Annotated in this window: 35 protein-coding genes; 17 read left to right on the top strand and 18 right to left on the bottom strand. The window is 65.2% G+C overall.

Translation table 11 applies throughout. From position 1 onward, the window contains the following. Positions 1-65 precede the first annotated feature (65 nt). Positions 66-1,094, bottom strand: a complete 1,029-nt coding sequence (gene argC / locus PVW46_RS28640) for an N-acetyl-gamma-glutamyl-phosphate reductase (protein WP_069211467.1) — start codon at positions 1,092-1,094, stop codon at positions 66-68. A gap of 240 nt (positions 1,095-1,334) precedes the next feature. On the opposite strand from argC, the gene PVW46_RS28635 reads away from it, so the two are divergent. Continuing rightward, on the top strand, positions 1,335-2,078 hold the full coding sequence (locus PVW46_RS28635; RefSeq protein WP_274578310.1) for a DUF3592 domain-containing protein: 744 nt from the start codon (positions 1,335-1,337) through the stop codon (positions 2,076-2,078). A 24-nt stretch (positions 2,079-2,102) separates the two neighbouring features. Here PVW46_RS28635 and PVW46_RS28630 read toward each other — a convergent pair whose 3' ends face one another. The 3 genes from PVW46_RS28630 to PVW46_RS28620 form a co-directional block, all read right to left on the bottom strand. Continuing rightward, the gene (locus PVW46_RS28630) at positions 2,103-2,915 is read right to left on the bottom strand and encodes a glutamate racemase (protein WP_069211469.1); all 813 of its coding nucleotides are present in this window, start codon (positions 2,913-2,915) and stop codon (positions 2,103-2,105) included. A gap of 36 nt (positions 2,916-2,951) precedes the next feature. Further along, complete coding sequence (locus PVW46_RS28625) at positions 2,952-3,848, bottom strand: lysophospholipid acyltransferase family protein (RefSeq protein ID WP_043140023.1); 897 nt, start codon at positions 3,846-3,848, stop codon at positions 2,952-2,954. Positions 3,849-3,962: 114 nt separating this feature from the next. Further along, the gene (locus tag PVW46_RS28620; RefSeq protein WP_069211470.1) at positions 3,963-7,382 is read right to left on the bottom strand and encodes an indolepyruvate ferredoxin oxidoreductase family protein; all 3,420 of its coding nucleotides are present in this window, start codon (positions 7,380-7,382) and stop codon (positions 3,963-3,965) included. 165 nt (positions 7,383-7,547) lie between these two features. Between PVW46_RS28620 and PVW46_RS28615 the strand changes: the two genes are divergently transcribed. From PVW46_RS28615 to PVW46_RS28605, 3 genes are all read left to right on the top strand, one after another. Continuing rightward, a complete protein-coding gene (locus tag PVW46_RS28615; protein WP_043139620.1) occupies positions 7,548-8,453 on the top strand; it encodes a LysR family transcriptional regulator in 906 nt (301 codons plus the stop codon). A 583-nt stretch (positions 8,454-9,036) separates the two neighbouring features. Next, on the top strand, positions 9,037-11,196 hold the full coding sequence (purL, locus tag PVW46_RS28610) for a phosphoribosylformylglycinamidine synthase subunit PurL (RefSeq protein ID WP_069211471.1): 2,160 nt from the start codon (positions 9,037-9,039) through the stop codon (positions 11,194-11,196). A 71-nt stretch (positions 11,197-11,267) separates the two neighbouring features. After that, complete coding sequence (locus PVW46_RS28605) at positions 11,268-11,954, top strand: M48 family metalloprotease (RefSeq protein WP_069211472.1); 687 nt, start codon at positions 11,268-11,270, stop codon at positions 11,952-11,954. A 5-nt stretch (positions 11,955-11,959) separates the two neighbouring features. Here PVW46_RS28605 and PVW46_RS28600 read toward each other — a convergent pair whose 3' ends face one another. Continuing rightward, on the bottom strand, positions 11,960-13,099 hold the full coding sequence (locus PVW46_RS28600; RefSeq protein ID WP_069211473.1) for a YhaZ family DNA alkylation repair protein: 1,140 nt from the start codon (positions 13,097-13,099) through the stop codon (positions 11,960-11,962). A 4-nt stretch (positions 13,100-13,103) separates the two neighbouring features. Beyond that, a complete protein-coding gene (locus PVW46_RS28595) occupies positions 13,104-13,883 on the bottom strand; it encodes an SDR family oxidoreductase (RefSeq protein ID WP_069211474.1) in 780 nt (259 codons plus the stop codon). A 130-nt stretch (positions 13,884-14,013) separates the two neighbouring features. On the opposite strand from PVW46_RS28595, the gene PVW46_RS28590 reads away from it, so the two are divergent. Then, positions 14,014-15,024 (top strand): Hint domain-containing protein, encoded by a 1,011-nt coding sequence (locus tag PVW46_RS28590; protein WP_069211475.1) that lies wholly within the window; start codon positions 14,014-14,016, stop codon positions 15,022-15,024. Here the strand turns inward: PVW46_RS28590 and PVW46_RS28585 are convergent. The 4 genes from PVW46_RS28585 to PVW46_RS28570 all read right to left on the bottom strand — a co-directional run bounded on the left by PVW46_RS28585 (position 15,021) and on the right by PVW46_RS28570 (position 17,994). Then, complete coding sequence (locus tag PVW46_RS28585; RefSeq protein WP_274578309.1) at positions 15,021-15,398, bottom strand: nuclear transport factor 2 family protein; 378 nt, start codon at positions 15,396-15,398, stop codon at positions 15,021-15,023. The genes PVW46_RS28590 and PVW46_RS28585 overlap by 4 nt on opposite strands. 65 nt (positions 15,399-15,463) lie before the next feature. Beyond that, on the bottom strand, positions 15,464-16,381 hold the full coding sequence (locus PVW46_RS28580) for an agmatine deiminase family protein (RefSeq protein WP_069211477.1): 918 nt from the start codon (positions 16,379-16,381) through the stop codon (positions 15,464-15,466). A 22-nt stretch (positions 16,382-16,403) separates the two neighbouring features. Next, a complete protein-coding gene (locus PVW46_RS28575; protein WP_043139638.1) occupies positions 16,404-16,691 on the bottom strand; it encodes a hypothetical protein in 288 nt (95 codons plus the stop codon). Between the two features lie 112 nt (positions 16,692-16,803). After that, positions 16,804-17,994: a Hint domain-containing protein gene (locus PVW46_RS28570; RefSeq protein ID WP_069211478.1), complete on the bottom strand. Its 1,191-nt coding sequence runs from the start codon at positions 17,992-17,994 to the stop codon at positions 16,804-16,806. 256 nt (positions 17,995-18,250) lie between these two features. Between PVW46_RS28570 and PVW46_RS28565 the strand changes: the two genes are divergently transcribed. Then, the gene (locus tag PVW46_RS28565) at positions 18,251-19,864 is read left to right on the top strand and encodes a peptide chain release factor 3 (protein ID WP_069211479.1); all 1,614 of its coding nucleotides are present in this window, start codon (positions 18,251-18,253) and stop codon (positions 19,862-19,864) included. A gap of 134 nt (positions 19,865-19,998) precedes the next feature. Here PVW46_RS28565 and PVW46_RS28560 read toward each other — a convergent pair whose 3' ends face one another. Beyond that, positions 19,999-20,934 (bottom strand): DUF7638 domain-containing protein, encoded by a 936-nt coding sequence (locus tag PVW46_RS28560; RefSeq protein WP_069211480.1) that lies wholly within the window; start codon positions 20,932-20,934, stop codon positions 19,999-20,001. Positions 20,935-21,081: 147 nt separating this feature from the next. Between PVW46_RS28560 and PVW46_RS28555 the strand changes: the two genes are divergently transcribed. After that, positions 21,082-21,519, top strand: a complete 438-nt coding sequence (locus tag PVW46_RS28555) for a hypothetical protein (RefSeq protein WP_069211481.1) — start codon at positions 21,082-21,084, stop codon at positions 21,517-21,519. Positions 21,520-21,572: 53 nt separating this feature from the next. Here the strand turns inward: PVW46_RS28555 and PVW46_RS28550 are convergent, their stop codons facing one another. The 5 genes from PVW46_RS28550 to PVW46_RS28530 form a co-directional block, all read right to left on the bottom strand. Further along, a complete protein-coding gene (locus PVW46_RS28550; RefSeq protein ID WP_069211482.1) occupies positions 21,573-22,163 on the bottom strand; it encodes a YeeE/YedE thiosulfate transporter family protein in 591 nt (196 codons plus the stop codon). 3 nt (positions 22,164-22,166) lie between these two features. After that, positions 22,167-22,715, bottom strand: a complete 549-nt coding sequence (locus PVW46_RS28545; protein WP_043139649.1) for a YeeE/YedE thiosulfate transporter family protein — start codon at positions 22,713-22,715, stop codon at positions 22,167-22,169. A 183-nt stretch (positions 22,716-22,898) separates the two neighbouring features. Then, positions 22,899-24,548, bottom strand: coding sequence for an OmpA family protein (locus PVW46_RS28540; protein WP_274578306.1), 1,650 nt, complete (start codon positions 24,546-24,548; stop codon positions 22,899-22,901). Between the two features lie 251 nt (positions 24,549-24,799). Beyond that, on the bottom strand, positions 24,800-26,494 hold the full coding sequence (locus PVW46_RS28535; RefSeq protein ID WP_069211484.1) for an OmpA family protein: 1,695 nt from the start codon (positions 26,492-26,494) through the stop codon (positions 24,800-24,802). 99 nt (positions 26,495-26,593) lie between these two features. Next, complete coding sequence (locus PVW46_RS28530; protein WP_069211485.1) at positions 26,594-27,844, bottom strand: vWA domain-containing protein; 1,251 nt, start codon at positions 27,842-27,844, stop codon at positions 26,594-26,596. Between the two features lie 94 nt (positions 27,845-27,938). Here PVW46_RS28530 and PVW46_RS28525 point away from each other — a divergent pair, with 94 nt between their 5' ends. Continuing rightward, a complete protein-coding gene (locus PVW46_RS28525; protein ID WP_069211486.1) occupies positions 27,939-28,577 on the top strand; it encodes a hypothetical protein in 639 nt (212 codons plus the stop codon). Positions 28,578-28,587: 10 nt separating this feature from the next. Here PVW46_RS28525 and PVW46_RS28520 read toward each other — a convergent pair whose 3' ends face one another. After that, positions 28,588-29,496 carry an AAA family ATPase gene (locus PVW46_RS28520; RefSeq protein WP_043139659.1) on the bottom strand — a complete coding sequence of 303 codons (909 nt, stop codon included), beginning with the start codon at positions 29,494-29,496 and terminating at the stop codon, positions 28,588-28,590. A 170-nt stretch (positions 29,497-29,666) separates the two neighbouring features. On the opposite strand from PVW46_RS28520, the gene PVW46_RS28515 reads away from it, so the two are divergent. The 8 genes from PVW46_RS28515 (at position 29,667) to pyrC (ending at position 38,850) form a co-directional block, all read left to right on the top strand. Then, on the top strand, positions 29,667-30,734 hold the full coding sequence (locus tag PVW46_RS28515) for a glycosyltransferase family 2 protein (RefSeq protein ID WP_069211487.1): 1,068 nt from the start codon (positions 29,667-29,669) through the stop codon (positions 30,732-30,734). Next, positions 30,731-31,408 (top strand): sulfotransferase family protein, encoded by a 678-nt coding sequence (locus PVW46_RS28510; protein WP_069211488.1) that lies wholly within the window; start codon positions 30,731-30,733, stop codon positions 31,406-31,408. Before PVW46_RS28515 ends, PVW46_RS28510 begins: the two co-directional genes overlap by 4 nt. Further along, positions 31,408-33,765, top strand: coding sequence for a glycosyltransferase family 2 protein (locus PVW46_RS28505; protein ID WP_069211489.1), 2,358 nt, complete (start codon positions 31,408-31,410; stop codon positions 33,763-33,765). The genes PVW46_RS28510 and PVW46_RS28505 overlap by 1 nt, the downstream gene beginning before the upstream one ends. 1 nt (position 33,766) lies before the next feature. Next, positions 33,767-34,468 carry an FkbM family methyltransferase gene (locus PVW46_RS28500; RefSeq protein ID WP_069211490.1) on the top strand — a complete coding sequence of 234 codons (702 nt, stop codon included), beginning with the start codon at positions 33,767-33,769 and terminating at the stop codon, positions 34,466-34,468. Positions 34,469-34,532: 64 nt separating this feature from the next. Beyond that, entirely contained in the window at positions 34,533-35,582 is a 1,050-nt protein-coding gene (locus PVW46_RS28495; RefSeq protein WP_069211491.1) for a glycosyltransferase family 2 protein, read from the top strand. 152 nt (positions 35,583-35,734) lie between these two features. Then, entirely contained in the window at positions 35,735-36,667 is a 933-nt protein-coding gene (locus PVW46_RS28490; RefSeq protein ID WP_274578305.1) for a Hint domain-containing protein, read from the top strand. A 162-nt stretch (positions 36,668-36,829) separates the two neighbouring features. Then, on the top strand, positions 36,830-37,762 hold the full coding sequence (locus PVW46_RS28485; RefSeq protein WP_069211492.1) for a phosphoadenosine phosphosulfate reductase: 933 nt from the start codon (positions 36,830-36,832) through the stop codon (positions 37,760-37,762). Positions 37,763-37,815: 53 nt separating this feature from the next. Continuing rightward, entirely contained in the window at positions 37,816-38,850 is a 1,035-nt protein-coding gene (gene pyrC, locus PVW46_RS28480) for a dihydroorotase (RefSeq protein WP_043139671.1), read from the top strand. Here the strand turns inward: pyrC and PVW46_RS28475 are convergent. Beyond that, positions 38,813-40,417 (bottom strand): winged helix-turn-helix domain-containing protein, encoded by a 1,605-nt coding sequence (locus tag PVW46_RS28475; protein WP_069211493.1) that lies wholly within the window; start codon positions 40,415-40,417, stop codon positions 38,813-38,815. The two genes, pyrC and PVW46_RS28475, sit on opposite strands and share 38 nt — an antisense overlap. A gap of 134 nt (positions 40,418-40,551) precedes the next feature. Here PVW46_RS28475 and PVW46_RS28470 point away from each other — a divergent pair, with 134 nt between their 5' ends. Next, positions 40,552-41,022, top strand: coding sequence for a DUF6647 family protein (locus tag PVW46_RS28470; protein WP_043139675.1), 471 nt, complete (start codon positions 40,552-40,554; stop codon positions 41,020-41,022). The last annotated feature ends 65 nt before the right edge of the window (positions 41,023-41,087 follow it).

Here is a 41,087-nt window from a genome sequence, read left to right as displayed (position 1 = left end):
TCCTCAAGGCCTGCGTGGCCTGAACGCAAACTCACCTGCGCGCGCGGCCAGCGCGCTCCGCTGGATCAGGGGAAACAGGGCGCCAGCATCAAACCGGCGGTTTCCGCCTCGCCCAGCATCAGGTTGGCGTTCTGCAACGCCTGCCCCGAACTGCCCTTGCACAGGTTGTCCAGCGCGGCCACGACAATAGCCCTCCCCGGACGCCGGTCGCCGCTGACCCCGAGATGGCAAAAGTTCGAACCGCGCACATGGTGGGTCGAAGGGGTCTCGCCAAAGGGCAGCACCTCGACAAAGGGTTCATCCGCGTAGGCCGTGGTCAACGCGGCATGGATCGCCTGCGGATCGCCTTTCAGGTAGGCGGTCGCCAGGATGCCCCGGTTGAACGGGCCAAGGTGCGGGGTGAACTGGATCTCGACCGGGCGCCCCGCCAGGGCGCTGAACTCCTGGTCGAACTCGCCCAGGTGACGATGCGTCCCGCCGACCGCATAGGCATTTGAGCCCTCCGACAGCTCCGCGTGCAGCAGGTTTTCCTTCAGCGACCGACCTGCGCCGCTGACGCCGCATTGCAGGTCCAGGATGATCTCGTCGAGGTCGATCAATCCGCCCGAGATCAGTGGCCGCAGGATGTATTGCCCGGTTGCCGCGTTGCAGCCCGTGCCCGCCACCAGCCGCGCGCCCTTGATCTGGTCGCGGTAGAACTCCGTCAGGCCATAGACCGCCTCGGCCTGCGTCTCCACGGCCACATGCGCATTGCCGTACCATTTTTGGTAATCCGCCGGATCGCGCAGCCGGAAGTCCGCCGAGAGGTCGACGATCTTCACCGATTTCGGCAATTGCGAGATCACCTCCTGGCTGGTCTTGTGCGGCAGGGCGCAGAAACAGAGGTCGATCCCGGCAAAGTCGATCTGCTCCCAGGTCACGAGATCCGGCAGGTCCAGGTGGCGCAGGTGCGGAAAGACCTGGGCAAGGCTTTGGCCGGCCTTGGAATTGGCAGCCAGTGCCTTGATCTCGAACGAGGGGTGGGTGGCGAGCAGCCGGATCAGCTCGGCCCCGGTGTAGCCGGAGGCACCGATGATGGCGATGGAATGGGTCATGTCAGGTCACCTGCAGATTGGGGCGCACGGGTCGCACCGCGCGAAATGCGGGAAATAAAGGAGAAAGGCGCCGCCGAAGGGGACGGCTGGCGGGTCATCGTCGCAGGCGCAGGGCGTGAAAGGCGGTCATGACAGGGCTCCTCTGATCAAAGGCTATAGCCGCCCCCTCCCCTGTAATCAATGGAGAAAACCGGCGCTTGCACGGTTGATCCCCGGCACGGTCGCCGCCAATATGCCGACATGGCACAAGTGGCAGGTGACAGACCCGTACCGCTCTGGCGGTTGTTCTGGCGAATGGGCGGATGGCTCACGCTGATCTTCGTGCTGATCCTCTCGATCCTGACCTTCATCAGCCACATCTCGTTGAACCTGGCGCATCGCTTTGACGCCGAGGGGCGCGAGACCGCCGCCGACCTTCTGGACAAGTACCAGCGCGTCACCACCGACAGCGACGGCGATCGCGAAGTCACCTATTACTTCCAGCTCCGCTTCGAGACCAACAAGGGTGAGACGATCAACCTAACCCGCTCGGTCGGTTCCAGCCTCTATCGCAACAGTGACATCGGCGACCGCGTGCCGATCTGGTATCTTGAAAGCGCTCCCGACACGACCGAGCTGCGCCGAGGTGAAAATCGGACTGCCTCGGTCATCACGCGCTGGATTGCGCTGATCTTTGGCGTCGCGGCCCTGCTGGCCATGTGGTTTCCCGGACGAAAGGCCGTGGCCGCCGTGCGCGCCAGGCGCTACGGCACGCGCGAGACCGCGCGGGTGACGGGCACCAAGCGCACCAATTACCGCGTCAACAACCGCTATCGCTATCGACTGACCTGGGAAGAGCAAAACGGGCGCCACGGTGAAAGCCTGGCGTACAAGGAACACCAGTTGAGCCCCTACCAGCCTGGCCAGGAAATCACCGTCTACCAGGGGATCAAGCGCGCCTGGTGGTCCGGCGACGTGGGCGAACGGCCCGGCACGTCAGAATAACCCCGGACCGACCTGCGCCACCATTCAGGCCGCGTCGAAAGAAATCTTGCGGCGCAGGAACTGTGTTGCGTTCTGCGAGACCTTCAGCGGATTGCCGGTGGTCAGGAACCCGCTTTCCCTGCCCGGGCCCATCATGTCCGGATGCCGCTCCAGGTAGTCCGACAGCGATTCCGCCACGAGATTGGCCTGCGAATAGACCGACACATCCGGTCCCAGCGCCTCCTGGAAGATGTCCTGCATCAGCGGATAATGCGTGCAGCCCAGGATCGCCGCCTCCGGGGCCGGCATCTTTCGTTTCAGCGCATCGACATGGCTGTGCACCAGCGCCTCGGCCAGGATCATGTCGCCTTCCTCTATGGCATCGACAAGACCGCCGCAGGCCTGCGCCTCGACATCGACGCCGATGGCGCGGAAGGCCAGTTCGCGCTGAAAGGCCCGGCTGCGCACGGTCGCCGGCGTGGCAAAAAGCGCGACGTGTTTAACGGCCACTTCGCGCGGGGGGGAATTGTCGCCCCACTGGCGTTCGGTCAGCGCCTCGATCAGCGGGACAAAGACGCCCAGAACGCGCTTGTCGCGGGGAATCCAGCTTTCCTGCATCCGGCGCAGCGCCGCCGCAGAGGCGGTGTTGCAGGCCAGGATCACCAGGTCACAGCCCGCGTCCCACAACCGTTCCGTTGCCGCGCAGGTCAGGTTGTAGACATCGTCGGCATCGCGCACACCATAGGGCGCGTGCTTGTTGTCACCGAAATAGACAAAGGGCACATCCGGCAGGCGTTTCGATACCGCATCCAGCACCGTCAGCCCACCGAGGCCGCTGTCGAAGATCCCTACCGCCATGCTCTCGCGCTCCCGCCTGCCCTGCGGCGCGTCTTGTCAGTGGCGCGCCTTCGGCTTTTCCTTGTGTTTCTCTTCGAACTCGAACCCGTAGTCGTAGGACGCCAGGGGAGTCGGAGACAGCTCATAAGTGGCTTTGCGGAGGAAATCCATCATCGCGCGCGCATCCTTGGCCCTTGCGTCGATTTCCGCCCTCGGGATCGCCTCCCCGATGGCGACGCGCACGGGCGTGTCCACGCGTTTGCGGAACTCCTTGATCAACAGCCCCATGCGCAACGTCGTGTGCAGGTGGCTGGCCAGCTGGAACAGGCGCGAGGTGTGGCCGTCGAAATAGATCGGCACCACGGTCGCGTTGGACTTGGCGATCATCCGGGCCGTAAAGGTCCGCCAGCCCGGGTCCATCGGGCGGCCAAAGGGCTTGCCCGCCGTGGCCACGGTGCCGCCGGGAAAGATGCCGATGCATCCGCCACTCGCGAGATAGTCCAACGCCTCTTTCCGGGTCGCCAGGTTCTGCTGCACCGCTTCTTTCGTCTCTTCGAAACTGACGGGCAGCACGATCCGGTCCAGTTCTTCGGCCTTGCGAAAGATCTTGTGCGCCAGAATACGGAAATCGCCCCGCACGACGGACAGGATATGGCCCAGCATCAACCCGTCGAGAATGCCGTAGGGATGGTTGGCGATGACGATCAGCGGCCCGTCCTTGGGCAGGTTGTCCAGGCTGCCGCCGACCACCTCAAGGCCCAGGCCATAGCGTTCGACCATGACCTGCCAGAAATCCCGCCCCTGCGCGACCTCATGTTCATAGCCTTCGGCCCGTCGGATCAGACCGATCCGGCCCGTGGCATTTTCCATCAGCCGGATCATGGCACGCCCGCCCCGGGTACTGGCCGAATAGCTGTACGAGATGTCACGGGCGATCTGACGCCGGTTCGGCATCGGCAACGGGTCCTTCTTGGTGTCGTGCGCCATTTTACTGTCGTTCGACCCTTGTGACCAGAATATGTGACATTCCGATGAAGCTTTCGTGACCCGGCGCGGGCGTCTTTTCCCTTACTCCGCCGCCTCCTTCAAGGGGCTTCCGCCTTGCCGAAGGACCGAAATCAGCTCTTCGCGCCGCTTGGCGGCCTTGGCCTCGTTGCCAGCCTTGACCGGACCGAAACCGCGGATTTGCAGAGGCAATTCGGCCAGGGCAACCAGCGCATCCATTGTTTCAGGGCGTGCCTTGGGCAGCCACTCGGCCATGTCGGCCTCGTACTGCTTGATCAACGCGCGTTCCATGCGGCGTTCTTCGCTGCGGCCAAAGATGTCCAGCGGCGTGCCACGCAGGCCCTTCAAGCGGGCCAGCAGGCGGAACCAGCGCAGCATCCCCTCGCCAAAGGTCTTTTTCACCGGGCGGCCGTCGGCACCGGTTTTCGACAGGATCGGCGGCGCAAGGTGAAAGGTCATCTTGAAGTCGCCGCCGAAGGTGCCCGCAGCCTTGTCGCGGGTCTCCAGCAGCAGGCGGGCAACCTCGTATTCGTCCTTGTAGGCAAGCAGCTTGTGATACCCCTTGGCGACGGCCTCTTTCAGGCGCTTGTCCTCGATGGGATCAACCAGCTTGCGATAGCGTTTCGCCAGCCCCTTGCCCTGGTATTCCACCAGGTGGTCGGCGCGGAAGGCAATCTTTTCCTCGAGGCTTTTGGGTTTCGCCACCACCTTGGGCGTCAGCAGATCCCGCGCCTCTTGCGGGTACAGCACCGCCCAGCGGCCGATCTCGAAGGCGCGCAGGTTCTTGTCCACCGCGGCACCGTTCAGCTCCACAGCCTCGGCGATGGCGTCATGACCCAGCGGGATCAGCCCCTGCTGCCAGGCGGCGCCCAGGATCATCATGTTGGAAAAGATCGAGTCACCCAGCGTTGCGCGGGCCAGCTCCGAGGCATCGAAAAAGGCCACCCGGTCCTGAAGCCGCGCCTCGAGCGCGAGCCGCAACTGGTCGGTGGGCAGGGTGAATTCCGTATCGCGGGTGAAGTCCCCGGTGATGATTTCATGGCTGTTGACCACGGCGCCGGTCTGGCCGGTGCGGGTCAGGCCAAGCGTCTTGGACCCGGCAGAGACAACGAGGTCACCACCGATCAGCGCATGAGCCTCGCCGGTGGCGACGCGTACAGCGCTGATGTCTTCGGGGGATTCGGCCAGCCGCAGGTGGATATGGACGGCCCCGCCCTTCTGCGCGAGGCCCGCCATCTCCATCATGGCCGCGCCCTTGCCGTCGATCTGCGCCGCTTGCGCCAGCACCGCGCCGATGGTCACCACACCGGTGCCGCCGACGCCGGTGATGACGATGTTATGCGTGCCGTCGATCCCGGGCATCTGCGGCGCGGGCATGTCGGGCAGGTGCAGTTCCGTGGTTGCGGATTTTTTCACCTGCGCGCCTTCGAGGGTCACGAAGGAGGGACAGAACCCTTTGAGGCAAGAAAAGTCCTTGTTGCAGGCGCTCTGGTCGATCTCGCGCTTGCGGCCCAGTTCGGTTTCCTTGGGCGTGATAGCGACACAGTTTGACTGTACCCCGCAATCGCCGCAACCCTCGCAGACATCGGTATTGATAAAGACGCGCTGATCGGGATCGGGGAAATTGCCGCGTTTGCGGCGGCGACGTTTCTCGGCGGCGCAGGTCTGGACATAGATGATGGCGGAAACGCCCTCTGTCTGGGCCATGCGCTTCTGCACGGTCTCCAGCTCGGCGCGTTCAAAGGTCTGCACGCCGTCCGGGAAGGAGGCAGGGTTCACCTCTTCCTTTTCATCGTAGACCACGGCGACGGCTTCGACACCCATCGCCTTGACCTCGGCGGCGATGCGCTGCGGCGTCAGCCCGCCCTCGTTCTTTTGCCCGCCGGTCATGGCGACCGCGTCGTTGAACAGGATCTTGTAGGTGATGTTTGTGCCTGCCGCCAAAGCGGCGCGGATCGCCTGCACGCCCGAGTGATTGTAGGTGCCGTCACCGAGGTTCTGGAACACATGGCCGCGTTTCGAAAACGGCGCTTCGCCGATCCAGTTCGCGCCCTCTGCCCCCATGTGGGTAAAGCCCAGCGTCTCGCGGTCCATCCACTGTACCATGTAGTGACAGCCGATGCCGGCATAGGCGCGGCTGCCCTCGGGCACCTTGGTCGATGAATTGTGCGGGCAACCGGCGCAGAAATAGGGGAGACGGGCGGCGATCTCGGGCAGGTTGTCGGCGCGTGCCGCTTCTTCGATCTGCGTCAACCCGGCCTTGATCCGGTCGGTGCCCCGGCCTTCCTCGACGAAAATTTCGCCCAGCTTGCGCGCGATCCATGTCGGGTCCAGCGCGCCACGGGTCGGGAACAGCTCATCGCGGTGCATGCCGCCTGCCCCGCCCTTGTACCAGCCATAGACGCGGCGGCCCTGGCGGTTGTCGAACAGCGCCTCCTTGATCTGCACCTCGATCAGCTTGCGCTTTTCCTCGATGACCACAATCAGGTCGAGCCCCTCGGCCCAGTCGTAGAACCCCTGCATGTCCAGCGGAAAGACCTGCCCGACCTTGTAGGTCGTGATCCCCAGGCGTTCGGCCTCACCCTCGTCGATGCCCAGCAGCGACATGGCGTGCTGCAGGTCGAGCCAGTTCTTGCCCGCCGCCACCAGACCGATCTTGGCCCCCGGCTTGCCCCAGACGCGCTTGTCCATGCCATTGGCGCGCGAGAACGCCTCGGCAGCAAATCGCTTGTAGTCGATCATCCGCGCCTCTTGCGCGTGCGGCGTGTCCTGAAGGCGGATGTTCAACCCGCCCTCGGGCATGTCGAAGTCAGGCGTGACCAGTTGCACCCGGTCGGGGCGACCATCGACCACGGCTGTCGCCTCGATCGTGTCCTTCATCGTCTTCAGACCGACCCAGAGGCCGGAAAAGCGCGACAGCGCATAGCCATACAGGCCGTAGTCCAGGATTTCCTGCACGCCGGCGGGCGACACGACCGGCATGTAGGCATCCACCAGCGCCCATTCGGACTGGTGCAGCACGGTCGAGGATTCGCCGGTGTGGTCGTCACCCATCGCCATCAGCACGCCGCCATGTTTCGATGTGCCCGCCATGTTGGCGTGGCGCATGGCATCGCCAGACCGGTCGACGCCCGGCCCCTTGCCGTACCAGAGGCCAAAGACCCCGTCGAATTTGCCCTCGCCGCGCAGCTCCGCCTGTTGACTGCCCCAGAGCGCGGTGGCGGCCAGGTCCTCGTTCAGCCCTTCCTCGAATTTCACATCGGCGGCGCGCAGGTATTTCTCGGCCCGGCGCATCTGCATGTCGACCGCGCCCAGCGGGGACCCCCGGTAGCCCGTGACATAACCCGCGGTGTTCAATCCGGCGGCCCGGTCGCGGGCCTTCTGGGTCAGCATCAACCGGACAAGGGCCTGGGTCCCGTTCAGCAGGACCTTGTCCTTGTCCAGGTCGAACCGGTCGTTCAGCGTAATCTGGTGCTTGCTCATCGCGCGCCTCCTAACGCAGAAGATATGTGCATTCAGGGTAAAATATAGGTCAGACTGTATGACCCGAACAGGGAAAATATTGCGAAAATGACGTGTTAGTCCTGTAAAGCCCTTAACAAACGCATTCTGTCGTATAATGAGACAGACAAACAAGACTGTGGCGATATGGATTGGGATAAGCTCAGAATATTTCACGCGGTTGCTGACGCAGGCAGCCTCACGCACGCGGGCGATACGCTTCACCTGTCACAATCGGCGGTGTCGCGGCAGATCCGTGCGCTCGAGGAATCACTGAACACCACCCTGTTCCACCGTCACGCCCGTGGTCTGATCCTGACCGAACAGGGCGAACTTCTGTTCGACGCGACCTCGTCGATGATCAAGCGGATCGACGCCGCCACCGCCCGCATCCGAGACAGCGAGGAAGAGGTCTTTGGCAAGCTGCGCGTGACCACGACGCATGGCTTTGGCGCCCTCTGGCTGGCACCGCGCCTTTTCAAGCTCTACGAGAAATACCCCGAGCTGAACATCGACCTGATGCTCGAGGAACGCGTGCTGGATCTTCCCATGCGCGAGGCCGACGTGGCCATCCGCATGAAGGAACCCAGCCAGGCCGACCTGATCCGCAAACGGCTGATGAGCATTCGGATGCGTCTTTACGCGTCGCCGCAGTACCTTGCGGCTCATGGCGAGCCCAAGGCCCTGGAGGACATGCAGGGGCATCGGCTGATCTGCCAGAATCCGAATTCGGCGCAGGTTGCTTCGGGCAAGGCACTGGTCCAGGAGCTGCTGACCTACGATTTGCCGGCCACACTGACCGTGAACAACTATTTCGGCGTATTGCAGGCCGTGATCTCAAACCTCGGAATCGGCGTCTTGCCCGATTACATCATCGAGGATTTCCCGAATGTCGTACGCGTCCTGCCGGAGGTCGAGTCGGTCGAAGTGCCGGTGTTCCTCGCCTACCCGGAAGAGTTGAGACAATCCAAGCGCGTAGCCGCGTTCCGCGACTTCGTGCAGGAAGAGATCATGGCCCACCGCCGCCAGGTTCGCGCGATGGGAGACGACTGAACTCTCGCCAAACGGGCATAAATCACTGTGGTATGCGCATCACGCATAGCGGCAATGCTGCGCCTGCGACGTAAAATGGCTTGATCGAGTCAGTTCCGATGACATATTCGGCATGTGAACGATGAAACGCTCATTCGCGGTTCATCTTCATACCTCCCTGTTGGACTTCGGCCGAGCTTTGAGCTCGGCCTTTTTTTTGGCCCGACGGACAACGCCTGATTTCCCGCTATATCGTGTGGCGCCTGACACGACACTCGCTTGATCTGGGCCACATACCAACAGTTGACCATACGTCAATTACCGAAAGACCATGAGATTTGCCCGCATTTTCATCACCTGCTCTGACAAATGGCCGAAAATTCACATCTCGGCATATTCCGGAATTGCACGCCAAGGGAGAGTGAAAGACAATTCGCTCCGCCAAGGGTTCGCTTTTTGAACGCAGATCCGCAGGCTGCCCATCCCGCAGCCTTCGCACCTGCAGCATAACGCGCCTCCGCGCACATGCGCCGCAATCCGCCCCCTTTCCCTGCGTCTAGCCATCGCGTAAAGACCGCTCGACAGTGCAGACGGGGGACAAACGATGCAGGAACCGGCCATCACCGAAGAGCTGATCGAGGCGCACGGGATCAAGCCCGACGAATACGCCGAGATCCTGCGCATCCTGAATCGCGAACCCAGCTTTACAGAGCTGGGCATCTTCTCGGCCATGTGGAACGAACATTGTTCCTACAAGTCGTCCAAGATCCACCTCAAGAAACTGCCGACCACCGGCCCGCAGGTGATCTGCGGCCCGGGTGAGAACGCGGGCGTCGTGGACATCGGCGACGGTCAGGCCGTGGTCTTCAAAATGGAAAGCCACAACCACCCCTCCTACATCGAGCCCTACCAGGGTGCGGCCACCGGCGTGGGCGGCATCCTGCGCGATGTCTTCACGATGGGCGCACGGCCCATCGCAGCGATGAACTCGCTCAGCTTTGGCGAAAAGGACCACCCCAAGACCCGGCAACTGGTGCATGGCGTGGTCGAGGGTATCGGCGGCTATGGCAATGCCTTCGGCGTCCCGACCGTGGGCGGCGAGGCCCGGTTCCACCCTGCCTACAACGGCAACTGCCTTGTGAACGCCTTTGCGGCCGGGCTCGCCGATGCGGACAAGATTTTCTATTCCGCCGCCAGCGGCGTCGGTCGCCCGGTGGTCTACCTGGGCGCCAAGACGGGCCGCGACGGCGTCGGCGGGGCCACGATGGCCAGCGCCGAGTTCGACGAGTCGATCGAGGAAAAGCGTCCCACCGTCCAGGTCGGCGACCCCTTCACCGAAAAACGCCTGATGGAAGCGACGCTGGAGCTGATGCAGACCGGCGCCGTGATCTCGATCCAGGACATGGGCGCGGCGGGCCTGACCTGCTCGGCGGTGGAAATGGGCGACAAGGGCCAGTTGGGAATCCGGCTGGACCTGGAAAACGTGCCCCAGCGCGAAACCAACATGACCGCCTACGAAATGATGCTCTCCGAAAGCCAGGAGCGGATGCTCATGGTGCTGGACCCCGCGAAAGAGACCGAGGCCAAAGCCGTCTTCGACAAGTGGGACCTGGATTTTGCCATCGTTGGTGAAACGATCCCCGAGGATCGCTTCCTGATCATGCACAACGGTGAGTGCATGGCGGATATGCCGCTGTCGCGGCTGTCGTCCTCGGCCCCGGAATACGACCGCCCCTGGGAGCCGACAGAGCCGCCCGCCCCGCTCGAGGACGTGCCGCAGGTCGACCCCGTGGACGCGCTGAAACTGCTGCTTGCCAGCCCCAACTACTGCTCGCGGTCCTGGATCTACGAGCAATACGACAGCCAGGTCATGGCCGACACCATGCGCGTGCCCGGCTTTGGCGCCGGTGTCATCCGCGTGCACGGCACCGACAAGAAGCTGGCCTTCACCAGCGACGTGACCCCGCGCTATGTCCGCGCCAACCCGGTCGAGGGCGGCAAACAGGCAGTGGCAGAGGCCTGGCGCAACCTCTGCGCCGTGGGCGCAAGGCCGCTGGCCACCACCGACAACCTGAATTTCGGCAATCCCGAAAAGCCCGAGATCATGGGGCAATTCGTGGGGGCGCTGGACGGGATCGGGCAGGCTTGCCTCGCGTTGGACATGCCGATCGTCTCGGGCAACGTCTCGCTTTACAACGAAACCGATGGCCAGGGCATCCTGCCGACGCCCACCATCGGCGCCGTGGGCCTGATCGCCGCCGATGAGGAACCGATCCTCGACTATGCGCGCGACGGCCATGTCGCCCTTCTGGTCGGCGAGACCAAGGGCCACCTGGGCCAGTCTGCCCTGCTTTACGAGGTGTTCCACCGGGAGGACGGCGATGCACCGGCGGTCGACCTGGCCGCCGAAAAGGTGACCGGAGAATTCATCCGCGCCAACCGGGAATGGATCCGCTGCTGTACCGACCTTTCGGATGGCGGGCTGGCGCTGGCGGCCTTCGAGATGGCCGCAGCCTCGGGCGTGGGCGTGCAGATCGACACCGACGATACCGCCACGCTCTTTGGAGAGGACCAGGGCCGCTACCTGGTCTCCTGCAACTTCGACTCGGCAGAGGCGCTGATGATCGCCGCCGGTCAGGCGGGCGTGCCGATCAGTGCCGTGGGCCGCTTTGCCGGCGACACGGTTCGCTTTGGCAAGTCCGAAGCGCCGTTGGCAGAGCTGGCAGACCTGTCCAAGGGGGCGCTGGAACAGCATTTCGGCTGACCGGGGGCAAATGACGGAAAACGGGGGAACGCCACCTTTCCGCGGGCAGCGTTCCGCCCCATATTCCCCTCATGCTGAAGCTGACCCCGATCCTGCTCGCCCTAGCCTACGGGCTGATCTACTACCGCTTTTCCGCCTGGCGCACGGCGAAAGAGCTGGATGCCCAGTCGACGGAACTGGCCGACCCGCGGCTGAAGCGGTTGACCGACCGCATGGCCGACGCGCTGGACCTGCCGCGCATTCGCGTGAACATCTACGAGATCGACCCGATCAACGGGCTGGCGGCACCGGACGGGCGGATTTTCATCACGCGCGGCTTCTATCGCAAGTACCAGCAGGGCGAGGTCAGCGCCGAGGAACTGGCCAGCGTGATCGCCCACGAACTGGGACACGTAGCCCTTGGGCACACGCGGCGCCGGATGATCGACTTTTCCGGCCAGAACGCGCTGCGGACCGCGCTGGCGATGGTCCTGGGACGTATCCTGCCGGGCATCGGCGTCTTGATTGCCAACGGGCTGGCCTCGCTGCTGGCGGCACGCCTGTCGCGTTCTGACGAATACGAGGCCGACGCCTATGCCGCCGCCCTGCTGACCAAGGCCGGGATCGGCGTGGCGCCGCAGAAATCGCTGTTCGGCAAACTGGAAGACCTGACCAAGTCGCGTGCGGGCGCCGTGCCTGCATGGCTGATGTCACACCCCAAGACATCCGAACGGATCAAGGCGCTGGAAGTGCTGGAGGCCCGCTGGGAACAGGCCTGAGCCGCTCAGGCCGTCAGCTCGAACGCCGCCTCGGCCACGTCCTGCCCGTTGACCTGCACGGTGATCCCGTGAGGGCCGGGGTGCAGGGTGTAGGTGGTTGCATTTCCCTTGAGTGCGTGTCGCTTGGACAGGCGCAGCGGCTTGCCCGGGGTCAGCTTGCCGGTTTTCAGCTTGTAAACCTTTTCCGCCGTGCCCTTGGGACGGTTGAACCGCAGGCGATAATCCACGAGCACCGGCAGCGCCTCGTCCGCCTCCAGCACCACGTCGAATTCCAGCGTGTCGCCAATGCGCAGGCAATCGGCCAGCCCATCGATCCGCGCCCGGACATGTCCGGGGCGATAGCCCAACAGCTCCAGCGCCGGGCCCTCGCCCCGCTTGACCGCCGTGCGCAGGGCGTGACGGGTGATCCAGTCCATTTCCCTGGCATCCTGCCGCCCCTGCGACTGCCAGTCCCGCAGTCGCGTCACCACCCGGTCCGGCATGACTTTCGACAGGTCGTTCATGTGGTTGGCGACCGAACGCGTGACATAGCGCGTGGGGTCCGCGTGCAGCCGGTCAAGAAACCGCAGCGGCACCGCCGGGTCCAGCGTGATGTTCGCGGCCCAGGGCAGGCGCGGGCGCGTGCCTTCGCTGACCAGCCGGCGGACGTGATAGTTTTCGTCCCCCGCCCAATGATCCAGCCGGGCCAGTGTCGCGTCCGGCCAACGGTTGATGAAGGGGCGAATGTAGAACTCCATCGAGAACCGCTTTGTCGCCTCGTAGATCAGGTCCAGCGCACGGTCGTGGTGATTCTCCAACCCGTGCCGCACCGCCAGGATACCGGGCACGGCGTGGATGAACCGGCCGAAATCGTCATCGGTCAGCGCCGGGTCCAGGGGCGGCGGCAAGGCCGCCTCCAGTGCCTCGGCCATCGCGGGAAACGATGCGGGCAACTGCCGCTCGACACAGGTGGCGATCCAGTCCAGCCGCTCGAGCAGGCCGCGCCCGTCCAGGCCGCCGACCGCCTCCCGGTGGAAACGATCGGCATCGAACCCTGGCAAGGCAGCATAGTCCTGCGCGAGGTCGCGCAGGCTGTCCGCGTTGAACAGCTGATCGGCAAGGGAAAACCCCGCGCCGCCGCCCTGCCCGTCCGGTCCGCGTGCCATGTGATTACATGGTCATGTTGCTGGCGCCGCCATCCAGCAGGATGTTCTGGCCGACGATGAACCCGGAGTGCTGCGAGCAAAGGAAGGCGCACATCTTGCCGAATTCCTCCGGCGTGCCGTAGCGGCCCGCCGGGACGGTGGCATAGCGTTCGGCGCGGGCCTCGTCGATCGAGATCCCCGCCGCCTTGGCGCGCGCGCCGTCCAGTGCATCGGCCCGGTCGGTGGCATGGAACCCCGGCAGCAGGTTGTTGACGATCACCCCGTCGGGCGCCACCTGCCGCGCGGTGCCCGCGACATAGCCGGTCAGCCCGGTGCGGGCAGAATTGGACAGGCCCAGAACCGCCACAGGCGCCTTGACCGAGACCGAGGTGATGTTGACGACCCGGCCCCATCCCTTGTCGATCATCTTGGGCATCAGGGCCGTCATCAGCGCGATCGGTGTCAGCATGTTGGCGTCCAGCGCCTTGATGAAATCCTCGCGCCCCCAGTCGGACCACATGCCCGGCGGCGGGCCGCCCGCGTTGGTCACCAGGATGTCGACGTCGCCCGCCTCTTCAAGAACCTGTGCACGGCCCTCTTCCGACACAATGTCCGCCGCGACCGTCTTGATCGAGACCTGGTAGCGATCCCGCAGGTCCTGGGCGGCTTCCTCAAGGGCATCGGCGCCGCGCGCGTTCATCACGAGATCGACGCCCGCCTCTGCCAGCGCCTCGGCGCATCCGCGCCCCAGCCCCTTGGACGAGGCGCATACCAGCGCCCGCTTGCCGCGAATTCCCAGATCCATGTTCCGCTCCCTGTTCCTGTTTCCCAATTGCCGACAAAACGCCGGAGATGGGACTATTTGAAGACACATTGTGCTGGCATACAATGGCCGACCGCGTCTATCCAGTGACCATCGCCCTTGTGAAAGACCCATGCCCCAGACCGATCCCGCCCGCGCCACGCAAAGCCTGCAGGTCTACCGCGCCGATGCGCTGCGGGTCGTGAACGGTGCCAACCTGGGCGATCCCATCGGCTTTGCCGAGGAACTGGTGCATGACGACATATACCGACTTTCGCCCCTGGCAGTGCTGAAACCGCTGACCGTCGAAACCGGAGCGACGCCGCCCTTTCGAATCTCTGGCGGCAGTGCCCTGGGCACCTCCGGCGCCGACCTGCACCTGGATTGTTGCGTGACCTTCATGTCCGGCGACGGCCAGACGACCGAGGCGCTGGTGCTGGTCGAAACCGATGCCGAGGGCAATGCCGCAGAGGTTTACCTGCTGCCGTTGGCGCCGATGACGGCCCGGGCGGATTACGTCCTTGTCGGCGTGGATTGCGACGGCGCCCTGCAACGCTATGCGCAGGTGGCTTGCGTATCCTTCACCGCCGGGACGATGATCACGCTGGCCAACGGTGCACAACGCGCGGTCGAGCAGCTGACGGTCGGCGACCGCATCCTGACCCGCGACGACGGCCCGCAGCCTATCCGCTGGATCGGTCACCAGACTGTGCGGGCCGTGGGTGCCTTCGCCCCGATCTGTATCCGCGAAGGCGTGTTGAACAACACCCGTGACCTGCTGGTCTCGCCCGACCACCGCCTGTTCATCTACCAGCGACGCGATCACCTGGGCGCCGGCCGGTCGGAATTGCTGGTCCGCGCCCGCCATCTCGTGAACGGCGACACCGTGGCCCGGCGCAAGGGCGGTTTCGTGGACTACTACCAGATGCTCTTTGACACTCATCAGATCATCTATGCCGAAGGAATCGCCGCGGAATCCATGCTGGTCGATACACGCACCCGCGCCGCGTTGCCCAAGGATCTCGAAGTTGCCGACCTGTTGCCCGGCCACCGCCGCAGCGATCCCCGGGCGCTGGAGGTCGAAGAACAATTATTGGCCCGCCCCGACGCAGCCGAGGTTCTGCGCAAGTCCTCTGGCGGCTAGGCGGCGGTGGTGTAGTAGAATTCCTCGCGCACGATCCGGCCACCGGCGACGGTGTAGATCGCGACCTCCTTCATCGCGTCCACGTCGCCCGTAGCCTTGTTCCTTGCCTTGATGTCGAAAATCACCGCGAAACTGCCTTCGCCGTGGACATAGGGGCCGTCGACAACCCCTTCGATCACCTCGAAATTCTCGGACCGCCAGGCATGTTTGCCCTTGATCCCGTCCAGCCCGTGCGTTTCGGCGCTGTCGGCCCCCGGCATCGTCATGGCCTCGACCGAAACGGCGTCGGCGGCATAGAGCTTGTCGAGGTTTTCCAGTTCGCGCCCTTCGCGGCAGCCCGCGACGAGCTCCTGTGCAATTGCCTTGAAATCCATGTCACCCTCCCAAATGTTCACTATACGTTCACACTGCCATGCCCATGTAACAGCGGCAAGACAAATCACCGCCCTTCCGGCGCGGTGGCAAAGATCGAGGCGGTCAGGCAGTGCAGCGCACCGCCCAGCCCCTCTGTCATCGCGGGGATCGGCACCGGGTCGAACCCGGCTTCGCGCAGCAATTGTGCCCGTTTCTTGGCCAGCGGGTCGGCCCGGTCGAATTCTGGCACCAAAAGGCAACGGTCCAGCTGAACCCAGTTGAGCGGGCTGTTGAACCCGTCCGTTGCCACGCAAGGCAGCGGCAGGATGGACACCTGCGGGCATGTTTCGGCCAGTCGGGCGCGCATCTCGGCACTGACCTCGCGCGCCTCGGGGGTATCGTCCCGAGCGCAGATCGCACAAAGTCCCGGCCCCAGGAACCGCAACATGCAATCGGCATGGGCGCTGATGTCGTCCGGAAAGGGCGTCAGGAACTGCCAGTGTTCGAGACCAAGCTGGCGCCCGGTCTCGACCAGAACCTCGGGGTCCTCCAGCCCGTTTTCACGCAGGACATCGGTAGTGGAAAACCCCTTGCCCTCTGGCCCGCCGACCAGGTTGCCGCCCGCCACGATATGGCACGTCACCTCCTGCACCCCGGGCAGGATGGTCTCGAACAGGGCGTGGTCGCGCTTGCGGTCGCCTTCGGGCCGCGCAGGCCGCACGAGGCAGATGCCATCCCCCTCGGCAACGGCGATCGGCGCATGATCCCGCAGCCAGGGGCTGTCGAATGCGCCAGACACGATGCCGAAGTGGTCGGGATGCTCCGTTGTCGCGATAAACTCGCGGGCACTTGCCGGATCAGGTGTGATCAGGATCACGCCACATTGGCGCGCCGCAGTACGGGCGACGGCCTCAAGGGCCTCACGCACGTCGAAGCGCCAGTAAGGCACGCATAACGCGTCAGGCAGGGCATAATCCGGCACAAGGCACCGTGTGCCGCCCATCACACGCCGCCCGCGCGCAGGATCAGTCGCCGATCCTTGTCCGGTTCACCCGGATGCCGCTGGGTGTCCTCAGTTGGCCGCCGTCGATGCGGGCGCCGGTGGTCAGACGCTTGCCGATGGTGGTCCGGCCCGGAACGCGGATCTTGCTGCTGCGGTCGATGCGGATCTGCGTGCGGCCCTGCGTCCGCCCAGGAATGCGGTCAGGCAGCTTGCCGTCCTGAGCGGCAACGGGCAGCGCGCTGAGCGGCACCGAGACGAAAGCACAGAGCGCCCGATTGAGGCGCGATTTAATGCGTGACGAGTCCGACATGAAAGAACCTCCTTCTGAAATGGTCCCGTCAGGATAGCCTTCAACTGCATTTCTGCCAATGACGACGCACTGGCCCGTCGAAACCGGCAAGAACTCACCGGAATCGTGCCGATCAGGCCGCCCCGGAAATCCCCAGCCTCTGCCGAAGGGCAAGCGGCACGTGGCGCGCGGCGCTGATCCGCGGCAGCGGGCTTTCGGGGATCGCTCGATCCTCGCCGTAGAGATCCAGGTACTCGGCGTGATTGTCGAAACGCCGCCGCGTGGCATAATCGACGAAACTCTCTGCCGGGGCGCCATTGGCCAGGATCACATCATGGGCCTCGGTCTCGACATGGTAGACGGTGAACCGGTCGGGCGTCTCGGACAGCGGCACCCAGTCGATGCTGTCGCCGTTCACCAGCGCCGCGGCGGTGATGACCAGCCCGTCCAGCACCATGCCATGATCGCCGGTCACGCAGAGATCCGAATGATTGCCCAGCACCCCGGATGCGATGCGAACCAATTGCGCCTTTTCCCCGGCAAAGCGCTTTACGACGGTCTGCCGCCCGATCCATCGAACCTCGACCGCTGCGCCTTCTGCGGTCAGCACCATGTCACCGGCGTTCAAGGTCTCAACCGCAACCTCGCCTTGCGGCGTGGCGATCAGGGTACCCTCCGCGAAACAACTGATGTTGGCGTCCTGTGTGGCGTAGGTGGTACCGTTCACATTGGGGTTCGTGTGGTCGACCGGGTCGATGTTCCCGGTCCAGTTGGCGGGATCGTCCAGCCCGGTAAGATCCGTGCCGGTGAACATGTAGTTGTCCGCCCCCGCCGGCGTGCCGATGATATTCGACAGAACCGGTGAAGGGTCAGGCGTGCCGGCCAGATACGTGTCCATCGCGGTCCGGCTGACGCCGTATACCGCGATGTCCGAGAAGTTCTCGTCCCAGGCGTCGCGCGAGTTGATCGCCGCGATCACCTGGTTTCCGGACACGGCCATGAGGGTTTCCGCGTTGTTGTTGGTCCAGGTGGCCGCACTGCCGAGGGTCAGCCCCGAGACCGATCCGCCCGACGGATCTTCGAGGATCGTGAAGGTGTTGGCGGTCGCTGAAAACTCGGCGATGGTAACCCGGTCCAGCGGACTGAGGCCGCCAGCACCAACCGTATAGGTGAAACCCGCGGGCGTGGTGTCGGCATCCCAGAACTGGATCTGTTCACCCGGAGCCACGGCCTGGGTCACCACGAATGAAAAGGATTCCGCATAAGGCGCGTTGGCATCGGTAATGACGGCGGTGAAATAAAGAGAGCCGGGATTGAGTGTCATGGAATGGCCTATGCGTCTGAATTTCGAGGGAGCAATCCCGCCAACGCAAGTCGAAAGCCGGACGGACATGGCGACCTGATGGCCATATCACGCGAAAGGATAACCGCGGCAACTTGAGGCGCATACGGTTAACACTCGACATTGACGTTACGTCACCCTGTCCATCCTCCCCCCGTGCCGCGCCTTCGCCACTCATGCCCAGCGCGTCGTCCAAGCATGGATTGTACCTGCGGGAAATCCGCTGTAATTCGCGTCCATGCTGGACACCAACCGCCCCCAACTTCCGCCCGAAATCGCCCGCCGCCGGACCTTTGCGATCATCTCGCACCCGGACGCCGGCAAGACGACCCTGACGGAGAAATTCCTTCTGTATGGCGGCGCCATCCAGATGGCCGGACAGGTGCGCGCCAAGGGCGAGGCGCGGCGCACGCGGTCGGACTTCATGCAGATGGAAAAGGACCGGGGCATTTCCGTCTCGGCCTCGGCCATGTCCTTCGACTTTGCCAGCAAGGAGCGGAACTTCCGCTTCAACCTGGTGGACACGCCCGGCCACAGCGACTTTTCCGAGGATACCTACCGCACGCTGACGGCGGTAGACGCGGCGGTCATGGTGATCGACGGGGCCAAGGGCGTCGAAAGCCAGACCCGCAAGCTGTTCGAGGTCTGCCGCCTGCGTGACCTGCCGATCCTGACCTTCTGCAACAAGATGGACCGCGAGGCGCGCGACACCTTCGAGATCATCGACGAGATCCAGGAAAACCTGGCCATCGACGTGACCCCCGCCAGCTGGCCCATCGGCATGGGGCGCGATTTCCTCGGCTGTTACGACATGCTGAACGACCGGCTGGAGCTGATGGACCGCGCCGACCGCAACAAGGTGGCGGAAAGCATCGCGATGGAGGGGCTGGATGACCCCAGGCTCGACGAACACATCCCCGCCAACCTGCTGGAACAGCTCCGCGAAGAGGTCGAGATGGCGCGCGAGCTCTTGCCCGCGCTGAACCCTCAGTCGGTACTGGAAGGGCACATGACCCCGATCTGGTTCGGATCGGCCATCAACTCTTTCGGGGTCAAGGAACTGATGGAAGGCATCGGGACCTACGGGCCGGAACCTCAGGTACAACAGGCCACCCCGCGCGAAATCGCGCCGGAGGAAAAGAAGGTCGCCGGGTTCGTTTTCAAGGTGCAGGCCAACATGGACCCCAAGCACCGCGACCGCGTGGCCTTTGTGCGGCTTGCCTCGGGGCATTTCACCCGCGGGATGAAGCTGACCCATGTGCGCACCAAGAAACCGATGGCGATCTCCAACCCCGTGCTGTTCCTGGCCTCTGACCGGGAACTGGCCGAAGAGGCCTGGGCCGGCGACATCATCGGCATTCCCAACCACGGCCAGTTGCGCATCGGCGACACGCTGACCGAGGGCGAGATGCTCAAGGTCTCGGGCATTCCGTCCTTTGCGCCGGAACTGCTGCAAAGCGTTCGCGCGGGCGATCCGATGAAGGCCAAGCACCTGGAAAAGGCACTGATGCAATTCGCCGAGGAAGGCGCGGCAAAGGTCTTCAAACCCATGATCGGCTCGGGTTTTGTCGTGGGTGTCGTGGGCGCCCTGCAATTCGAGGTGCTGGGCAGCCGGATCGAGCTGGAATACGGTCTGCCGGTGCGGTTCGACGCCTCGCAGTTCACCTCGGCCCGCTGGGTGACCGGCGAAAAGGCCGCGGTGGAAAAGTTCATCAACGCCAACAAGCAGCACATCAGCTATGACCATGACGGTGACGTGGTCTACCTGACGCGTCTGCAATGGGACATCGACCGGATAGAACGCGACTACCCGGACGTGACCCTGAGCGCGACCAAGGAGATGATGGTGTAACTTTCGCGTCCCATCGCGAAAGTTACGGTGGGCAAAGGTGTCCTTTCCGTCAGGAAAGGATCATCGCCCACACCCCTCCATTCCGGGTGCCACGCCAATCGCGTTCCATCGCACCAGACAGACACACCAAAGCCTCAGACCCTGCTGTCGCCGGACAGCACCTTGCGGATGGGAATGTCCTTTTCATCCATGTCGCCGCAGTAGCGGCGCAGGTGGGGTGGTACGGCCTCGTAGGTCCGCCGCAGGGTTTCAAGGTTTTCTTCCGTGGGGTCCGCCCAATAGGCATCCGCCGCCGAACGGCAGACATGGAAGCTCGTCGGCTCGCCGCGCAGTTCGCGCCCGCTTTCCCGCAACTCTCCGATCAGCGCCTCACCCGAACAGGGCCCCGGCGCAGCATAGGCGCAGGTTGCCGCCCCCAGCCCCCGGATCGTCACCCTGTCGCCCTCACGCGGGAAATCGTATCGGCCCTGTCCCAGCTCCACCTCGAAATCATCGAGTGACACAGACCGCGTCCCGCCGCTGCCCGTGACCGTCAGCGCATCGTTCCGGAACAGGACCAGCTGCACCAGGTCGATATTCTCCCCGCCCCGCTCGAAGGCCCAGAGCCACTTGCCCGGATTCCGGTCATGGTCGCTGTCCGGCTCAGCCTCGCACCAGGGCGCACTGCGGGTGCGGTTCTGCTTCCAGCGCAACCGCCCATCGACGACATGGCTGGCGCTGCCTTGCAGGTCTGTCAGGTTGTCCAGGCCGGGGTTTAACTCGGCCAGCAGGCCATAGACCCGCTCGACCAGCGCATCGGGCGTGAGCGTCCAGTCCCCCTGTTCCAGGTCCAGCAAACCGGAGCGTCCAAGGCGCAACGGTTCGCCATCGGGGATCGAGGTCCGGACCCGCCCCTTGCGAACGTCCTCCTCGAACATGGCCAGGTCCATCAGATCCGGCGCCTCGATCAAACCATCCTCGAAAACGGTCATGTCCACGAGGTGATAGTCGCCGATCCTCTGGATCACCGGAAAGGACAACCCGTCGATTGTGCGCGTTGCCTGCCGCCGTGTCAGTTCCGATGCCTTCATGCCCTGCCTCACCCTCCCAGCTTGTCCAAGCTATAGCGAAGGCGAACCGGGTCATGAAAGGCGGCGGCGCGCAATTCTTTGCCAAGCCTCCGGCCCCATGCGCAAACGGCATGGCATGGGCGCGGCGCTTGGCCTATCTTCCGCCCCATGACCATGATGCATCTCATCGCCGGCTTCCACGCCGCCACGCTCTGCCTTGCTGCCCCCTGTACGGCCGAGGCAAACCCCTGGGACCTGATCAGCGCGATCGAGTACGAGGAGACAGAGACAGAGACCTCGTGGTCGGTGGCCAAGACCATCCCCGAAGCGCTGCGCGACCAGGCGCAGGATTTCGAGGTCACGGGCTATTACGTCCCGGTCGAGGCACAGGCCTATGTCTCGACCTTCCTGCTGGTGCCGGACCCGGCCGATTGCCCGTTCTGCGGTCAGAACGGTTATGGTCCCTCGCTCGAGGTCAGCATGAAGCGCCCCATGCCCGACGTCCCCGAGGCGACAAAGGTCACCGTGCGCGGAACCCTGAATTTCGATGACAGCCCGGAAACCTATCGCGCGGTCTTTGTCACCGAAGGCGTTCTGATCGACTGAAAAAACGCCGCCCCGGTCTCCCGGGACGGCGTTTTTGCCGCGTGAGTGGCGGTCTATTCCGCGGGCAGCTCGGCGGGCCGTTTCTGGCCGGTCAGGTTGTCCGGCAGAACAAAGGCCACGAGCACGAAGACCAAGCCCAGCACGATGCCCAGGATGTCACCAGAGACGGCGAAGATCCCGTCGTAGGACGATCCCGGAACGCTGCCCAACGTGACCTTGCCGCCCGCGATGTCGTTCAGCAGGCCGCTGGCCTTCCAGGCCGGGTAGGTCGCCATGTAGGCAGCCGCGCCCAGAAGGCCCCCGGCGATGAAGAACAGCGCGTCACGGCGCCCGGTGGCCGCCGCACAGACGCCGGTGCCGGGGCAGAAGCCCGAGGCCGCCCAGCCCGCGCCCAGCATCAAGCCACCGATGAAGACACCGATATAGGCGGCCTTGACGCTCATGTGGCCCACGTCGACGAGGCCCAGCATCTGCCCGCCGAACATCAGGATCGAGCCGGTGCCGATCGCCAGCAGAATGGTCTTCATCAACTTGATACGCCGAAGGGTCAGCATCCCCGAGATCACGTTGGGATTGGTCGCCCCGATCCGGTCCAGCACCGCCCCGAAGGCGACACCGATCACGATTGCCAGAAGGATTTCCATCGTTCAGCCCTCCTTGTACATCATCATTGCGGTGGGAATGGCGGCGGCAAAGGCCCCGGCGGCGAAGATGTAGCCTGACAGAGCGGTCTGCATCATGCCCGACATCATGTGCCCCGAGGTACAGCCCCCCGCCAGACGCGCGCCGTAGAGCACGACAAACCCGCCCAGAAAGGCCACGGCATAGCGTTTCCACGGCGTGTTACCGAAATTGGCCTCCCAGATCTGCGGCAACCGTTTTTCGGCCCGTCCGACGCCCCCGCGCGAAAAGGCCGAAAGTGCAGCACCCGCTGCCATCGCCAAAACGAAGATGAACGAGTAGTTCAGCGGATTGGCCGCGCTCTTGGCATATTTGCCCGACGACTTGGCCATGTAGGCATTGGTCGAAGTATAGCCGTCCTCGGTCTGAGTGATGAAATCCGGGTTGACCGCATCCGCCACGATCCCGTCCAGGATCACGAATTGCGTCGAGACGCCGATGGGCTTGACCAGCAGCACCGCCGCAAAGAAGACGACGCCCAAGAGCACGCCTCCAAGTTTCCAGTCGAGAGTCATGCGCCCTCTCCCCCTTTGCATTGACATTCCACTTTCAGAATATCACTCGAGCAAGGTGGGGCGGATGATCCAGATCAATGCGCAACTTAAAATGTGCAAGAAACAGAATATTTCGTTCGGGTCGTGAAACGGGAAAAGCCCCCGGCGCGTGCCGGGGGCTTGTCCCATGTTCAGAGGGCAGGATCAGGTATCGGTCAAAAGCGGGGTGATCCGGCGGACGGCGGCGCGTCGGTTGGCCTGTTCCGCCTGGTCGGTCACGACCAGCAGATCGCTTTCGCCGTAGCCCTGCAGCACCAGATTCTCCGGCGGCACGCCGAAATACTCGATCAGGGCCAGGGCCACCGATTCAGCCCGCCGGTCGGACAGCGACAGGTTGTAGGCCTTGTTCCCCCGCGCATCCGTGTGCCCCTCGATCAGAAAGACCTCGCCCGGATCAAGGGCGATCGCCTCCAGCATGGCATAGCCCAGCGCGGCCAGTTCCTCGGCTTCTTCCGGTCGGATCGCGGCAGAGTTCGAGGCAAAGTGGATCGTGTCGATGTTGATCCCCGGCGCCATCTTGCGCACGGCGTCGATGTCACGCACCTGCGCCAGCGAGAACAGACGCCCCGCATCGACGGCAGTCTCGGCGCCCAGCGCCCCGTTCACGTCGCTGTCGCTTTGATAGGCGACGACGCTGGGCCCCTTGACCTCGGGCAGGTTGGTGACGACCACCTGGTCACTCTGCTGCGTGTCGTCGAACAGCACGACCTCGGTCCCGTCGGGCGCGATGGTGGACCGGCGCAGCACGCGCCCGTCCGGTGCGCGCACCGTCTCGACCTGGCTGCCATCCTGGTAGAGCATCACGTTGCGAGTGGAGCCGTCCTTGTACTGAAAGGTCTGCACGTTGGTGCCGGGCCGGTTCAACAGCACGTCGTCGTTGCGCAACACGCGCATGACACCGTTGTTCTGTACCACCATGCGGTCACCGCTGTTGGTGATGACCTTGTCACCGTTCTGCAGAACCTTGCCCAGGTCCACGCGGCGGAAATCCAGCGTGCCGGTCCTGATACCGATCTGGCGGGCCACCTTGTCGAAATCCTCGGACGAGCGGCGCACGTCCTCGGCGGTCAGCGTCCGGTCCAGCACCTTGACCGCCCCGGCTGCGATGCCGACGGCCGCGGCCACCTTGGCCACGTCACGCAGGGCCACGATATCGGCCTGTCGCTGGCTGGACCCCAGGTCGATGCTGCCGACCGGCAGACGCACGGTCTTGCCCGGGCGCGGCGCGATCTTGACTCCGCCGGAGGGCTTGCCGCCGACGATATCCTTGGCAAGCTGCTTTCGCAGCGCATCCAGGTCCACGGCACCGGGCTTGACCGTGACCTTGCCGCCGGGCGCGACCTTGATGGCGGGCTGGCGGGTTTTGGGCGGGATCGCGATCTTGACGTCCGGCACCTTGAGGCCCGGCGCGATTTTCCCGGTGGGCACACGGATGGTCGGTGTCTTGCCCTTCGGGCGCACGATCTGAACGTCGGGCACCCGCACCTTGGGCGTCACCTGTTTGGGGATGACGACCTGAGCGGGGCGCTTCTTGGGCTGCGGGGTCACGATGACCTGGGGCACCGGGATGGTCTTTTTCGGGGTGCGTACGGTCTTTTGCGGCGGCTGAACGATCACCTGCGGCGTCTTCTTGACCTGAGGCACCCGGCGGACCGTGCCCCTGTCGAGATCGCACTTGATGCCCAGCGCGGGATTGCAGAGTTGCTTGAGGTCAAAGTTCTGGGCCGCGGCGGGGCCGGCAAAGCCAACCGTCAGCAGGCCAAGCGCAGCCGGGGCGAGGAGGAGGCGTTTCATTCGGCAATTCCTTTCCAGCAAAGGCATGGACGGAGGTAAAGTCCTTGTCGCACCAGTCTCGACACCGAATGCGCGGCCCTACCCGGTAGGGCGGCCAGCAATGAAAACAATACTCCCGGCAGCGGGTCTGGTGACGTGGCGTCATCAAACCCCGTCCGACGATTTCGGACAACGGAGGTATTCCAGACCCGCAAAGGAAGACCCCCGGCAGAGGCTCTGCCGGGGGTCCGGAAATGGGCGGATCGTGAGCGTCAGCGCGCCGCAAGCAGCGGCGTGATCCGGCGCACCGCGGCGCGGCGATTGGCACGTTCCGCATCCTCTGTGCGCACCAGGAGGTCGCCCTCGCCATAGCCCTGCAACACGAGGTTCTCCGGCGGCACGGCGAAATACTCGGTCAGGGCCAGGGCCACGGATTCCGCGCGGCGGTCCGACAGGGCCAGGTTATAGGCAAAGCCCCCCACCGCATCGGTGTGCCCCTCGATCAGGAAGACCTCTCCGGGGTTCTGGGCGATGGCCCTTCGCATGGCCTCACCAAGTGCCGCCAGCGCCTGTGCCTCCTCGGGCCGGATCGCCGCCGAGTTGGTCTCGAAGTTGATCGTATCCACCGTGATCTCGGGGACCAGGTGGCGCACGGCGTCGATGTTTCGCACCTGCGCCAGCGAAAAGCTGCGGTTCACGCCTTCGGCCCCGGTCGCAGCCAGCGCACGCGCCAGCGACTCCGCCGTGGTGTCGCGATAGTCGATGCGGTTGCGCTCGGTCACGCGGGGCAGTTCGCTTACCTCCACCCGGGGACTGGCCTGGGTGTCATCGAAGAGAACCGCCTCCGTGCCGTCCGGCAGGACACGCACCCGGCGCAGGACCCGGCCATCGGCGGCGCGGATGGTCTCGACGACAGAGCCGTCTTCGTAGCGCACGCGCGTGCGGGTCGATCCATCGTCGAACCGGCGGGTCTCGACCTCGGCACCGGGGCGGCGCAGCAGGACGTCGTCGTTGCGCAGAACGCGGAACTGGCCATCCTGTTCGACAACCACCCGGTCGCCCGAGTTGGAGACCACGCGGTCATCCTCGTCCAGGATCTCGGAGAGGGCCACGGCGCCAAGGCCCAGCAGGGCTGCCTTGGCCCAGGGTTCCAGCCCGTCGTCGTCGCCATTGTCCTTGCGCGCTTCGGCGCCCGGCTTCACCGCGCCGTCCAGTCCGGTGCGGAAATCCTCGTCCGAGCGGCGCACGTCGCCCTCGTCCAGGGTTTCCTCGACCAGTTCGCCGTCGTCGCGCGGATCCGTGGCCGCCGCGGCGGGCGAACCTTCCAGCAGGCGCCGCAGGGCATCGACCTGGGCCTGCGGATCACGCCTCTCCGGGGCGGGCGCCGCTTCGGCGGCCTCGGGCGGATCCTGCGCCTCGGGGGCCGGATCCTTTGGAGCATCCGCGGTTTCTGGCGCGGGCTCTGGCGCTTCGGGTGCCTCGGGCACCACGACATCACCGGGATCGGCTGTCTCGGGCGGGTCCGTTGCCTCGGGGGCCGGGTCCTTCGGCACATCCGCGGTTTCGGGCGCCTCGGGCTCCGGCGGGTCCGCCGGTTCCGCAACTTCGGGCTCCGGTGTCTCGGCCGGTTCCGCAGCTTCCGGCGGCTTGGGCACATCGGCGGTCTCGGGCGGCGCGGGTTGCGCCGGTTTCAGCGCATCGGCCGGGTCCGCCGCCGGGTCCGCGTCGGCCTGGTCCGGCTTGTCCTTGCCGCCGCCCTTGTTCTGCAGCGCCTCGGCCACATCATCGCAGGTCAACCCGTCCGGCAGGTTGCCACCGACCTCGCAGATCCCGCTCAGAAGTTCCAGTTGCGCCGGGGGCAGACGTTTGGCGGCGTTTGCACCGTCCTGCCCCTGCGCCATCGCGCTCCCTCCGACGACGAGCGTCAGGGCTCCGGCCAGCGCCGTGGCGTTGCGAATGGGGGTCATGGCAGTCTCCTTTCCTTGTGCCCGCGTGGGGCTTGGAGAGGAAACGCACAAAGCACCGCCCCGGGTTCCCCCGGATCTCAAGGACAGGCGGCAACCCGCCTAGAGCAGTTTCATCAGCCGCGCCTTTTCGCCCAGGTCTTCAGGCCGCGAGATCGCCTCGGCCAGGTCTTCCAGCGAGGCTATGGAATGTCCGGCGCGGAAACTGTCCACATGCGGCAGCATGGCCCGGATACCCGTCGCCTTGGGCGCGAAGCCGTCCCAGCGCAAGAGCGGGTTCAGCCAGATCAAACGGCGCGCCGACAGATGCAGCCGCTCCATCTCCTTTTCCAGCGCGCCCGCATCGTCGCGGTCCAGCCCGTCGGTGATCACCAGCACGACCGCCCCCTGCCCCATGACCCGGCGCGACCAGTCCCGGTTGAAATCATGCAGGCAGGCCCCGATCCGCGTGCCGCCTTCCCAGTCCTGCGCCTCGGCGCCTGCCGACTTCAGCGCCGCGTCGACGTCGCGGGTGGCCAGGTGCCGGGTGATGTTGGTCAGCCGGGTGCCAAAGGTGAAGGCATGGACCTTGGCCCAGCCCTGCCCCTTTTCATTGGCCACCGCGTGCAGGAAATGCAGCACCATGCGGGAATACTGGCTCATCGAGCCGGAAATATCGCAGAGCACCACCAGGTTCGGCCAGCGCGGCCGCCGCTTGGCGCGGGCGATGGAGTGGATCTCTCCCCCCTTGCGCAGCGCGTCGCGGATCGTCTTGCGCGCATCCATCCGGTGGCCAAGGTGCGATCCCATCAGGCGGCGGCTCTCGATCGGCTTTACGGGCAGCGTCAGCCGCGCCAGCATCCGCTTGGCCTGGGCGATTTCCTCTGTCGACATCTGCTCGAAATCGAGGCTGCGCAGCTTTTCCTCGGCGGACATGGTCATCGAGGCGTCGACCTCGATCTGGGTGCCCTCTTCTTCCTCTTCCTCGGTGGGCACTTCGGGCATCTGGTCACCCAACAGGGCCTGCGCCGCCCGTTTCTCGGCGGCCACGGCAGAGCGATCCTCCTGCACGCCACGAATGGCGGGCAGCATCATCGACATCATGTGTTCCAGGAACCGCGGATCGCGCCAGTAGAGGCGGAAGATCTGGGCAAAGACCACGCGATGCTCGGGCCGGTTCACGAAACAGGCGTGCAGGGTCCAGTAGAAATCCATCCGCTCGGTAAAGCCCGCCGCCTCGACCGCGCGGATGGCGTCGATCACCCGCCCCGGTCCCACGGGCAACCCGGCCCGGCGCAGGGCGCGTGCGAAATGGATGATGTTCTGCGCAAGGCGCGGGTTTTCCGGGATTTCAAGCGGCAGGTATTCAGGCATGACGGGTACCTTCGCAGTCTGACCGCCCAAGACAAGGCGACTTTCGGGTGATAGCCTGCGCCCTCAGGGGCCCGGCCTGGTCAGGAGACCTTCGATGAACCTTTTCACCTCGCAACAGGCGCCGGCCATCCTGGCGGTCATCCTCTCGGTCATCGGCTTCTACATCTCGACCGTCGTCGCGGAAATCCGCAGCCAGCCGGTCGTGACCTATCGCTTCAGCCAGTCTGCTGACGGCACTGCCGAATTGCGGCTCAAGAACGTCTCGCTGGCGCAGGTTGTTGCGGACGCCAGGTTCGAAATCGCCTGCACCGACGGGCGCGAGGATTGTCTCATGGCACAGCCCTCCGGCGGCTATGCCGTCCTTGACCGGACGCCCCCTGTATCGCCGACGAATGTCACGCTCGAGGCCAGCCCGCGCGAGGCGGCGATCCGGGCGAACCTCGTACCAGGCGCCGTGGTTGCCCTTGCGGTCCGGCAAGCGCCGACGGCGAACGCCGTGCCGCTGGAGTTCTACTATACCGCCTCGAAAACCGCGCCGGAGGCACTGTTGCTCTTCGACGCCCGCAGTCTGACCGCCCTTTTCGTCGATAATTATTTCACCCTCATGCTGGTCGTCTTCCTCGTGGCCGCCGCCGCGCTGACACTGGTGATCGTCGTTCCACCCCTCGTTGCCCTCAGGACGCGAAAGACCGGGCCGGAAGACCCGGGCCAACCTGCACCTCCCGAGGGCTGAGGCACGGCGCTCACGCGGCCTCGATGGTGGCCTTGGCCTCTTCGAGGATGCGCTTGGCCTCGGAGCCTTCGATTTTCGCGATGTCGTCCTGGTACTTCAGGATCGCGCCCAGCGTGTCGCTGATCACCTCGGGGGACAGGTCCACCACGTCCAGCGCCAGCAGGCATTTCGCCCAGTCGATGGTTTCCGCCACCCCCGGCTTCTTGAAGATGTCCTCGGTGCGCAGAGACTGCACAAAGGCCACGATCTCGCGGCTCAGCGTCTCGGAGACATCCGGTTCGCGGGCGTTGAGGATTTCCACCTCGCGGTCGAAGCCCGGGTAGTCGACCCAGTGATAGAGGCAGCGCCGCTTGAGCGCGTCATGCACCTCTCGCGTGCGGTTCGAGGTCAGGATGACGATGGGCGGCTCGGGCGCCTTGATGGTGCCGATCTCGGGGATCGTGACCTGGAAATCCGACAGCGCCTCCAGCAAGAAGGCCTCGAAGGGTTCGTCCGTCCGGTCCAACTCGTCGATCAGAAGGATCGGCGCGCCGTGTTCATCCGGGCGCATCGCCTGCAACAGGGGACGTTCGATCAGGAAATCCGGACCGAAAAGCTCTCGGTTCAGGACGTCGCGATCTGCGCTGCCCTGCGCCTCGGCGGTGCGGATGGCAATCATCTGGGCCGGGAAGTTCCATTCGTAGACCGCGCTCGAGGCGTCCAGCCCCTCGTAGCATTGCAGCCGGATCAGGCGCCGTCCCAGCGCCGCGGACAGCGCCTTGGCGATCTCGGTCTTGCCAACCCCGGCCTCGCCCTCGAGGAACAGGGGCCGGCCCAGGCGCAGCGACAGGAACACGACGGTGGCCAGCGCCCGGCCACAGACATAGCCCGTGGCGCCCAGCGTTTCCTGAACTTCGTCGATTGATGCAGGCAATGTCATGGCGGTCCTCCTGCCCCCGGTTTCCCAAGCCCCGCGAGGGGCGTCAATAGGACGGAAGTCACGCCCCGATGCCCTTGACGACGGCGCGGATTGACGGGGTGCTCACGGAATGTCATGATTCGGGGTATAAAACCCGGGAAGAAACCCGGGGTTCTGGCAGACGAGCAGACATGGCTGATATCAAGGCGGGCGCCGCGCGGCGCATCACCGCTGTAACCTGCGTGAAGAACGAGGGCCCGTTCCTGTTGGAATGGATCGCCTTTCATCGTCTTCTGGGCATCAGTGATTTCCTGTTCTATTCCAACGACTGTATCGATGGCACCGATGCGCTGCTGGACGCGCTTGCCGCCTCCGATCGCCCTGAAACCGGCCATGTCGTGCACCTGCCCAACCCCGCTGAGGGCCGCAACTACCAGATGGAGGCGCTGAAGGCGGCGGCGAAACACCCGCTGGTGACGGGCGCCGACTGGGTCTGGATCGCCGATGTCGACGAGTTCCTGAACGTGCACGTGGGCGATCACACCATCCCCGCGCTGATCGCCGCCTGCCGCAATCCGCAGGCGATTTCCGTCAACTTCCAGTTCTTTGCCAGTGACGGCGTGACGGATTTCGTTGATCGTCCGGTAATTGCCCAGTTCACCCGGTCCCACAATCCCGATCTCTGGTGCGCCGAAACCGCGATAGAGGTCAAAAGCCTCGTGCGCCGCGATTTCCCCCTGCAGTATTTCGGCGCGCATCGGCCCTTTTTCCGCAAGTCCCTGCCAGAAGACAAATTGCCGGTCTGGACCGATGCCTCGGGGCGCAAGGTCCCGCCCAAGTTCCTGGCGGCCGCCAATCCGCGCCGCATCCGCAAGTTTCCCGCCGCCGGGGCGCGCAATTTCGCGACGCTCAACCACTATGCCCTGCGCTCGCTGGACAGTTACCTGGTCAAGAACGACCGGGGCGACGTGAACCGCGAGGGCCGCGTCTTTGACGACACCTATTGGCGCGAGCGCAACGATGCCGCCGTCGAGGATCGCTCGATCCTGCGCTACCTGCCACGGCTGGAGACCGCGCTGGACACCCTGAAGGCGGACCCGGACATCGCGCGCCTGCATGGCGACTGCGTGCGCCTGCACCGCGAAAGGCGCGACGCGCTGATGGCACAGGCGGACTACGCCAGGATGTACGCGCACCTGGCGGCCCTGCCCGCGCTTCCGCCCGGCGAGGCCGAACTGATCGAGGCGCTGGGACTATGAGCGACCGGACCGTCAAGCTGGTGAACCTCGGCCTGCCCAAGACGGGCACCACGACGCTGGCCCATGCGCTGAACGAAGGCGGATGGCGGGCGGCGGATCACAAGGTGCGCCGTGTGCATTGCCGCACCCCCGGCCTGGGCGGCACCTCCATCGCGCGGCAGCTGTATAACGGCTATTTCGAAACCGGCGACCCCTTTGCCCATCTCGACGGGCTTTACGATGCGCTGACGGAAATCAGCATGTTGAACCCGTCGGCCTCGCTCTGGCCGCAATGCGATTACGCGATGATCAAGGCAATGCGCCTGGCGCGGCCCGACATGCTGTTCGTCGCCACCTGGCGCCCGTCGGCAGAGATTTCGGACAGCATGCGCCGCTGGGGCAACCTCGGGCAGGATCGCCTGCCCGGCGGGGCCATCCCGGGTCTGCCGCAGGGCTATGGCGCCAACGACGACCAGCGCATCCGCTGGATCGAGGGGCATTATGCCATGCTGCGCGACCTCTTTGGCGAGGATCCGCGCTTTCTGGAATTGCCGGTGGGCGCCGCCGATGCACGGCAGCGGCTCTCGGCACATCTCAGGATCGACCTGCCCTGGTGGGGCAGGCTGAACAAGAACCCCGAAACGGGGACGACAGGCAAGAAAACCAAGGCCGGAACGGCACGAGGGGCAGCGTGATGAGGATCTATCTACATATCGGGCCGGATGGTCCGTCCAGCGATCGGATACAGAGGGTTCTCGACGCCAAGCGCGGGCGGCTCAGGGACGAGGGCGTTCTTTACGCCCGCAGCCCCGGCGCCCGAAATCATACACGCCTGTTCATGGCCGTCAGCGACCCGGACCGCCCGGATGTGCTGCGCTTCAACCGCGGCCTGATGCTGCCCGAGAAACAGCAGGCCCTGCGTGACGAGGTGGCCCGCCAACTGGCACAGGAGGTCGCCCGTGACGCGCCGCAGGCCCTGATCCTCTCGGCGCATCAACTGGGAACCTCGCTGAGCACCCGGGCCGAGCTGGAGCGCCTGCGCGACCTGCTGGCGCCGATCTCGACCGATGTCCGCATCGTCGCCTGGCTGGACGAACCGGCCCGTGCGCTGGTCGCACGTTATGGCGCGCAAGTCCTGGACGGGAGGGCGCGCGCACTGGACCTGGAACTGGGCCTGTTGGCGGCCCCGGACTACTGGCAGGCCGCGCTGGACACCCGGCCCGAGACAGCGCCCCGGGCCGGGCTGTTCGGCGAGGTGCAGGGTGCCAACTTCTGGCTGGACTATACCCGCCTGCAAGAGGAATGGGAGGCGGTCTTTGGCGCCGACACGGTGCAGTTCCGCTCGATCAACCGCGACCGGCTCTGGTCAGAGGAGGCGACGGATGAACTGCGCGCCGCCTTCGGCATTTCCGCCCAGATCGACAAGGCCGAGGCAGAGGATCTGCCGCGCCTGCCCGCGGCGGCCTGGCTGACCCGCGCGCGGCTGTTCAACGACGCGGTGCTGCGCCTTCTCGACCGGCAGGACATCCTGCTGCCCCGTCCGCTCTGGCGCAAGCTGTTGGCAGAGATCAAGGTGCCCGGCGGCGCGATCCTCGCGGGCGGCCTCTCGGCCCTTTCCATGCGCTTCGAAGAGGACATCGCCGCCCTTTGCGCCGCCCATCCCGGCATGTCGCCCGAGGACATGGAGGCCGACCCCATGTGCGGCGACTGGACAGAGACGGACCCGACGCGCGGTTTCCGCGCGACGCAATACCTGATGGCCTTCCGCTGGCGCATCGCCCAGGGCGACAAAGAGGAACGCGTGGCCCGGGCCGAGGAACTGGCCCATCTGACCGGCGACACCCCGGCAGAGCCGGACACACCGCCCCTGACCGACGCCGCGGCAGAGACCCTGCCCGCGCAGGCAAAACAGAATTTCGTGCGGCTGCACGGCTCGCCCTATGCGCCGCACAACAAGCTGGGCCGCGTCAACGAAGAGGACCTGGCCGCCGCCTTCACCCCTGCCCCGCATCGCCTTTTGCCCAAGGGGTCGACCGGCAATGTGATCGTGGCCTGCATGAAGAACGAGGGGCCCTATATCCTCGAATGGATCGCCTATCACCGCGCGGTCGGTTTCGACACTTTCCTGATCTATACCAACGATTGTTCCGACGGCACGGTCGAGATCCTGCAGCGGCTGGATGCCCTGGGCATCGTCCATCACCGCGACAACAACACCTGGTCCGGCAAGTCCCCGCAACAGCACGCGCTGGATGCCGCGCTGGACGAGGAGGTGATCCGGCAGGCCGACTGGATCGCCCATATCGACGTCGATGAGTTCGTCAACATCCGCTGCGGCAATGGCACGCTCTCGGACGTGTTCCAGCGGGTGCCGGACGCCACCAATATCGCGATGACCTGGCGGCTGTTCGGGCACAATGGCGTGCGCCGTTTCCAGGACCGTTTCGTGATCGAGCAATTCGATACTTGCGCCCCGAAATACTGCCCCAAGCCGCACACGGTCTGGGGTTTCAAGACCATGTTCCGCAACATCGGCGCCTACGAAAAGATCTCGTGCCACCGGCCCAACAAGCTGGCCGAGGGGTTCGAGGACCGCGTGAAATGGGTCAACGGCTCGGGCCGCGACATGACGGAGGCGGCGATCCGCAACGGCTGGCGCAGTTCCAAGCGGACCATCGGCTATGACCTGATCCAGCTCAACCATTACGCCCTGCGGTCCGCCGAAAGCTTCCTGATCAAGCGTCAGAGGGGCCGCGCCCTGCATGTCGACCGCAACATCGGGCTGAACTACTGGATCCGCATGGACTGGTCGGTGCACCGCGACATCACCATCAAGCGCAACATCCCCCGCGTCCGGGCCGAATATGACCGGCTGATGCGCGACGACACCCTGCGCGCCGCGCATCACCGGGCGCTGGAATGGCACCGCGCCAAGGCCGCCGAACTGCACGGCATGCCCGAGTTCGAGGAACTCTACCGGCAGGCGCTGGCGCTGGACCTCACGGAAACCGAACGCGTGGCCTATGCGCTCGCCCTCGACATGGAGACCTGAGATGGACGGCGCCGAGTCCGCCCCACGCGATCCCTACCTGCACTCGCGCGGGCTGAAGATCCCCAAGCATCCGCAGATCACCAAGGGCCGCATTCGCGGCGCACTGAAATCCGACACCTACGAGCGCAAGGAATGCGACGCGGTCATGCGCGTCGTGCGCCCGGGCGACCGGGTGCTGGAGCTGGGCGGCGGCATCGGCTACATGTCCACGCTTCTCTCGGTGAAGAAACAGGTCGCGCGCGTGGTCAGCTACGAGGCGAACCCGGCGCTGATCCCCTACATCCGCTCTGTCCACGCGGCCAACGGGGTGGAAAACGTCGACCTGCGCAACGCGCTGCTGTCACCGCAAGCGGGCGATCCCGTCCCCTTCTACGTCCGCAGGAACTTCCTCGCCTCCTCGATGGACCGCGAGGCCGACCCGGACAGCGTGACAGAGGAAGTCCCGATCATGCAGCACGCCATCGCCCCGGTGCTGGAGGCGGAAACGCCCGATGTCCTGGTCTGCGACATCGAGGGCGCCGAGGCTGATCTGCTGCCGGCCGGCGACTGGTCCGGCTTGCGCGCCGCCGTGATCGAGCTGCACCCGCAATGGATCGGGCAGTCGGGCGTGCAGGCGGTCTTTGACGCCATGCACAGCGCCGGGCTGACCTATTTCCCCAGGGCCTCCGAGGCCAAGGTCGTCACCTTCCGCAAGGGCTGGTGATGGCTCCCGGGACATGTCCCCGTCCCGGCCTCTGCGCCGGGACCTTCCGCCACGGGGGCGCCGCGTGAAGATCACCGCCGTTCTCTGTGTCCGTAACGAGGGCGCCTTCCTGCTGGACTGGCTGGCGCATCACCTGGCCTGTGGCGTGACCCATGTGGTCGCGCTCTCGAACGATTGCCAGGACGGCACCGACGCGATCCTCGACCGGCTGGCACAGGTCGCGCCGCTGACCCATATCCGCAACGATGGCCCCCATGACGAACGCGGCATCCAGTTCACCGGGTTGAAACTGGCCGACGCGGCGCCCGCCGTCACCGGGGCCGACTGGCTGCTGGCGCTGGACATCGACGAATACGTCAATGTCCACGCAGGCGGCCGCACCCTGCCCGCGCTGATCGCCGCCCTGCCCGAGGCCACGGCCATCACGCTCACCTGGCGGCTCTTCGGCAATGCCGGGGTGGCGCGTTACGCCGATGCACCGATCACCGGGCAATTCACCGCCGCCGCGCCGGTGGTCATGCACTGGCCCTGGCGCGCGGCGATGTTCAAGACGCTCTACCGCAATGACGGCACCTATGCCCGGCTGGGCGTCCACCGCCCCCGCGCGCCCGACAAGTCAAGGCTCGACAACGCACGCTGGTTCGACGGCGAGGGCCGCGAGCTGGACGACCAGTTCCGCACCCGCCGCATCTTTTCCCAGTACGGCCGGTCGAACTATGCGCTGGCCCAGCTGAATCACTACGCCCTCGGCGCGATGGAAAGCTACCTGCTCAAGGCCGACCGGGGCCGCGCGGTCCATTCGGACCACGCGCTTGGCATGGACTACTGGGTCGAGCGCAACTGGTGCAACGAGGAAGACCGCAGCATCCTGTCCCTGCCCGGCGTGGCAGAGCGCCGCGCCGCGTTCGCCGCCGACCCGGAGCTGGCCCGGCTGCACGCCGGGGCGGTCGCCTGGCGCCACCAGAGGCTGGAGGCCTTGCTGGCGCAGGAACCCTACCGCGCTCTCTTTGCGCGCCTGCTGATGACTCCGCCCTCACGCCCGGTGCCGATCCAGGCCGCGCGCGTGCTGGCCCGTCACGCCGCCCGCGCAAAACAGGCCGGCGACCAGCATTGATTTCGCACGCCTGCGTGTGCACGCGGATCGGACGTCAAGGATAAAATGTTTTTTCTTTTTGCACCTTTTTCGGCTGAACGGTTGAATCCTCAACCTGAAACCCTAGCAATTCAATGGGTTGAACGTTCCAACTTTTTGCCAAGGAGATTTCCATGCCCACCAACTACGAAGCACAGGGCAATGTCCTGCTGTCCGGCGTCACATTCAACGGCACCGAAGGTGCCCCTGGCAGCAGCCTGAACTGGGGTGGCCTGTTTTCCGCCGATGATACTTCGGGCACAATCGTGGACCAGGACGACGACGGCCGGCTGGACGCGGGCGTCGACACCTTCGCCAGCGGCGGAGCAACCTTCACCGGCTACACGATTTCGGGCGGTGACGGTGTCGAATACCCCGTCTTTACCGACGGTGGCGGCAACTATGCGCTGGTCATTCCCGATGCGACCACGCAGACGCTGGTCGCCAATTCCGGCACCTCGAACACGTTCCAATCCGAAACCAGCGACAGCAACGTCTACCTCTGCTTCGGCAAGGGCACCCTGATCTCGACCCCCGAGGGCGCGCGCGCCGTGGAAACCCTGTCGATGGGTGACCCCGTGCTGACGCCCGATGGCCGCAGCGTGCCGGTGAAATGGGTCTGGACGCAGGAAGTCTCGACCCGCTTCGGCCCGGCCGACCGCCTGCAACCCGTGCGCCTGCGCGCGGGCGCCCTTGGCGATGGCCTGCCGCAGCGTGACCTGGTGCTGACCGCCGACCATGCGCTGCTGATCGACGGGATGCTGGTCAATGCCAGTGCGCTGGTCAACGGCGATACAATCGACTGGCTGCCGCTGTCCGAGCTTGGCGAGAGCTTTGCCGTCTATCACATCGAGACCGAGGACCACGAGATCATCCTGGCCGAGGCCACGCCGTCGGAAACCTATATCGACCACGTCGGCCGCCGCAGCTTTGACAACTACGCCGACTACATCGCGCAGTTCGGCGAAGAACCGGCGCTTGCCGAGATGCCGATGCCGCGTGTCAGCTCGCGCCGCCTGCTGCCCCCGGCGCCCAAGGCACGCCTGGCCGGCAACCGCGCCGCCTGAGGCAACACGCAGAACGAGGCGCCGCCCTCACAGGGCGGCGCTTTCACATCACGGCGCCGCCGCACCCTTTTGCCACCCGCGCACCACAATCTCGCCGAAAATACCGGGTATATTCGCCTCAAATCCGCGTCTTATTTTGCGGAATACGAGGGACCGCCCGGTATGGAATCGCACCAAAGTACTTTTGCCCCCGACCTCAGCCACCTCTCCCGCAGCGAGTGGCTTGGCGCGCTCAGGCGCATCGGAGAGGAACAGGGGTTTGCCGAACCGATGGGCAAGACCCATGCCGCCATCTTCGTCGAGGACGGCGACACGCTGATCGTGAGCTTCGAGAGCATGTCGGGGATCGAGGCGCTGTCGGAAACCCGCACCCCCATCGGGTTCGACATGGTGGGCGGCGCGGGCTGGTCCTCGCTCTCGTTGCTCAGCCACGGCGACACATGGTTCCGCGATCCCCGCGTCTATGCCTTTTTCGACCAGTTGCAGGACGATGGTTTCTTCGACGAGTTCGAGACGGTGCTGTTCTACGGCGCCGGTCCCTGCGGCTATGCCGCCGGCGCCTATTCCGTCACCGCCCCTGGCGCCCGCGTCCTGATGCTGCAACCGCAGGCCACGCTGGACCCGCGCGTCGCCGAATGGGACGACCGCTTTGCCGAGGAACGCCGCCGGGACTTCACCTCGCGCTACGGGTTCGCGCCGGAAATGATCGACGCCGCCGACAAGGCCTGGGTGATCTACGATCCGCGCGAACGGCTGGATGCGATGCATTCCGCCCTGTTCGAAAAACCCAATGTCGCCCGCTACCGCGCGCCCTTCATGGGCGGCGCGCTTCAGGCCGATTTCCGGGCGCTCGACCTGCTTCCCGGCCTGCTCTCCGCCGCCGCCGAGGACCGCCTTTCCCCGGCGCTCTTTGCCTCGATGCTGCGCGCCCGGCGGGATCACCCGCCCTACCTGCGCCGCCTGCTGCACCGGCTGGACGCCGATGGCCGGACGGAGCTGACGCGCATCCTGTGCGAGAACGTGGTGGCGCGGATGCATGCCCCCCGCTTCCGTCGCCGCCTGGCCCAGATCGAGGCCACCGACGACAGCGCCTGAGACGCCCCACGACAGGCTGGCGCGGCGCCGGTCCGCGTGCTAACGGCTCAGGCATGGAACAGATCAGCATCCGCCGCCCCGACGACTGGCACCTGCACCTGCGCGACGGCGCCATGCTGCAGGGAATCGCCCCCGAAAGCGCCCGCGACTTCGCCCGCGCCATCATCATGCCCAACCTCGTGCCGCCCGTCGTGACCGGCGACCAGGCCGCCGCATATCGCGACCGCATCCTGGCCGCCCTGCCCGAGGGCGCCGATTTCAAGCCGCTGATGACGCTCTACCTGACCGAGGAAACCGACCCCCACGACGTGGTCCGCGCCCATGCGGACGGCATCGTGACGGCAGTGAAACTCTACCCGGCGGGCGCCACGACCAACTCTGCCTCCGGCGTGCGCGACTTCGACAAGGTGCGCGGCGTGCTCGAGGCGATGGCAGAGGCGGGCATTCCCCTCTGCGTGCATGGCGAAGTGGTCGACGCGGATGTCGACATCTTCGACCGCGAGGCCGTCTTCATCGACCGCATCCTGGACCCGGTCCGCCGGGCCACCCCCGGCCTGCGCGTCGTGATGGAACATATCACCACCCGCCAGGGTGCCGACTACGCCCGCGCGGGCGGCGATGACCTGGGGGCCACGATCACCACGCATCACCTGGTCATCAACCGCAACGCCATCCTGGTGGGCGGGATCAAGCCGCATTACTATTGCCTGCCCGTCGCCAAGCGCGAGGAACACCGGCTGGCGCTGCGCGCCGCCGCCACCTCGGGCGATGCCAGCTTTTTCCTGGGCACCGACAGCGCACCGCACATCGACCCGCTCAAGGAAAACGCTTGCGGCTGCGCGGGCTGTTTCACTGCCACCAACACCCTGTCGATCCTCGCCGAGGTCTTTGAACAGGACGGCGCGCTAGACCGGCTTGAGGCGTTCACCTCGCTCAACGGCCCGGCCTTCTACCGCCTGCCCCCGAACGAGACGCGCGTGACCCTGACCAAGGGCGAACCGGTCAGCTACCCGGACAAGATCGAGACCGGCGACGGCCCGGTGACGGTCTTCAATCCAATGATGCCCCTGCATTGGCGGGTGGGCTGAGCGGCACACCCGCGGCCCTTGCCCCCGAGTACAGCCGATCACGCGTGGCCGGATCATGGATCGCACGGGCGACGGCATAGGTGTCCAGGCTGAAATCGGGTTTCAGTTCAAGCAGGCGATCCCTTGCGGCCTCTGCCGCGGGCTGGTCGCCCAGATGCGCCGCCGCCGCCGCGGTATAAAGATGGCGCTCGATGAAATCGGGCGCCTCTTCCAGCGCCGAGATGGCCGCGCGGTACTGGCCCAGGTTGAACCGCGACAGACCCGCGCCCACGGCGTACCAGGCCGGCCAGTCCGGGTTGAGCACCTTGGACCGATCCGACCAGGCGACGGAATCCTCGCCCAGTTCCCCGCGCCAGTTCCCGATCCAGGCGGCCTCGGCCAGGATGTCGGGGTTGTTGGGCGCCAGCTCCACCGCCCGCCGCAACAGCTGCTCGGCGCGCAGCGTCTCGCCCCGGTGACCGGCCAGCCAGTTCATCTGCACCAGCACCTGCGGCTCTTCCGGTGCCAGGCGCGCCGCCGTCTCGATCGCCTCGATCCGGTCCGCAAAGATCGGTGCTAGCGCCTCGGGCGTGGCCGCGTTGCTGCCGCGCAGGGCATGCACGACCGCCAGTGTACCCCAGGCCTGAACAAACTGCGGGTCCAGTGCGATGGCCGTTTCAAGATGGGCCACGGCGATCTCGTAGTCGGCGGGGGTAAATCGGTGCTTGTGCTCGGTTCCGATCAGGAAATGTTCATAGGCGTCGAGGTTCTCGGTCCCGCGCCGATGCACCGCTCGGCGGTCGTTGCTGGCAATCGCACCGGTCCAAGTCCCGCGCAGCGCGCCGGTCACACGGTCGGTGATCGCATCCTGGATTGCAAAGAATCCGCCCGTCCCGTCTCGCCATGTTTCGCCCCAGACGATCTCTCCGCTGGACACTTCCACAAGGCGCGCCTGCACGGCGATCCGGTCGCCCTCGGCCTGGATGCTGCCGGCAAGCCGATAGCGGGCCGCGCCCTGTTCGCCCTCGATCACGCGCAACCAGCCCTCATCCGACAAGGTATTGGCAATATCCCCCGCCAGGGCCCGGCCCAGCCGGTCCCAGCGTATGTCGTCGCTGTCGTTGCGGAACGCCCCGACCAGCACGGAAGGACGTTCTGCCAGTGAGGCCTCGCCCTTGAGACCCGGCCAAAGCAGCAGGGCCAGCGCGACAAGCATCCCTCCGGCCAGCACACCCAAACCCAGCAGGGCCGCACCGCGCGGTCGGGCGACCTGCCCCGAACCGGGGCGCGTGCCCGCCCCTTCGCCCGCAGCCTTCAATACCAGCCGATAACCCCGGCGCGGTACGGTTTGCAGCGCCATTCCAGCATGATCTTTCAGCGCCCTGCGCAGTTCCGAAACGCATTGATACAACGAGTTTTCGGAAACATGCGTCTCGGGCCAGACCGCATCCAGAAGCTCATCCTTGCTGACCACCTCACCCGGACGAGCACGGAAGTAAGCCAGCATCGCGGCCGCATGGGGCCGCAGCGCACTGTCATCAAATTCCCTACCCGACGTCGTGTCGGCCTGCTGCGATTCGGCAATCATTTCGGGCAATCACGCTCCTATAGCCCTCAAATTAGCAGAGTTTGGCGAGAATTCAGAAAACTTTCAGGACCCGTTCAGGACTTTCCGGCCGTTCGCGCCTCAGACTCCTGGCATATGCAAGGGAGACTTTGGTCGTGGATATCCTCATCGACGCATTGCTCGCCTGGATTGGCGAAGAGACAGATTATGACACCCATGACCTGCCGCACCCGATTGTGCGCGTCATGAGCCCGCAGGAGCTGACCCGCGAATATTACAGCGGCGTCGCCCATCTGATGCCCGAGGACGGGGTAGACGACCGTCTGAACGCGCTCTTTGCACGCACCGACGGCCCGAATGGCACGATCTACCTGCTGGCCCCGGCCCATATCGACTATGCCGAAGACTTCGACAGCCCCACGGACAACCCCCTGTGGCGAGAGATCCTGCTGCACGAACTGGTCCACTACGTTCAATGGAAAAGCGGCGCCTCGCAAAGCTGGGACTGTCTCGCGATGGGCGAGCCGGAGGCCTACACCCTGGGCGGGCGCTACCTGAAGAAGACGCGCACCACCGACCCGCTTCCGAACCGGATGTTCTGGGGCCGGATCTACGCCCGCTGCTGAGCACTGCGCGCGGTTTGTACAAAATGCGGATTTCGGCGTACAAAACGTACGTTTTGTACAAGACC

This window comes from Mameliella sp. AT18 (assembly GCF_028807275.1).
GTDB lineage: Bacteria > Pseudomonadota > Alphaproteobacteria > Rhodobacterales > Rhodobacteraceae > Antarctobacter > Antarctobacter albus.
Note: the sequence above shows the minus strand (reverse complement) of the source record. Positions and strands in the feature narration are given on the sequence as shown.

What these genes read in the sequence shown, in the direction of transcription:
- PVW46_RS28615 (WP_043139620.1), top strand. Translation starts at nt 7,548, where the DNA reads ATGGATTGGGATAAGCTCAGAATATTTCACGCGGTTGCTGACGCAGGC.
- PVW46_RS28475 (WP_069211493.1), bottom strand. Translation starts at nt 40,417, where the DNA reads ATGATTGCCGAATCGCAGCAGGCCGACACGACGTCGGGTAGGGAATTT.
- PVW46_RS28575 (WP_043139638.1), bottom strand. Translation starts at nt 16,691, where the DNA reads ATGTCGGACTCGTCACGCATTAAATCGCGCCTCAATCGGGCGCTCTGT.
- PVW46_RS28550 (WP_069211482.1), bottom strand. Translation starts at nt 22,163, where the DNA reads ATGGAAATCCTTCTGGCAATCGTGATCGGTGTCGCCTTCGGGGCGGTG.
- PVW46_RS28625 (WP_043140023.1), bottom strand. Translation starts at nt 3,848, where the DNA reads ATGCCGAACCGGCGTCAGATCGCCCGTGACATCTCGTACAGCTATTCG.
- PVW46_RS28590 (WP_069211475.1), top strand. Translation starts at nt 14,014, where the DNA reads ATGCCCCAGACCGATCCCGCCCGCGCCACGCAAAGCCTGCAGGTCTAC.
- purL (WP_069211471.1), top strand. Translation starts at nt 9,037, where the DNA reads ATGCAGGAACCGGCCATCACCGAAGAGCTGATCGAGGCGCACGGGATC.
- PVW46_RS28570 (WP_069211478.1), bottom strand. Translation starts at nt 17,994, where the DNA reads ATGACACTCAATCCCGGCTCTCTTTATTTCACCGCCGTCATTACCGAT.
- PVW46_RS28485 (WP_069211492.1), top strand. Translation starts at nt 36,830, where the DNA reads ATGGAATCGCACCAAAGTACTTTTGCCCCCGACCTCAGCCACCTCTCC.
- PVW46_RS28510 (WP_069211488.1), top strand. Translation starts at nt 30,731, where the DNA reads ATGAGCGACCGGACCGTCAAGCTGGTGAACCTCGGCCTGCCCAAGACG.
- PVW46_RS28595 (WP_069211474.1), bottom strand. Translation starts at nt 13,883, where the DNA reads ATGGATCTGGGAATTCGCGGCAAGCGGGCGCTGGTATGCGCCTCGTCC.
- PVW46_RS28500 (WP_069211490.1), top strand. Translation starts at nt 33,767, where the DNA reads ATGGACGGCGCCGAGTCCGCCCCACGCGATCCCTACCTGCACTCGCGC.
- PVW46_RS28545 (WP_043139649.1), bottom strand. Translation starts at nt 22,715, where the DNA reads ATGACTCTCGACTGGAAACTTGGAGGCGTGCTCTTGGGCGTCGTCTTC.
- PVW46_RS28515 (WP_069211487.1), top strand. Translation starts at nt 29,667, where the DNA reads ATGGCTGATATCAAGGCGGGCGCCGCGCGGCGCATCACCGCTGTAACC.
- PVW46_RS28585 (WP_274578309.1), bottom strand. Translation starts at nt 15,398, where the DNA reads ATGGATTTCAAGGCAATTGCACAGGAGCTCGTCGCGGGCTGCCGCGAA.
- PVW46_RS28520 (WP_043139659.1), bottom strand. Translation starts at nt 29,496, where the DNA reads ATGACATTGCCTGCATCAATCGACGAAGTTCAGGAAACGCTGGGCGCC.
- PVW46_RS28600 (WP_069211473.1), bottom strand. Translation starts at nt 13,099, where the DNA reads ATGGCACGCGGACCGGACGGGCAGGGCGGCGGCGCGGGGTTTTCCCTT.
- PVW46_RS28530 (WP_069211485.1), bottom strand. Translation starts at nt 27,844, where the DNA reads ATGCCTGAATACCTGCCGCTTGAAATCCCGGAAAACCCGCGCCTTGCG.
- PVW46_RS28620 (WP_069211470.1), bottom strand. Translation starts at nt 7,382, where the DNA reads ATGAGCAAGCACCAGATTACGCTGAACGACCGGTTCGACCTGGACAAG.
- PVW46_RS28505 (WP_069211489.1), top strand. Translation starts at nt 31,408, where the DNA reads ATGAGGATCTATCTACATATCGGGCCGGATGGTCCGTCCAGCGATCGG.
- PVW46_RS28540 (WP_274578306.1), bottom strand. Translation starts at nt 24,548, where the DNA reads ATGAAACGCCTCCTCCTCGCCCCGGCTGCGCTTGGCCTGCTGACGGTT.
- PVW46_RS28630 (WP_069211469.1), bottom strand. Translation starts at nt 2,915, where the DNA reads ATGGCGGTAGGGATCTTCGACAGCGGCCTCGGTGGGCTGACGGTGCTG.
- PVW46_RS28565 (WP_069211479.1), top strand. Translation starts at nt 18,251, where the DNA reads ATGCTGGACACCAACCGCCCCCAACTTCCGCCCGAAATCGCCCGCCGC.
- PVW46_RS28605 (WP_069211472.1), top strand. Translation starts at nt 11,268, where the DNA reads ATGCTGAAGCTGACCCCGATCCTGCTCGCCCTAGCCTACGGGCTGATC.
- PVW46_RS28535 (WP_069211484.1), bottom strand. Translation starts at nt 26,494, where the DNA reads ATGACCCCCATTCGCAACGCCACGGCGCTGGCCGGAGCCCTGACGCTC.
- PVW46_RS28635 (WP_274578310.1), top strand. Translation starts at nt 1,335, where the DNA reads ATGGCACAAGTGGCAGGTGACAGACCCGTACCGCTCTGGCGGTTGTTC.
- argC (WP_069211467.1), bottom strand. Translation starts at nt 1,094, where the DNA reads ATGACCCATTCCATCGCCATCATCGGTGCCTCCGGCTACACCGGGGCC.
- PVW46_RS28555 (WP_069211481.1), top strand. Translation starts at nt 21,082, where the DNA reads ATGACCATGATGCATCTCATCGCCGGCTTCCACGCCGCCACGCTCTGC.
- PVW46_RS28490 (WP_274578305.1), top strand. Translation starts at nt 35,735, where the DNA reads ATGCCCACCAACTACGAAGCACAGGGCAATGTCCTGCTGTCCGGCGTC.
- PVW46_RS28560 (WP_069211480.1), bottom strand. Translation starts at nt 20,934, where the DNA reads ATGAAGGCATCGGAACTGACACGGCGGCAGGCAACGCGCACAATCGAC.
- PVW46_RS28525 (WP_069211486.1), top strand. Translation starts at nt 27,939, where the DNA reads ATGAACCTTTTCACCTCGCAACAGGCGCCGGCCATCCTGGCGGTCATC.
- PVW46_RS28580 (WP_069211477.1), bottom strand. Translation starts at nt 16,381, where the DNA reads ATGGGCGGCACACGGTGCCTTGTGCCGGATTATGCCCTGCCTGACGCG.
- pyrC (WP_043139671.1), top strand. Translation starts at nt 37,816, where the DNA reads ATGGAACAGATCAGCATCCGCCGCCCCGACGACTGGCACCTGCACCTG.